This window comes from Buchananella sp. 14KM1171 (genome assembly GCF_041380365.1).
Lineage (GTDB): Bacteria > Actinomycetota > Actinomycetes > Actinomycetales > Actinomycetaceae > Buchananella > Buchananella felis.
Genome location: NZ_CP159981.1, coordinates 1844520 through 1902190, shown reverse-complemented (window position 1 = coordinate 1902190; position 57671 = coordinate 1844520). Strand labels below are relative to the sequence as shown.

The 57671-nt window shown below is 71.0% G+C and carries 42 protein-coding genes (1 of these 42 only partly in view); 21 read left to right on the top strand and 21 right to left on the bottom strand.

Going from position 1 to position 57671, the window contains the following annotated elements:
• The first annotated feature begins 29 nt into the window (after nt 1-29).
• Nucleotides 30-704, top strand: coding sequence for a PPA1309 family protein (locus ABYF38_RS07325; RefSeq protein ID WP_371151734.1), 675 nt, complete (start codon nt 30-32; stop codon nt 702-704).
• 82 nt (nt 705-786) lie between these two features.
• Here the strand turns inward: ABYF38_RS07325 and ABYF38_RS07320 are convergent, their stop codons facing one another.
• On the bottom strand, nt 787-2205 hold the full coding sequence (locus ABYF38_RS07320; protein WP_371151733.1) for a PDZ domain-containing protein: 1419 nt from the start codon (nt 2203-2205) through the stop codon (nt 787-789).
• A gap of 78 nt (nt 2206-2283) precedes the next feature.
• On the opposite strand from ABYF38_RS07320, the gene ABYF38_RS07315 reads away from it, so the two are divergent.
• Nucleotides 2284-3750, top strand: coding sequence for a zinc-dependent metalloprotease (locus tag ABYF38_RS07315; protein WP_371151732.1), 1467 nt, complete (start codon nt 2284-2286; stop codon nt 3748-3750).
• Between the two features lie 583 nt (nt 3751-4333).
• Complete coding sequence (locus ABYF38_RS07310) at nt 4334-5236, top strand: hypothetical protein (protein ID WP_371151731.1); 903 nt, start codon at nt 4334-4336, stop codon at nt 5234-5236.
• A 168-nt stretch (nt 5237-5404) separates the two neighbouring features.
• On the opposite strand, the gene ABYF38_RS07305 is transcribed toward ABYF38_RS07310, so the two are convergent.
• On the bottom strand, nt 5405-7420 hold the full coding sequence (locus tag ABYF38_RS07305; RefSeq protein WP_371151730.1) for an ATP-dependent helicase: 2016 nt from the start codon (nt 7418-7420) through the stop codon (nt 5405-5407).
• Between the two features lie 34 nt (nt 7421-7454).
• Complete coding sequence (gene nudC / locus ABYF38_RS07300; protein WP_371151729.1) at nt 7455-8420, bottom strand: NAD(+) diphosphatase; 966 nt, start codon at nt 8418-8420, stop codon at nt 7455-7457.
• A 143-nt stretch (nt 8421-8563) separates the two neighbouring features.
• Here nudC and ABYF38_RS07295 point away from each other — a divergent pair, with 143 nt between their 5' ends.
• From ABYF38_RS07295 to rdgB, 4 genes are all read left to right on the top strand, one after another.
• Nucleotides 8564-12370 carry a beta-N-acetylglucosaminidase domain-containing protein gene (locus ABYF38_RS07295; RefSeq protein WP_371151728.1) on the top strand — a complete coding sequence of 1269 codons (3807 nt, stop codon included), beginning with the start codon at nt 8564-8566 and terminating at the stop codon, nt 12368-12370.
• 101 nt (nt 12371-12471) lie between these two features.
• Nucleotides 12472-12951 carry a peroxiredoxin gene (locus tag ABYF38_RS07290; RefSeq protein ID WP_371151727.1) on the top strand — a complete coding sequence of 160 codons (480 nt, stop codon included), beginning with the start codon at nt 12472-12474 and terminating at the stop codon, nt 12949-12951.
• Nucleotides 12951-13835 (top strand): ribonuclease PH, encoded by an 885-nt coding sequence (gene rph, locus ABYF38_RS07285; protein WP_371151726.1) that lies wholly within the window; start codon nt 12951-12953, stop codon nt 13833-13835. The genes ABYF38_RS07290 and rph overlap by 1 nt, the downstream gene beginning before the upstream one ends.
• Nucleotides 13832-14437, top strand: coding sequence for an RdgB/HAM1 family non-canonical purine NTP pyrophosphatase (gene rdgB, locus ABYF38_RS07280; RefSeq protein WP_371151725.1), 606 nt, complete (start codon nt 13832-13834; stop codon nt 14435-14437). Before rph ends, rdgB begins: the two co-directional genes overlap by 4 nt.
• A gap of 181 nt (nt 14438-14618) precedes the next feature.
• Here rdgB and ABYF38_RS07275 read toward each other — a convergent pair whose 3' ends face one another.
• The 3 genes from ABYF38_RS07275 to murI all read right to left on the bottom strand — a co-directional run bounded on the left by ABYF38_RS07275 (nt 14619) and on the right by murI (nt 19074).
• Nucleotides 14619-17273, bottom strand: coding sequence for a phosphoenolpyruvate carboxylase (locus ABYF38_RS07275; RefSeq protein ID WP_371151724.1), 2655 nt, complete (start codon nt 17271-17273; stop codon nt 14619-14621).
• Nucleotides 17274-17494: 221 nt separating this feature from the next.
• Nucleotides 17495-18277: an MBL fold metallo-hydrolase gene (locus ABYF38_RS07270; RefSeq protein WP_371151723.1), complete on the bottom strand. Its 783-nt coding sequence runs from the start codon at nt 18275-18277 to the stop codon at nt 17495-17497.
• The gene (gene murI, locus ABYF38_RS07265) at nt 18274-19074 is read right to left on the bottom strand and encodes a glutamate racemase (protein WP_371151722.1); all 801 of its coding nucleotides are present in this window, start codon (nt 19072-19074) and stop codon (nt 18274-18276) included. Before murI ends, ABYF38_RS07270 begins: the two co-directional genes overlap by 4 nt.
• A 215-nt stretch (nt 19075-19289) precedes the next feature.
• On the opposite strand from murI, the gene ABYF38_RS07260 reads away from it, so the two are divergent.
• Nucleotides 19290-20651, top strand: a complete 1362-nt coding sequence (locus tag ABYF38_RS07260) for a nicotinate phosphoribosyltransferase (RefSeq protein WP_371151721.1) — start codon at nt 19290-19292, stop codon at nt 20649-20651.
• A gap of 505 nt (nt 20652-21156) precedes the next feature.
• Here the strand turns inward: ABYF38_RS07260 and ABYF38_RS07255 are convergent.
• Nucleotides 21157-21672, bottom strand: a complete 516-nt coding sequence (locus ABYF38_RS07255) for a hypothetical protein (RefSeq protein ID WP_371151720.1) — start codon at nt 21670-21672, stop codon at nt 21157-21159.
• A gap of 89 nt (nt 21673-21761) precedes the next feature.
• Here ABYF38_RS07255 and ABYF38_RS07250 point away from each other — a divergent pair, with 89 nt between their 5' ends.
• On the top strand, nt 21762-23195 hold the full coding sequence (locus ABYF38_RS07250) for a LysM peptidoglycan-binding domain-containing protein (protein ID WP_371151719.1): 1434 nt from the start codon (nt 21762-21764) through the stop codon (nt 23193-23195).
• Nucleotides 23192-23641, top strand: a complete 450-nt coding sequence (locus ABYF38_RS07245; protein ID WP_371151718.1) for an Rv3235 family protein — start codon at nt 23192-23194, stop codon at nt 23639-23641. Before ABYF38_RS07250 ends, ABYF38_RS07245 begins: the two co-directional genes overlap by 4 nt.
• A 132-nt stretch (nt 23642-23773) precedes the next feature.
• On the opposite strand, the gene secA is transcribed toward ABYF38_RS07245, so the two are convergent.
• From secA to mtrA, 6 genes are all read right to left on the bottom strand, one after another.
• Entirely contained in the window at nt 23774-26563 is a 2790-nt protein-coding gene (gene secA / locus ABYF38_RS07240; protein WP_371151717.1) for a preprotein translocase subunit SecA, read from the bottom strand.
• A 240-nt stretch (nt 26564-26803) separates the two neighbouring features.
• Nucleotides 26804-27457: a ribosome hibernation-promoting factor, HPF/YfiA family gene (hpf, locus tag ABYF38_RS07235; RefSeq protein ID WP_371151716.1), complete on the bottom strand. Its 654-nt coding sequence runs from the start codon at nt 27455-27457 to the stop codon at nt 26804-26806.
• Nucleotides 27458-27784: 327 nt separating this feature from the next.
• The gene (locus ABYF38_RS07230) at nt 27785-28507 is read right to left on the bottom strand and encodes a ComF family protein (RefSeq protein WP_371151715.1); all 723 of its coding nucleotides are present in this window, start codon (nt 28505-28507) and stop codon (nt 27785-27787) included.
• Nucleotides 28508-28647: 140 nt separating this feature from the next.
• Nucleotides 28648-30276 carry an LpqB family beta-propeller domain-containing protein gene (locus ABYF38_RS07225; protein WP_371151714.1) on the bottom strand — a complete coding sequence of 543 codons (1629 nt, stop codon included), beginning with the start codon at nt 30274-30276 and terminating at the stop codon, nt 28648-28650.
• A 113-nt stretch (nt 30277-30389) separates the two neighbouring features.
• Nucleotides 30390-32108 carry an MtrAB system histidine kinase MtrB gene (gene mtrB / locus ABYF38_RS07220; protein WP_371153013.1) on the bottom strand — a complete coding sequence of 573 codons (1719 nt, stop codon included), beginning with the start codon at nt 32106-32108 and terminating at the stop codon, nt 30390-30392.
• On the bottom strand, nt 32108-32806 hold the full coding sequence (gene mtrA, locus ABYF38_RS07215) for an MtrAB system response regulator MtrA (RefSeq protein ID WP_371151713.1): 699 nt from the start codon (nt 32804-32806) through the stop codon (nt 32108-32110). The genes mtrB and mtrA overlap by 1 nt, the downstream gene beginning before the upstream one ends.
• A gap of 94 nt (nt 32807-32900) precedes the next feature.
• Here mtrA and ABYF38_RS07210 point away from each other — a divergent pair, with 94 nt between their 5' ends.
• The 7 genes from ABYF38_RS07210 to ABYF38_RS07180 all read left to right on the top strand — a co-directional run bounded on the left by ABYF38_RS07210 (nt 32901) and on the right by ABYF38_RS07180 (nt 40541).
• A complete protein-coding gene (locus tag ABYF38_RS07210; RefSeq protein ID WP_371151712.1) occupies nt 32901-34304 on the top strand; it encodes a hypothetical protein in 1404 nt (467 codons plus the stop codon).
• A 4-nt stretch (nt 34305-34308) separates the two neighbouring features.
• Nucleotides 34309-34938, top strand: coding sequence for a DUF4129 domain-containing protein (locus tag ABYF38_RS07205; RefSeq protein WP_371151711.1), 630 nt, complete (start codon nt 34309-34311; stop codon nt 34936-34938).
• Nucleotides 34935-36143, top strand: coding sequence for a DUF4350 domain-containing protein (locus ABYF38_RS07200; protein ID WP_371151710.1), 1209 nt, complete (start codon nt 34935-34937; stop codon nt 36141-36143). Before ABYF38_RS07205 ends, ABYF38_RS07200 begins: the two co-directional genes overlap by 4 nt.
• Nucleotides 36136-37104 (top strand): AAA family ATPase, encoded by a 969-nt coding sequence (locus ABYF38_RS07195; RefSeq protein WP_371151709.1) that lies wholly within the window; start codon nt 36136-36138, stop codon nt 37102-37104. The genes ABYF38_RS07200 and ABYF38_RS07195 overlap by 8 nt, the downstream gene beginning before the upstream one ends.
• A complete protein-coding gene (locus ABYF38_RS07190; RefSeq protein ID WP_371151708.1) occupies nt 37104-38384 on the top strand; it encodes a DUF58 domain-containing protein in 1281 nt (426 codons plus the stop codon). Before ABYF38_RS07195 ends, ABYF38_RS07190 begins: the two co-directional genes overlap by 1 nt.
• 682 nt (nt 38385-39066) lie before the next feature.
• The gene (locus tag ABYF38_RS07185) at nt 39067-39768 is read left to right on the top strand and encodes a DUF6318 family protein (protein ID WP_371151707.1); all 702 of its coding nucleotides are present in this window, start codon (nt 39067-39069) and stop codon (nt 39766-39768) included.
• A 212-nt stretch (nt 39769-39980) separates the two neighbouring features.
• Entirely contained in the window at nt 39981-40541 is a 561-nt protein-coding gene (locus ABYF38_RS07180; RefSeq protein WP_371151706.1) for a hypothetical protein, read from the top strand.
• 310 nt (nt 40542-40851) lie between these two features.
• On the opposite strand, the gene ABYF38_RS07175 is transcribed toward ABYF38_RS07180, so the two are convergent.
• Nucleotides 40852-45189 carry a cell wall-binding repeat-containing protein gene (locus ABYF38_RS07175; protein WP_371151705.1) on the bottom strand — a complete coding sequence of 1446 codons (4338 nt, stop codon included), beginning with the start codon at nt 45187-45189 and terminating at the stop codon, nt 40852-40854.
• A gap of 169 nt (nt 45190-45358) precedes the next feature.
• Complete coding sequence (locus ABYF38_RS07170) at nt 45359-46354, bottom strand: stage II sporulation protein M (RefSeq protein WP_371151704.1); 996 nt, start codon at nt 46352-46354, stop codon at nt 45359-45361.
• A gap of 18 nt (nt 46355-46372) precedes the next feature.
• Here ABYF38_RS07170 and ABYF38_RS07165 point away from each other — a divergent pair, with 18 nt between their 5' ends.
• The gene (locus tag ABYF38_RS07165; RefSeq protein WP_371151703.1) at nt 46373-47215 is read left to right on the top strand and encodes an RDD family protein; all 843 of its coding nucleotides are present in this window, start codon (nt 46373-46375) and stop codon (nt 47213-47215) included.
• Between the two features lie 141 nt (nt 47216-47356).
• Here the strand turns inward: ABYF38_RS07165 and ABYF38_RS07160 are convergent, their stop codons facing one another.
• On the bottom strand, nt 47357-47755 hold the full coding sequence (locus ABYF38_RS07160) for a DUF3499 family protein (protein ID WP_371151702.1): 399 nt from the start codon (nt 47753-47755) through the stop codon (nt 47357-47359).
• A 71-nt stretch (nt 47756-47826) separates the two neighbouring features.
• On the opposite strand from ABYF38_RS07160, the gene ABYF38_RS07155 reads away from it, so the two are divergent.
• Nucleotides 47827-48285, top strand: coding sequence for a metallopeptidase family protein (locus ABYF38_RS07155; protein ID WP_371151701.1), 459 nt, complete (start codon nt 47827-47829; stop codon nt 48283-48285).
• A 13-nt stretch (nt 48286-48298) separates the two neighbouring features.
• Here the strand turns inward: ABYF38_RS07155 and ABYF38_RS07150 are convergent, their stop codons facing one another.
• Genes ABYF38_RS07150 through ABYF38_RS07140 form a run of 3 tightly spaced genes read right to left on the bottom strand, consistent with a single transcriptional unit; the run spans nt 48299 to nt 54179 of the window.
• Nucleotides 48299-50116 (bottom strand): DUF5719 family protein, encoded by a 1818-nt coding sequence (locus ABYF38_RS07150; protein WP_371151700.1) that lies wholly within the window; start codon nt 50114-50116, stop codon nt 48299-48301.
• Nucleotides 50113-53871: a glycosyltransferase gene (locus ABYF38_RS07145; RefSeq protein ID WP_371151699.1), complete on the bottom strand. Its 3759-nt coding sequence runs from the start codon at nt 53869-53871 to the stop codon at nt 50113-50115. The genes ABYF38_RS07150 and ABYF38_RS07145 overlap by 4 nt, the downstream gene beginning before the upstream one ends.
• Nucleotides 53872-53879: 8 nt before the next feature.
• The gene (locus ABYF38_RS07140; protein WP_371151698.1) at nt 53880-54179 is read right to left on the bottom strand and encodes a WhiB family transcriptional regulator; all 300 of its coding nucleotides are present in this window, start codon (nt 54177-54179) and stop codon (nt 53880-53882) included.
• A gap of 267 nt (nt 54180-54446) precedes the next feature.
• Here ABYF38_RS07140 and ABYF38_RS07135 point away from each other — a divergent pair, with 267 nt between their 5' ends.
• The gene (locus ABYF38_RS07135; protein ID WP_371151697.1) at nt 54447-55127 is read left to right on the top strand and encodes a TIGR03089 family protein; all 681 of its coding nucleotides are present in this window, start codon (nt 54447-54449) and stop codon (nt 55125-55127) included.
• A 103-nt stretch (nt 55128-55230) separates the two neighbouring features.
• A complete protein-coding gene (locus ABYF38_RS07130) occupies nt 55231-56124 on the top strand; it encodes a glycosyltransferase family 2 protein (RefSeq protein ID WP_371151696.1) in 894 nt (297 codons plus the stop codon).
• Between the two features lie 86 nt (nt 56125-56210).
• Here ABYF38_RS07130 and ABYF38_RS07125 read toward each other — a convergent pair whose 3' ends face one another.
• Complete coding sequence (locus ABYF38_RS07125; protein WP_371151695.1) at nt 56211-57149, bottom strand: glycosyltransferase family 2 protein; 939 nt, start codon at nt 57147-57149, stop codon at nt 56211-56213.
• A gap of 25 nt (nt 57150-57174) precedes the next feature.
• Nucleotides 57175-57671: the 3' portion of an ABC transporter ATP-binding protein gene (locus tag ABYF38_RS07120; protein ID WP_371151694.1), read on the bottom strand. 226 nt of this gene lie beyond the right edge of the window; the window shows 497 of its 723 coding nt (coding positions 227-723); the start codon falls outside the window, past its right edge; the stop codon is at nt 57175-57177.

Here is a 57671-nt window from a genome sequence, read left to right as displayed (position 1 = left end):
TGCCATGGATTTGCTGAGATGATTCCCCCATGGATTTGTCTGAGACTTCTCTGCCCACGCCGCCCGCCTCCCCCTCGGGGCGGGCCACCTGCGCCGCGCCGGGGTTGGGGGACGACGCTGCCCCGGCCACCGCCCCCTCTAGCGCCGCTTTCGCGCCCGCGCCGGAGCCCAGCGCCGCCCAGGTCTCCCTGGTGGGGGCGGTGCGAGAGATCGAGCAGCACGTGGCGGCTGCGGGCTGGGACCGGGGTATCACGGTGTTCGCGCTGGTGCCCACGGCGACGATCCTGGAGAACGAGCCGAACCTGGATGAGTCGCTGGCGGTGGAGATGCGCGCCTACGTGGCGGCCGACCCGGGGCACCTGACCTCGATCCCGCAGGACCTGTCCAGCTCCAGTCAGGACCTGTCGGTGCTGCTGGCGCAGCTGGTGTGGCCGCCGGCGGTGGTGGGAATGGCCCTGACTGCGGAGCGGATCGTGCTGCCGCAGGCGGCGGAGGACGAGGCGCCCGCGGACGCTGCGGCGCGCGACGAGTTCCTGCTGAACCACCCGGCCCGCCAGGACGTGCGCCTGGCCGTGGGCGTGCTGCGCACGGGCGAGTCGTGGTGCGCGGTGCGGATGCGCGCGCACGACTCGGACGACGCGGTGGCCGGCGGCATCGACCTGGCCCCAGACCTGGTGGCGGCGGCCCTGGCCACCTTCGAGTAGCCCGCTGGCGCGGGCAGAAGGCCTCGCAGACGACCGTGCCCCCGCGCCCAAGAAGTAGGGCGCGGGGGCAGCGTCGTCCACCCTACTGCTGGCTCTCCAGCCGGGCGGTGGCCTGTTCGCAGGTCTGCAACTGGCCGTTCTGGCCGGCGGCGATCTGCTCCAGGGCCTGGCGTGCCTCGGAAAGGGAGGCCACGGCCACCACCTGGATGCCCTCCGGGGAGCGGCCGGTCACGTCGGCGCAGTTGTCCACCGGGAGCAAGAAGTACTCGGCCCCATCCCGCTTGGCGCCGGCGATCTTCATGGGCGCGCCCCCAATCGGGCCGACGGTGGCGTCCATGCCCAGCGTGCCGGTGCCGGCCACGTTGGCACCGCCGGTCAGCTCGCCGGGGGTGAGCTTGTCGATCAAAGCCAGGGTGAACATGAGCCCGGCCGACGGGCCGGAGATGCCGTCCACGGAGATCGCCACGTCGAAGGGCAGGTCCATGTCCACGCTCAGGTAGATGCCCAGCCGGGAGCCCGAGGCCCCCAGCAACGGACCGCCGGTGTACCCGTTGACCGGGGCCCGGGTGACGATCTTTGCCTGACCGGGCTTGCCGTCGCGCAGGTACTCCAGGGTCACCTCGGTGCCCGGCTCGGTGTCGGACAAGAAGGAGTGGATCGAGTCGTAGAACTCCAGTGCCACGCGCTCGCGGCCGGGGGCGGAGATGAAGGTGAGCACGTCACCCTCCTCCAGCTTGCCCTCCGCGTCAGAGCCCTGCCCCACCCCCACGGTGGTCAGCTGGGCCGGCACCTGCTGGCCGATCTCGGTCAGGGCGCGCGCCATGGCGTTCTCCTGCGAGGTGACCATCTGGGCCGCGCCCTGCTGATCCACCTGCTGCTGCGTGGTGCCCGGCGGGTAGACCTCCTCTTCCCGCACCACGTCCCACTCCGGGTCCAGCCAGGCGCGCACCACTTCCCAGTAGGTGACGTGGTAGCCCGGCCCGCCTCGCACGGAGACGGTGGTCATGCGCAGCTCGCCGGACGTGTCGTAGGTGGGCAGCCCGTCGATGGCCAGCACCGGGCCACCGTTGGCCTCCCCCAGCACGTCCAGGGTGGGGCCGGGGCCCTCCAGCACGTAGGGGGCCCGCAGCGCCGAGACGCCCAGCGCCGCCGCCCCCAGCACCACCACCGTCACCAGGAACGCGGTGAGCTTGCCGGCCCTGCCGCGCTTGCGCTTGCCGCCCGGCACCTGGTGGGGCTGGCCGGGGGCGAAGGGGGCCTGCTGGTTGGGGCCGAAGGGGCCTGCCGGGGTCGCGGTGGCGGAACCGAAGGGGCCGGCCGGGGTCGCGGTGGCGGAACCGAAGGGGCCTGCCGGGGTCGCGGTGGCGGAACCGAAGGGGCCGGCCGGGGTCGCGGTGCCCGACTGGAAGCCGATGGCGACGGGGCGGTCCCCCCAGCGCGGCGGGGTCTGGTTTTCCTGGCCGCCCTGGGGGCCGGTTCCAGGCATAGACGGGTTATTCACGGGGGCATTCTTTCACCTCTTCCTGAAAGCTCTCAGGGATGCCCGCTACTGTGAGGCGCTAGAAGCAAAGGAGGCGTCATGGCTGAAGCCAACTGGGAAGACGTGCTGCGAAACCTGCTCGGGCAAGAGAACGCCGACCAGATGATGGCCGCTATGCGGCAGGCCGGCCTGGACCCGGCCCAGATGGGCGCCGCACTGGGCGGATTTAACGAGGTACAGCTGCGCGCCATGATGGAGCAGACCAAGCGGCTCTTGGCCCAGCCCGCCGGGATCAACTGGGATCTGGCGCGGGACACCGCCCGGCACGTCGCCCACCAGGGCGGCGACCCGGCGGTCATGGCTGCGCAGGACGCCCACTTCCGCCAGGCCATGCAGGTGGCGGACCTGTGGCTGGACGTAGTAACCGACCTGGCCCCGGCGGGAATGGAACGCAAGGTGTGGGCACGGGCCCAGTGGGTGGAGTCGACCATCGCCGTGTGGCGCGAGGTGATGGAGCCGGTGGCGTTGTCTGCTGTCGACGCGCTGGCCCAGGCCCTGGCGGAGCAGGCCAGTGCCCAGGGCGTGGACCTGAGCGGAGCGGATGCCGGCCTGGAGGGACTGGCGGGGTTCAACGGTTTCGACGGCCTGGATGCGCTGATGGCGCAGATGGACCCCACTGGCGCCGCCACCGGACCTACCTCCGGGCCGGGCCTTGGCACGATGCTGCACCGCATGGCCGGGCTGGTGTTCGCCACCCAGATGGGGCAGGCGGTGGGCCAGCTGGCCCAGGAGGTGCTGGGGGCGGGAGACTCCGGCCTGCCGCTGACCGTGGGCACGGCCGCCCTGGTGCCGACTAACGTGTCCGCCTTCATGGACTCCCTGGAGGTGCCGGCGGACGAGGTCCTGGCGTTCCTGGCCACCCGCGAGGCGGCCACCGCCCGCCTCTACGCTGGGGTGCCGTGGCTCAAGGGCCACGTGCTCAGCCTGCTGGGTCAGTACGCCCGCGAGATCCGCCTGGACACCGAGGCGATCGAGGAGGCGCTGCGCGGCGTGGACGTCTCAGACCAGGCCGCGCTGCAGCAGGCGCTGACCGGTGGCATGTTCTCGCCGCGCCAGTCCGCCGCGCAGGAGCGCGCCCTGGAGGAGCTGCAGACCTTGCTGGCCGTGATCGAGGGCTGGGTGGAGGAGGTCACCGCGAGCGCCGTGGCCCCGCACCTGCCGCACGCGGTGGCGCTGCGCGAGTCCATGCGCCGACGCCGCGCGGTGGGCGGTCCGGCCGAGCATCTGTTCGCCTCCCTGGTGGGGCTGCAGCTGCGCCCGCGCCGGGCCCGCGACGCCGCCGAGCTGTGGGCCAACGTTGCCCGCGAGCGGGGCGTGGCCGAGCGCGACGCCCTGTGGGGCCACCCTGACCTGATTCCCTCCGGCGCCGACCTGGATTCTCCCTCCACGTTCGTGCAGTTGCGGGAGATGGAGGCGCAAGAGAGCGCCGCCATGGACGACGAGCTGGCCCGCCTCCTGGATGGTTCCCTGCCGCAGGACGACGCTGCCCGCGACGCCGACGCCTAGGCGCGCCGCCCGGTTTTCCCACCTGGCGGCGGCCGGGCGCTCGCGCACCCAGGGCTCGCTGCTCGCGCTCCGCACCTGCGCCTGGTCACCGCACGTGCTCACCGCGCCAGCTGACCCCGGGCTCGCAAATGCTGCATCGGGGTACATGCGACCGACCGGTGCCACGCCCCCAAGCGGTCGCATGTACCCCGACCGCACGCTTGTACGCTCCGTGCCACCGGTCCAGCGCCCGCTCACCGCGCCAACTGACCCCAGGCTCGCTGCTCGCGCTCCGCCCCCGCGCCTGCTCTCGACGCCTGGTCACCGCGCCAGCTGACCCCGGGCTCGCTGCTCGCGCTCCGCCCCGGCGCCCGCTCACCGCACGTGCTCACCGCGCCAACTGACCCCAGGCTCGCTGCTCGCGCTCCGCCCCAAACGCTCCCACCGGGCCAGCGCCCCGCCCCGAGCGCTCCCACCGGGCAGAAGCCCACCGACACCCGACCGCCGTCCCGGGGCCGGCCGGGTTTTCCACACCCTCCCCCACCTCGCAGCACTCCGACTGGGCCTCTGCCTACCGTAGGTGGCACGAAAGGCGGGTGAACTGATGCAACTGGTGAGCGGTGTGGAGGTGCTGTGGCGCACCGGCGACGAGGTACAGGTGGGCTTTGGCCCCGCCCACGTCCGCCTGAGTGGCCTGGACGAGGCCCAGTTGGCCTGCCTGGAGCGCATGACCCGGGGCCGGGTGGAGTCCGGGCGAGCCGAGCAACGCCTGGGGCCGCAGGTCGTCTCTCAGCTGCGCCGGGCCGGGCTACTTGTCGAGGGGCGTTCCGGCCCCGCGCCCGCGCCACTGGTGGAGCTGGAAAACACGTTGCGGCGCGCCGGCATGGAGACGGGCCGGCTGCGCCAGCGCCCACGGGACGCGGTGAGCGTCTGGGGCCCGGCCTCCCTGGTCAATCCGCTGGTGGAGGCCCTCTCCGCCGCCGGGGTGGGCAGCATCGACACCCCGCAGGATCGCGAAGGAGGCGAGCTGACGGCCGGGGAGTTTTCTACCGTGAAGCCCGCCCAGCTCGCCGTGGTGATGGGCCTGGCTGCGGTGGACAGCTGGACGTGCGGCCAGCTGCTGGTCACCGACCAGGCCCACCTGCCCGTGGTGGTGGAGGAGGCCACCGTGCGGGTGGGGCCCGTCGTGGTTCCTGGCGTGACCCCGTGCGTGCGCTGCCAGGACCTGGCCATGACGGCCCAGGACCCGGCCTGGCCCGCGCTGATCTGCCAGGTGCGCAACCTGCGCAAGTCCCCGCCCCCGGCGCAGGTCTGCTCGATCGCCACCGCAGCGGCCCTGCAGGCCGCCCTCGCCTTCCTCACCTGGCCGGACCGGGCACCGGCGGGGGCACTGGGTACCGCACGGATGGTGTGGGAACTGGACCAGCCCTATCCGCGGGTCGAACCGGTGAGCGCCCACCCGGACTGCGGCTGCGGCGCGGCCCCGGAGTCCTGGGAGCTCGACTAACCCGGCACCCGCCAGGCCCCGAACGCCAGCGGCCCCGGCACGGGCCGGCGCGGCCACGCATCGCCACGCCCCCGGCGCTGCCACACTCCCGGCGCTGCCACACCCCGGCAGGCGCCTGCGGCCCGGAACGCCGCCGGCCCCGGCACAGGCCGGCCGCGCCTGCCGCGCCTAGACTCCCTTGGCGCAGATCGCCAGGAGCTGGGGGCCGTAGCGGTGCAGCTTGGTCTCCCCCACCCCGCGCACGCGCGCCAGCTGGTCCAGGTCCGTGGGCCGCTGCAGGGCCACGTCCTGCAGGGTGGCGTCGTGGAAGATCGTGTAGGCGGGCTTGCCCTGGGCCTTGGCCTCGGCGGCGCGCCACTCCACCAGCTCCTCGAACAGGACCAGGGTGGCGGCGTCGGCGTCCAGGCTGAAACGCTCGCGCCGCTCGCGCGCCGCAGCGCGCCCGGTGCGCTGCGGCGTGACGTCACTGGGCCAGATCCCGTTCAGGAAGCGACTGGGCTTGCGCGACCCCCGCCCGCCACTGTGGCGAGCGCGGGCGTACGACAGGCGCAGGTGCTCGCGGGCGCGCGTGATCCCCACGTAGAGCAGGCGGCGTTCCTCCTCGATGGACTCGGGCAGCTCGGCCAGCGAGATCGGCAACAGTCCGTCGCTGAGCCCGGCCAGGAACACCGCGTCCCACTCCAGGCCCTTGGCGGCGTGCAGGGAGGCCAGGGTGACGCCCTCCACGGTGGGGGCGTGCTGGGAGGCGGCCCGCTCCTCCAGTTCGGCCACGAAGGCGGGCAGGTCTAGGCCCCGCTCCTCGTGGAGGGTGGCGGCCAGCTCGTCCAGGGCGCGCAGGGACTCCCAGCGCTCGCGCACGGCCCCGCGCGCGGCCGGGGGCTGCTCGCTCCAGCCCAGGCTGGTCAGCACCTCCCGCACCGCGGTGGGCAGCGCCTCGGTGGCGGAGTTCGCGTTCGAGCGCAGCAGCAGCATGGCCTCGCGCACCTCCGGGCGGGCGAAGAACCGCACCCCGCCGTGCATGACGTAACCGATCCCGGCGGCGGAGAGCGCGTCCTCGAACGCCTGCGACTGCCCGTTGGTGCGGTACAGGATCGCGATCTCGGAAAGGGGCACGCCCTTGCTGGCCAGGTCCGCCACCTGCGCGGCGATCCCGCTGGCCTCTGCGGCGTCGTCCGAATAGACCTCGAACTCCACCGGCACGGAGGAGGGCCGCTGCGCCACCAGCTTCACCGCACCGGGCAGGCGCGCCCCGGCCCCGGCCTTTTCCAGCACGGTGTTGGCCAGGCTGACCACCTGCGGGGTGGAGCGGTAGTCGCGCACCAGCTGGATCGTGCGCGCCCCCGGGTAGCGGCGCGCGAAGCCGGTCAGGTAGCGCGGGGAGGCGCCGGTGAAGGAGTAGATGGTCTGGGCCACGTCCCCCACCACGCAGATGTCGCGCCGCTCCCCCAGCCAGGAGTCCAGCAGGGACTGCTGCAGCGGGGAGACGTCCTGGTACTCGTCCACCACGAACACGCTGTACTGGTTGCGCACCGCCCGCACGATGTCCTCGCGCTCCAACAGGATGCCCTTGAGCACCAGCAGCACGTCCTCGAAGTCCAGCACGTTGCGCTCGTGCTTAGCGATCTCGTAGAGCTCCAGCAGTTGGGCCACGCGCCCCGGCTCCAGCCCGGCCGGTGCCTCCCGCCCCGCCGTGCGCAGCGCGTCCGCGTAGTCCTGCGGCCCCACCAGGCTCACCTTGGCCCACTCGACCTCGCTGGCCAGGTCCCGCACCGTGGTCTTGTCCGTGGCCAGGCCCATGCGGGCGGCGGCCGCCGCTACCAGGGGCGCCTTGTGTTCCTGCAGCGGGGGCCGCTGCCCGCCCACTGCGCTGGACCAGAAGTGCGTCAGTTGGCGCAGGGCGGCGGAGTGGAAGGTGCGGGCCTGCACCTTGGACACGCCCAGCGTTCCCAGCCGCGAGCGCATCTCCCCGGCGGCGCGGGAGGTGAAGGACAACGCCAACACCGAGGCGGGCAGGTACTCCCCCGTGGCCACGCCGTAGGCGATGCGGTAGGTGATCGCCCGCGTCTTGCCGGTGCCCGCGCCGGCCAGCACGCACAGCGGCCCGCGCAGGTGGGTGGCCACCTCGCGTTGGTCCGGGTCCAGTGCCTCCAGCAGAGCCTGCGCATCCCCAGCTATTTGAGCCATTTTTCCTCCTGGCTTTCCATCATGCCAGGCCCCACTAACATTGCTCGGCCAGCCAGCTTTCGATCAACAGGCGGGCCACCGACGCCCCGCGCGGCAGCCGCAGCTGCCCGCTGGCGGTCAGGGCGCGCACCTGGGCGCGCGTGTAGAAGTCCGCCTGCGTCACCTCCACGCCGTCCACGGCCACCTGCCCGGTCACGCGCGCCGTGAAGGCCAGCATGAGCGAGCGCGGGAACGGCCACGGCTGGGAGGTGACGTAGCTGAGCGAGGTCACCTCCAGCCCCACCTCCTCGCGGGCCTCGCGCCGCACGGTGGACTCCAGCGACTCTCCCGGGTCCACGAAACCGGCGATCACGCTGCGCCACCCGGGCCGGTGACGCGGCCCGCTGGCCAGCAGCAGGCGGTCGTCCTGGTCCAGCAGCGCCACGATGATGGCGGGATCCACGCGCGGGAACACGGCCGCCCCGCAGCCCGTGCACCGCCGCGCCCACCCCTGCTCGCTCATCTGGCTGGGCCGCCCGCAGGAGGGGCAAAAACCGTGCGAGGTGTGGAACGCCGCCAGCGCGCAGCCCGCCACCGCCGCGGCACAGTCCACCGCCCCCAACTGCTGCGCCACGTCGGCCAGCCCCGCCCAGTCCGGGCCCTCCTGCGCCACCATCCGCACAAACAGCGGCCGATTCTCCAGGTTTTGGTGGCCGACGTTGCCGCCCGCCTGTCCCAGAGGCGGCCGCGCGGAGAGGCGGCCGGCGGCAGCGTCGTCCACCCCAAGGTCGAACGAATCGGCGCCGGCGGAGAGGGCGGCCAGGGAGCGGCCCAGGTAGATGTCTGACTCGGTGGGGCCGCTCAGCCAGCGCAGCCCGGTCCCGGCGGCGTCCAGGGGGACCTTGCCGGTGGGGGAAACGGGCAGGACTTGGGCGAGTGGGTCGGCCAGCGCCAGGCCCACGGCGGCGGGGTCCCGGTAGGGCTTGACGAAGCCGGAGCGCGACAGGATCGGAGCGAACACCTCTAAAGGGTGTCACATGCTCGCCACCGCCCTTCGCCACCTTGCCTGTTTCAAACAGGGGTATAGGGCGGGGCAAGAGGACTAGGGTGAGACGAGCAGCTCAACACTGCATCCCTTTTATCAATGACGCTGAAAGGTGAAAAGTGCCCATCCAACGCAAACCAGTAGCGCTGCTGGCCGCAATGGCCGCAGCCTTTAGCGCACTGGTCTCACCCGCCTTCCTGGCCACGCCGGCCCTGGCTGATGAGACCCTTCCCGAGGTATTCCCCGCCCCGATCTCGATGACCGCCAACACCACCTCGGTGGCGTTGAAGGGAGCGGTAACCATCGTTGCCCCCGCCGACGCGGACGCCCCCACGATCCGCGTCCTGCGGGAGATCGTGCAGGCAGCGGGCGGCACGGCCACCGTGGCCCAGGCCATGCCCACCAGCGGCACCGCGATCCTGCTCTCCCTGGACGGCACCGGCACCGACGTGACCGCCGCCCTGGCCGCCGCCAGCGTGGAGGGGCCCGCCTCCCTGAAGGCGGAGGGCTACGTCCTTGCCACCACCACCTACCAGAACGTCCCCACCGTGGTGCTGGCCGGTAAGGACGCCGACGGTGCGTTCTACGGCGCCCAGACGCTGCGCCAGCTGGTGGTGGACGGCAACGTGGCGGGCGCTGCGGTGCGCGACAACCCGCTGATGAGCATCCGCGGCACCATCGAGGGCTTCTACGGCATCCCGTGGTCCCACCAGGCCCGCCTGGACCTGATCGAGTTCTCCGGCAAGAACAAGATGAACACGTTCATCTACAGCCCGAAGGACGACCAGCTGGCCCGCCACCAGTGGAAGACGCTCTACCCGGCGGACGAGCTGAACCGGATGGGCGAGCTCATCGAGCGCGCCAACGCCAACCACGTGGACTTCACCTACGTGATCTCCCCCGGTAACACCATCTGCTACTCCCGCCAGGCGGACTACGACCAGGTGGTGGCCAAGTTCGAGCAGATCCGCTCCAAGGGCGGCCACTCCTTCTACGTGGCGTTGGACGACATCAACCCGAGGCTCAACTGCCAGGAGGACCGCGAGAAGTACGGCAACATCCCCAACTGGGGCTTCCTTGCCGTGGCGCAGGCGGAGTTCCTCAACAAGCTGCAGACCGAGTACATCGAGCCCAACAACCTGGACGACCTGCAGACCGTCCCGACCAACTACAACGGCTCTCGGGAGGATCCCTACAAGCGCCAGTTCGGCGAGAAGCTGAACGACAAGGTGCGGGTGCAGTGGACCGGTGAGGGCGTGTTCAGTGACACGATTACCGACGCCTCCGTGCAGGCCGCCGTGCGTTCCTACCGCACCAACCGCCTCTACATCTGGGACAACTTCCCGGTCAACGACGGCCAGCGCAACCGCCTGTTCCTCAACCCCCTGGACGGGCGCTCCCCCAACCTCTACAAGTACATCGAGGGCTTCACCGCCAACCCGATGATCCAGCCCTACGCCTCCCTGATCTCGCTGGCGGGCTACGCGGACTACACGTGGAACCCGCCCGCCTACAACCCGCAAAAGACCTACAAGCGGATCCTGGATGAGCTGGCCGGACCGGACCCGCAGGTGCGCAAGGCGCTGGAGGTATTCGCCGACGTCAACCAATCTTGGCGCCCCTACCGTCCCAACTCCCCGCTGGCTCCCCAGTTCACCGCCGACCTGCAGTCCTTCCGCGCGGGCAACAAGCAGCCGCTGCTGGACCGCCTCCAGGTGCTCTCCGAGCTGCCGGAGGTGCTGGCGCAGATGGACAACAAGGGCTTCGTGACCGACGCCCAGGGCTGGATCGAGTCCGCCGCCTGGTGGGCCGCCAGCCTGGGGAACCTGATCGCGGCCAACGACGCCGTCAAGGCCGGCACCGGCGAGGCGGTGGCGACCGGGGTAACGGCCGGGGTTGTCTACCACGACCTGACCCTCCAGCCGACCGTGGACGACATGCGCGAGGACTCCGTCTTGCAGAAGGCAGTCATCGTCCCCTCCGTGGGCGACACGCGCTTCGACGAGCTGAAGGCCGAGCTGTTCCCGCCGCTGGACGCCTGGCTGGGCGCCACCCCGATGCCGGGCGCTGCCGCCTACTCCGCTCAGCCCAGCACCAACATGGGCCAGTACAGCAACAACTCCCCGGCCAAGGCCGTGGACGGCAACCCGGACACCCTGTGGTGGTCCAACACCGCGGGTGACACCGGCCGCTACTTCCAGCTGGACCTGGGCTCGGTTAAGACCATCGGCTCCATCAAGCTGCAGCAGTCCGACAACGACACCGCCACCAGTGGAGACATGATCTACAGCGGCGTCATCGAGGTTTCCGCCACGGGCGACTCCTGGAAGCAGGTGGGCACCGTCTCCAACCAGCCGGTGGTTCACCTGCAGCTGGCCACCCCGGAGGAGGCCCGCTTCGTTCGCTTGCGCGCCACCAGCAACAACCCGGGTGGCAAGTGGGTGAAGATCCGCGAGTTCCAGGTGGCCGGCACGGTCACCTCGTTCTCCACCACCTTCGAGGCCGCCTCCGGCACGGTGCTGTCCGTCGCTGATGGCAAGCTGGAGACCGGCTTCATGGCCCCCGTGACCCAGGACAAGGGCACGATCACCCGCCAGATCCAGGCGGGCACGACCCCGAAGTTCGCCACGGTGGTTGGCATGGGTAAGGGCAAGATCGAGGCCCAGGTGGCCGGTGAGTGGGCACAGATCGGCACGATCGACTCCGACGAGTCCCTGCACGAGGCCGCCATCCCGGCCGGGGCCACGGCGGTTCGCCTGGACTTCACCGGGCCGGACCCGGTGATGGTGCAGGAGTTCGCTCTGCGCACCGGCCCGGCGCTGGACGGCACCACGCCGCCGACCCCGGAGCCCACGCAGAGCGCGACCCCGGAACCGACCCAGAGCGCGACCCCGGAGCCCACGCAGAGCGCCACCCCGGAGCCGACCCAGAGCGCGACCCCGGAACCGACCCAGAGCGCGACCCCGGAGCCCACGCAGAGCGCGACCCCGGAGCCGACCCAGTCCGCCACCCCGGAGCCCACGCAGTCCGCCACCCCGGCCCCGCAGCCGCCGATGAAGCGCTTCGAGGGCACGGACCGGATCGACACGGCCCTGAAGATCGCTGGCGACAAGGCCACCACGGTGGTCCTGGCGAACGCGTGGGCGCCCGCTGACGGCCTGGTGGCGACCCCGCTGGCCGACGCGCTCGACGCCCCGCTGCTGCTGACCGGCCGCGAGCTGGACCCCCGCGTGGAGCGATGGCTCGCTGACGCGAAGGTGGAGCGCGTGGTGGTCATGGGCCAGACCGGCTCCATCTCCGCCGCGGCGGAGAACAAGCTGGTCGGCATGGGCATCGTCGTGGACCGCGTGGGTGGCCCCACCCGGTACGCCACCTCGGTGCTCGCAGCTGCGGAGATGGAGCGCGCCACCGGCGAGGTGGCGATGCGGGCGTTCGTGGTCAACGGCGAGTCCATGGCCGACGCCTTGGCCGCCGGCCCCGTCGCCGCCAAGGAGGACCTGCCGATCCTGCTGGTCGCCAACAGCGCCCACTCGCAGGCGAGCGTGAACTACCTGCGCCAGAACGGCATCGCCGCCCTGGCCGTGGGTGGCGGCGCCGCCCGCGACCTGCAGGCGGTGGGGGTGCGCCCGGCGGTGGTCGTGGCGGGCACCGACCGTTACGACACGGCCGCTTCGCTGGCCACGCGCTTCATGCCCTCGGCGCAGCTGGTGGGTATCGCCAACGGCTCGTCCCTGGTGGACGCCCTGGCGGGCGGCGTGGACGTGGCCAAGGACCAGGGTGTGCTGCTGTTCACCCGCTCCAACACGGTCCCGGGCACCACGGCGGACTTCGTCAAGGCCAGCGGCGCTAAGGCCATCCGCCTCTACGGCGGCACTACGTCGCTGGACACCAACGTGCAGCAGGAGCTGGAGCGGCTCGTGAAGTAGCCGCGTGCTCCCAAAGCGCGCCCGGTGGGGCGGTCGGCGTGAGGCCGGCCGCCCCACCGGCGTCTTTCCGTGCCACACTTTCCCTGGCGAAAGGAGAAGAAATGAGCGACGTCGTACTGGAGGAGGGCCAGCTGGCCCCCGACTTCACGCTCCCGGTGGCCGGCGGTGGCACCGTCACGCTGAGCGAGGAGCTGACCAAGCACGCCCGAGGGGTGGTGGTCTACTTCTACCCCAAGGCCTCCACGCCGGGCTGCACCAAGCAGGCCTGCGACTTCACCGACTCCTTTGCCGGCTTCAAGGCCGCCGGTTACGGCGTCATCGGCATCTCCCCCGATTCCGTGGCCGCCCAGGACCGCTTCGCCGAGAAGTACTCCGTGCCCTTCGCGCTGGCCTGCGACGAGGACAAGGCGGTCTCGGCCGCCTGGGGCACGTGGGGTGAGAAGAAGAACTACGGGCGCATCTTCCTGGGCATCCGCCGCTCCACCTTCGTGGTGGCACCGGACGGGACCCTGACGAAGGTGGCCTACAACGTCAAGGCCACCGGCCACGTGGCCCGACTGCGCAAGGAGCTGGGGATCTGATGGGCGAGCAGGCAAGTAACCAGGCGGCCGTGGGCGCGGGGCGGGCGGAGGCAACGTCGTCCACCGCATCCTTCCGGCGCGCGGACGGGCGGCGCACAAACAAGCTGCGCCCGGTGCGCATCACCCGCAACTGGCTGGACAACGCCGAGGGCAGCGTTTTGATCGAGTTCGGTGGCACGCGCGTGCTGTGCGTGGCCTCGTTCACCGCCGGGGTGCCCAGGTGGAAGAAGGACTCGGGCGAGGGCTGGGTGACGGCCGAGTACGCGATGCTGCCGCGCGCCACCTCCACCCGCTCGCAGCGCGAGAGCGTCAAGGGCAAGATCGGCGGGCGCACCCACGAGATCTCGCGGCTGATCGGTCGTTCCCTGCGCGCCATCATCGACCTGCAGGCGCTGGGCGAGAACACGATCGTGGTGGACTGCGACGTGTTGCAGGCCGACGGCGGCACCCGCACCGCCTCCATCACCGGCGCCTACGTGGCGCTGGCTGACGCGGTGGCCTGGGGTGTCGCGGCCGGGCACATCAACCCGGTGGCCGGCCGGCCCGTGCTGAAGGACTCGGTGGCGGCGATCTCCGTGGGCGTGGTGGACGGGCGGGCCTGCCTGGACCTGCCGTACGTGGAGGACGTCGCGGCGGACACGGACATGAACGTGGTGGTCACGGGCAGCGGCGACTTCGTGGAGGTGCAGGGCACCGCTGAGGGCGTGCCGTTCAAGCGCGCCGAGCTGGATGAGCTGCTAGACCTGGCCCTGGCCGGCACCAGCGAGCTGGCGCGCCTGCAAAGGGCCGCGCTGGAGGGCAACTGGGACGTCACCGAGGGCGGCGCCAGCCCCGATGGCGAGGAGTGGGGCGTCGACGCGCAGGACGGGGAGGACACCGAGTGAAGCGCGTAGTCCTGGCCACCTTCAACGAGCACAAGGCCAGCGAGGTCCAGGCGATCTTCACCGACCTGGGGGTGGAGGTGGAGGTGGTTTCCGCCGCCTCCCTGGGCCTGTCCTCCCCCGTGGAGGACGGCGTGACCTTCGAGGCCAACGCGCTGCTCAAGGCCCGCGCCGCCTTCGCGGAGTGCGGCCTGCCGGTGCTGGCCGACGATTCCGGCATCTGCGTGGACGTACTGGGCGGCGCGCCGGGCGTGTTTTCTGCCCGCTGGTCCGGTGGCGCAGGCGTGGTGGAGAACACCGACCTGCTTTTGCGCCAGTTGGCCGACGTCCCACCGGCCCACCGTGGGGCGCAGTTTGTGGCCGTGGTGGCCCTGGTGGCGCCCGGCGCTGACGGCCGGCCGGTGGAGCAGGTGGTGCGCGGCGAGATCGCGGGCAACCTGACCTACGAGCGCCGGGGCGAGGGCGGCTTTGGCTACGACCCGATCTTCGTTCCGATCGGCTACGAGGTCACCACTGCGGAGCTGAGCGCGCAGGAGAAGAACCGTATCTCCCACCGCCGCCGGGCGCTGGAGGCGATCGCTCCCTACGTGAGGGCGCTGCCCTAGCGGGCCGCCCGCCCGGCCAGGGCAGTGGCCGGGCGAGAACGCGCGGGCCGGGCGCCTCGAAGGAGCCCTGCCAGGCGGTTTGGCGGGGCGGGGCGGCAGCGTCGTCCCCCACTCCTCTCCCAAAGCGGTCAGGGGCGGGGCACCACCGGTGCCCCGCCCCTGACCGCGCCCGCGCCGCCTATCAGCCGGTGTTTTGCAGGCCGGCGGCCACGCCCTTGAGCGTCAGGCTCATCAGGCGCGCGGCGGCCTGGGTGTCCGCGCCGCCGCGCAACTGGGTCAGGGCGCGCAGCTGCAGGATGGACAGGGCGCTGATGTAGGGGTGGCGCATCTCGATGGCGCGGCGCAGGATCGCCGAGCGGCCCAGCAGGCAGTCCTCTTCCTTGATGGCCATGACGCCGCGCACGGTGCGCTCGTACTCGGCCATGATCCGCTCGGTCAGCTCGGGGCGCTCCCCCAGGGCCAGGTAGCGGCGGGCCAGTTCGGCATCGGCCTTGGCCAGGCTCATCTCGATGTTGTCGATGAGGGCGCGCAGCAGGGGCCAGGAGCGGTAGGCCTCGCGCAGCTCGTCCATGTCCCCCACGGCCTCGATGGCGGCGCCCAGCCCATACCAGGCGGTCAGGTTCAGGCGGGCCTGGCTCCAGGCGAAGTTCCAGGGGATGGCGCGCAGGTCCTCCAGGGACTCGACGTGCAGGCCGCGCCGGGCGGGGCGGGAGCCCAGCTCCAGGTGGCCCACCTCCTCCTGCGGGGTGACCTTGGCGAACCACTGGGCAAAGCCCTCGGCGTGCACCAGGCCCAGGAACTCGGCGCGGGAGGCCTCGTCGAGCACGCTGGCCACGGGGGCGAAGCGCTCGGCGGCGTCGGCCACCTGCTGCTGCAGGGAGGGGATCTGGGCGCGCAGGATGGCGGAGGTAACGTGCTCCAGGTGACGCACGGCGATCTCCGGGTCCCCGTAGCGGGCGTTGATGACCTCGCCCTGTTCGGTGAGCTTGAAGCGCCCGTCCACGGAGTGGGGCGGCTGGGCCAGGATGGCGCGCTCCGCGGGGCCGCCGCCGCGCCCCAGGGCACCTCCCCGGCCGTGGAACAGGGTGAGCACGATGTCGTTGTCCCGCGCCCACTGGGTGATGGCGGCCTGGGCCTGGTAGAGCGCCAGGGTGGCGGCCACGGGACCCACGTCCTTGGCGGAGTCGGAGTAGCCCAGCATGACCTCCAGGCGCCGCCCGTTGGCCTCCAGGCGCTTGCGCACCGGCACCAGCTGGATCATCTGCTCCAGGGTCTGGGTGGCGCCCAGCAGGTCCTCGTGGGTCTCGAACAGCGGGATCACGTCCAGCACCGGCAGGGCCTCGGGGTCGCCCACGGCCCACAGGGCCAGCTCGTGCACCGCCGCGATGTCCGCAGCGGACTTCGTGAAGGAAACGATGTAGCGGCGGCAGGCGTCCACGCCGTAGCGGGCCTGCACCATCGCCATGGTGCGAAACACCTCCAGCACCTCCTCGGCCGCCACGGGTGGGACCGGGTGGTGGCGCGGGTCTGCCAGGTGCAACAGCGCCTTGGCGTGCACGGAGGAGTGCTGCCTGATCTCCATCTCCGCCAGGTGGAAGCCGAATGACTGCACCAGCCAGATGAAGTCCTGCAGCTCCCCGTAGGCGGCGCGCGGGTCCCCGCCGGCCACCAGCGATTCCTGCACGGTGAGCAGGTCCTCCAGCAGTTCCTCCGGGGTGCGGTAGGCCAGGTGGGCGTCGGCCTGGCTGGTGGCCGCCACGCGGCGGGCCACCATGCCCAGCACGCGCCGGTGCGTCTGCCCGGCGCGCGTGGCCGCCACCCCCTCGGCGACCTCGGGGGCCAGGGTGCGTTGGCGGGCCCACAGGGCGCGCAGCGGCCCGGAGGGCGGGGTGAAGGAGTCGTCCACTGTGAGGGTGCGCGCCAGGTGGCGGGCCTTGTCCTCCAGCACGGAGAGGATGGACTGGTGGGCGCGCTGCGCGGCGTCGCGGGTGACGCGCGCGGTGACGTAGGGGTTGCCGTCGCGGTCACCGCCGATCCAGGTGCCCAGGCGCACGAACCCGTGCTTGAGGGTGGCCTCGGTGCCGGCGTTGGCACCGGAGAGGTCGTCGTCAAAGCGCCGGTAGACCTCCGGCAGGGCGGAGACGAAGGTCTGCTCCACCACGGTCAGGGCGCTGCGCACCTCGTCCAGCGGGCTGGGGGCGGCGTCGCGCAGCGGGGCGGTGCGCCACAGCCGGTCCAGGGCCGCCAGCATCGCGGTGCGGTTGCGTTCCAGCGAGCGCGGGCCCAGGCGGGCATCGTCACGAGCGTCCAAGAGCTCGGAGATGGCGCGCACGGCCTCGAAGACGGAGCGGCGGCGCGCCTCGGTGGGGTGGGCGGTGAAGACGGGCCGGAACTCGATGCCGGCCAGCTCGGCGCGGGCCCGCTCGCTGCCCACCTCGGCCTCCAGGTCCAGGTAGGCCTTTGCCATGGTGCCCACGTGCCCGGCCTGCTCGGCGTTGCGGCGGATCAGGCGGACGCGTTCGCGTTCCTCGCACAGGTTGGCGATGTGGAAGTAGCAGGTAAAGGCGTGGGCCACGTGCTCGGCGCGCTCCTGCTCCAGGCCGGCCACGTAGGCCACCGCCTCGTCAGTCCATTTGGTGGCGGCGTCGCCGGCACCGTTGACGGTGGAGGCGGTGGCGCGCTGCGCTAGTGCCAGCAGGTGGTCGACGTCGGACAACAGGCCCGTTCCCCCGTACTCGACCACGATCTGGTCAAGCAGGGAGTTGAGGAGGGCAAGGTCGGAGAGCACCTTGCTTTCGATCTGCTCTGCTTGTGGGGACGCAGCTTGTTCAACCATGCTTTCAGGTTAGCGCGCGCCACCAACATTCATGCGGCCTATCTCAACGCAGCCCGTTTCGCTGGCCGACGTTCCACCCGCCGCAGCGAGAAAGCCGCGCCCCGACGGGAGGGAAATGGCCGACGTCCCACCCGCCGCAGCGAGAAAGCCGCGCCCCGGCGGAGGGGGCAGGCCGCGCCTCCACAGGCCGCGACAAGGAGAGGGCCGGCGGCAACGTCGGACTAGAACTCGAAGGTATCCCCGGGCAGCGCGACGCTAATCGGGCCGGCGTAGGTGGCGCGGGCCTCCCCGGCGGTCTCCTGCTTGTCGGTCCACGGCTGAATGTGGGTCAAAACCAGGTGCTTGGCGGCTGCGTCCGTGGCCAGCTCGCCGGCGCGCTTGCCGGTCAGGTGCACGCCCGGCCCGATGCCGTGGCGCTCCAAGAAGGCGGCCTCGGAGAGCAACAGGTCGGCACCGGCGGCGGCAGCCAGCACGCCCTCACAGCGGTCGGTGTCCCCCGTGTAGGTGAACACGGCGCTGGCGCGGGCGGGGTCAACCGAGGGCCCCTCCACGCGCAGCGAGTAGGCCTCCACCGGGTGCTCGGCCCGGAACGCGGTGATCCGGAACGGCCCGGCCTCGATGGTCTGACCCACCTGCCACTGGCCCAGCTCGAACTCGGCGCTGTAGTCGCTCACGTCGGTGTCCCCACTCACGCCCAGCATCCGCTGGGTGAGGTTAGAGGGCCCCCACAGCCGGGTGCGCGGCAGGTGCCCCTCCGGGTGCCACTTGCGGTAGACCTGGTGCCCAATCAGGTCCACCATGTGGTCGGCGTGGCAGTGCGAGATACCAATGAAGTCCAAGTCGACGGGGTCAAGGTAACGCAGCAGGGCGCCGTTGCCGCCCGGCCCCATGTCGAAGACCGCAGAGTAGGTGCGCCCGGCGTGCGGCGCCTGCAACAGGTAGCAGGAAGCCGGACTGTCCGGCCCGCACATGGAACCGGAGGAGCCGATGATCGTGAGCTTCATTCCTGCATCCCTCCGACGTTGGGGCCTAGAAAGCGCCCAGCTAGGCGCAAGAATGGCTCGCGCTGCCCGGTCGATGCCCACGTGTGGGTGGGCGCACCGGCTTCCGGCGAGCGCAGCAGGTCGTGGTTGACCAGTTCGCGGTAGACGTCCTTGGCGGTCTCCTCAGAGCTGGAGACCAGGGAGACGCCGTCGCCCATGACGTAAGAGATCACTCCCGTGAGCAGCGGGTAGTGCGTGCAGCCCAGCACCAGGGTGTCCACGTCCGCCTCCTGGATGGGGGCCAGGTACTCGCGGGCCACCTCCAGCAGCTCCGGCCCGGCGGTGGTGCCGTTCTCCACGAACTCCACAAAGCGCGGGCAGGCCGCCTGGGTGATCTGCAGCGAGGGGGCGGCCGCGAACGCGTCCGGGTACGCCCGGGAGGAAACGGTGGCCTGGGTGCCGATCACGCCGATGCGCCCGGTGGAGGTGGTGGCCACGGCGCGGCGAACGGCCGGGCGGATCACCTCCAGCACGGGGATGCCGGCGTCGATGGCGTAGCGCTCGCGCGCGTCGTGCAGCACGGCGGCGGAGGCGGAGTTGCAGGCGATCACCAGCAACTTGACGCCCTCGCTGACCAGGCGGTCCATCACCTCCAGGGCGAGTTCGCGCACGTGGGCGATCGGCTTAGGACCGTAGGGGCTGTTGGCGGTGTCCCCGATGTAGTAGATCGATTCCCCCGGCAACTGATCCAGCACGGCCCGGGCCACCGTTAGCCCGCCCACGCCGGAGTCAAAAATACCGATAGGAGCATCATTCATGACATTTGACGGTAACGGGCGGGAGCGGTTGTGCCCACGTTTGTGCCTAGTGAGACGGCCCACGCGCGCCGCGTTGTGACGCCATTGACGTAACGGATCGTTGGAATCTCGCGGTTGCCCCCACCTGCTGGTGGCAGATTTCATTCAGAGCCAATCCGTGACCTACGACCCAGGTTTGGCTTGTTCTAACCGCTATGTGCGATAGCCTCGAGGCTATGGCGCTTCCTGAGTCAACCGCGTTTCTGACCGACATGTACGAGCTGACGATGCTGAAGAGCTCGTTGGCTAATGGCACGGCCCACCGCCGCAGCGTCTTTGAGATGTTCGGCAGGCGACTGCCGGCGACGCGCCGCTACGGCGTGGTGGCCGGCACCGGCCGCGTGCTGGACGCGATAGAGAACTTCACTTTCTCCGGCAAGCAGATCGACTGGCTCGCCGGGCGCGGCTTCCTGGACGACGCCACCCTGGACTACCTGCGCGAGTTCCGCTTCTCCGGCAACATTCGCGGCTACGCCGAGGGCGAGTGCTACTTCCCCGGCTCCCCGCTGATGGTGGTTGAGGGCACCTTTGCCGAGGCGGTGCTGCTGGAGACCGTGCTGCTGTCCATCTACAACTACGACTGCGCGGTGGCCAGCGCCGCCTCCCGCATGACCACCGCCGCCCACGGGCGCCCCTGCCTGGACATGGGCGCGCGCCGCACCCACGAGCACTCCGCCGTGGCCGCCGCCCGCGCCGCCGTGGTGGGTGGTTTTGTGGGCACCTCCCTGCTGGAGGCCGGGCAGCAGTACGAGATTCCCACCATCGGAACCTCCGCGCACTCCTTCACTCTGCTGCACGATTCCGAGCAGGACGCCTTTGCCGCGCAGGTGGCCGCCCTGGGACCGGGCACCACCCTGCTGGTTGACACGTACGACGTTGAGCGCGGCGTGGAAAGAGCAGTCGCCGCAGCGCGCGCCGCCGGTGGGGAGCTTGGCGCCGTCCGCCTGGACTCCGGTGACCTGGTTGCCCAGGCCATCAAGGTGCGCCAGCAGCTGGACGCGCTGGGGGCCACCTCCACCAAGATCACCGTCACCTCCGACCTGGACGAGTACGCCATCGCCGCCCTCGGCGCCGCCCCCGTGGACTCCTACGGCGTGGGCACGCGCCTCGTGACCGGCTCCGGCGTGCCCACCGCCGCCCTGGTCTACAAGCTGGTGGCCCGCGAGGACGACGAGGGCGTGATGCACGACGTCGCCAAGTTCTCCGGCCAGAAGAAGACGGTGGGCGGCCAGAAGCTGGCCGGCCGCATCAGCGTGGACGGCCGCGCCACCGAGGAACTGGTGGTCTCCTTCGACGAGCCCGGCCAGGCCCAGCGCGCCCTCACCGAGGCCGGGGCGCGCCCCCTGCACGTGGACCTGGTGGTGGGCGGCAACGTGGTGGAGGAGCACCGCGGGCCCGGCGCCCTGCGCGTGGCCGCCCAGCGGCACAAGGCCTCCCGCGCCGAGCTTCCCTACGACGGCTGGCGCCTCTCCCAGGGCGAGCCGGCCATCCCCACCCGCCACCTGGACCTGTCCAGCTCCACCGCCACCCAGCGCTGAGCCTGGCCTGGGTCTGGTCTGGGTCCAGGGCCATGGCCGGGGCCAGGCTCGGCTGGGGCTGGGCCGGTGTGCGGGGCCAGGATCCGGGGCCAGAACCAGGCTCGGCTGGGGCTGGGCCGGCGTGCGGGCCGGGTCAGGCTAGATCAGAGCCAGGCCGGCGTGCGCAACCGATTGCGCCTTTGTTGCTCCCGTTGAGCCCTTGTTGTACCGGTCGTGGCTTTGTTGTAGCTCTTGTGGCGCTACGACAACGATTAACGCCTCAATAGGTCACCCAAAGGCGCAAGAGCTGCAACAAAGGCTCAAACACTGCAACAAAGGCTCAACTGGTTGCGCAAGGTCCCCGGCTCGGCGGCCAGCCGCTGCCCATCGACGGGTCTACCTCCACTTGCCCAGGTACCCCCGGGCCCCTCGCCGTTGGCTGCGACGCCCACTCCTGCCCGCTCGGCACCACCTTGCGGGCCCGACGCACGCACCTGCCCGTGCCGTCCTCGCGCTCAGCCGCCGCCTACCCGATCGAGACCCAGCTGACCTGGGGCAGGTGGATCGTCAGCGGCGGCATGCCGCTGCCCGGCGCGGGGGCAAGGTCAAGGAAGTCCTTGCCCGCGAAAGCCACCTGCCCGGTGCGCACTCCTTGGCAACCCACCACCACGCGGGCGTTGACGCGCGCGGCCTGCCGCAACACCGAGCCCAGGCTCTGGTTTGCGCGCGAACCGGCCGGCACCTGACCCGCCGGGGGCAGTCCTTGCACCGTGCACAGCGCGGCCAGGCTGACGAAGACCTGCTGCATGCCGCAGTTGAGGTGCACGTAGTGGCGGGTGACCGCGCTGACCGTGCCACGAAAGCTGCCCTCGTCTCGAGAAGTGAGCGCCACTTCCTGTCCCACTGCGGCTGCGAGCCTGCCGGCCAGGGCCAACTCGGCGCGCTCCGCCTCCAGGATTTCCGCCAGTTCCTGCGCCAGTTCCAGTCTCGCCTGGGCGTCGAGGCGGCTGGAGAGGTCCTGAAGTAGGTGCTCGATTTCCATAAAGCAAAGCCTACTCCTTGACACCGTCCGGAATGTACTCCACTCTAAATGTACGAACTGACACGAACTGACACGTACTTGGAGTTCAAATGCGTAGAGGGACGAATCCGCTGCTAGGAGGGCTCGCCGCAGGCGTGGGCCTGGCGGTCGCCACTGCCCTCTGCGTCGCCGGCCTGAAGGACGGCCTGGCCCAGATGGGCACCAACAACCCATCCGCGGCGTTCGAGGGCGCCGTCGTCACCGCCCTCTGCTCCGCCGGCCTGGCCGTGTCGGCCTGGGCGGCGCTGACCCTCCTGCTCTCGCTGGGAACTTGGCTGTTCCCGCAGGCGGTAGGGCTGGCGCGCCTGCTGGAGGACGTCGGCTTCCCCTGGCTCAAGCGTCTGGGCCGCCAGGCCAGCCTCTCTGCGGCGGCCGGCGGGCTCGGCTTCGCCCTGGCGGTGTCGCCCAGCCTGGCCACCGCCACCGACTCCTCCCCCGCCACTGAGGCTGCAGCGACGGTCGAAGCACCCCAGTTGGTGCCCGCACTCGGCTCGCAGCAGTGGCGCCAGGCAGCCCTGCCCAGCCTGACCCAGCCCCCGCAGGACCTCACCACCGCCCCGCAGGTCCTCACCGCCGCCCCGCAGGACCTCACCGCCACCCCACAGGACTTCACCGCCGCCCCGGCCGGGCTCGATTGGCCTGCCGCAGCGTTCGACCAGGCCGCACAGGCGCCTAAGCCGTCGACGGAGCCGACGTCGCTGCCGAGCCAGACCCCCGCCGCCCTGCCCGCTCCCCACGCCTCCGCCACCATGCCGACGTGGTTGGAGTCCGACGTTGCCGTGACACCGCCCGCCACCACCTGGCCGGCACCTGTCCCGCCCTCGGACGCCTCCGAGCGCACCGAGCTGCCCACCTGGCTGGCCCAGGATGCGCACGACGCTGCCGCCCGCCCGTTTGCCGACACGCCGGGGGCCCTGCCCACCGCCAAGGCGCAGGACGCGCCCTCCGCCGGAGACGAGGAGCTGCCCTCCCTGAACTGGCCCGCCCCGCAGGGGCCTGCCGCGCCCGTGGCGAGCAGCCCGCAGACCGCCCCGGCCACCCCGGCCGCCGATCCGGCGAACGCCATCCAGGGCCAGGCGCCGTCCCTGCCCGCGCAGGCGCCCGGTGCCCACCCGAACCTCCAGCCTGCCCCCTCCACCCCGCTCGTCCCGATCGGTTTTCCCGGTCGCAGCGTGGTGGCCGGCAGCCCTGTCGCTTCCCTCTCCCCTGTGTCCGCCGTCGCCACGTCCCCCGCTTCTGCGCCAAGCGCGACGGCAGCGCCGGGCCTCGTCACCCCACTCGAGTCGGCCGCCCGGGTACACCTGGTCGCCCCCGGCGAGAGCCTGTGGAGCATCAGCGCCGAGCTGCTACCCGGCGCAAGCGACGCCCAGATCGACGAGGCCTGGCGCGCGATCTACGCCTTCAACCGAGCCCAGATCGGCTCTGACCCCAACCTGATCCTGCCCGGCCAGCACTTGGTCATTCCGGACGGAGTTTTGTCATGATCAACCTCGCTGTTAAGCAACGCCACACCCCCGCCCCGACTCCGGCGCACTACCCGCGTCCCGCCCAGGCCCCGGCCCGCCCGGCCAGCGCCGGCATGACGTCAGCCGGCGGCTCGCGCCAGCTTCCCGACGCCGGCCTGTGGGGAGCCAACCTGGCCCGCGCGTGCATCGAGGCGATCCTGTGCAAGCGGGACGCCGGACAGCTGGCCCGCTGGCTCACCCCGGAACTGCACGCCGTCATCGTGCGCCGCGCCGGGCTCCACCACCGGCTCAAGGGCGTCAGCGCCGCCCCCGTCAACGTGGTGGGCTACCACAGCTTCCAGCTGCCCACCGGCGAATACGAGCTGAGCGTGACCGTCTACGACGGCCACCGCGCCCGCGCGGTCGCCCTGCGCCTGGAGGCCTACCGCTCGCGCTGGCTGGTCACCGCCCTAGAGATCGGCTAACACCCAACAAGCAGAAAGGGGCGGCGGGAGCGATCGATGATCGCTCCCGCCGCCCCCATTCTCGACGCTTGCGCAAGCCCCTATCTCAGCGCTCGCACAGCCTCCTTCTCAGCGCTTTCGCAGTTCGGTTTTTCAGCGCTTTCGCTTGGCCGCGCGGGCCTGGCGACGCTTCTGCTCGCGGTTGAGCGGCTGGGTGCCGGTGGCGTCCAGCGGCTCGGCGTCTGCCTCGGTAACCGCAGTGGAGTCGTCGTCCGGGTCCGGGCCGGAGAGAGTCACGTTGGTCTCCACCGCCTTCTTGCCGGTCTCGCCCATCACGGACTCGGCCTGCGCCGCAGCCGCAGCCTGGGCCTCCTGCGCGGCGGCCTGCTCCTTGAACTGCTCGAGCGCGGACTCGAAGCGCTTGGCGTAGGCGAACACGCCCTGGATCGTCTCCTCCCGGATGGCGTCCATCATGGCCTTGAACATCTGGGAGCCCTCGTTGGCGTACTCCACCAGGGGGTCACGCTGGGCCATGGCGCGCAGGCCGATGCCCTCCTTGAGGTAGTCCATCTCGTAGAGGTGGGAGCGCCAACGCTCGTCCACCACGCTGAGCAGCACCCGACGCTCCAGCTCGCGCATGGGATCCTCGCCCAGCTGGGCCTTGGCGATCGGGTTGGCCTCGATGCCCTCCTCGACCTGCTGGTAGGCAAACCGGATGTCCTCCAGCAGCTCCTCGGTGATCGCCTCGCGGGTCACGCCCTGGCGGCCGCCGGCCTCCTCGATGAACTCGTCCAGGCCCACCTGGACGGGGTAGACGGAGCGCAGCGAGGACCACAGCGACTCCAGGTCCCATTCCTTCGGGTCCGGGTCCGCGGTGGTGATGGCCACGGCGGCGGGGATCACCAGGTCGATGAAGCTGAGGACCTGGTTTTCCATGTCCTCGCCGTTGAGCACCTGGCGGCGCTGCTCGTAGACCTTCTCACGCTGCTCGGTCATCACGTCGTCGTACTTCAACACGTTCTTGCGGATGTCGAAGTTGCGGGCCTCCACCTGGTTCTGCGCGGAGGCGATGCCCTTGGTGACGGCGCTGAACTCCAGCGGCACGTCCTCGGGGAAGTTGGAGGCCTCCATGATGCGCTTGGCCAACCCGCTGTTGAACAGGCGCATCAGGTCGTCCTCCATGGACAGGTAGAAGCGGGACTCGCCCGGGTCGCCCTGACGGCCGGCGCGGCCGCGCAGCTGGTTGTCGATTCGGCGCGACTCGTGGCGCTCGGTGCCCAGCACGTAGAGGCCACCCAGCTCGGCCACCTCGTCGTGCTCAGCGGCCACCGCCTCGCGGGCCTCGGCCAGCGCAGTCGGCCAGGCCTTGTCGAACTCGTCGGAGTCGTCGTGGGCGTTGATGCCCCGGCTCTCCAGGTTGGCGCGCGCGATGTGCTCGGCGTTTCCACCCAGCATGATGTCGGTTCCACGGCCGGCCATGTTGGTGGCCACCGTGACGGCGCCCTTCCTGCCTGCCATGGCCACCACAGCGGCTTCGCGCTCGTGATGCTTGGCGTTGAGCACTTCGTGGGGCACACCTGCCTTCTTCAGCAGCGCAGAGAGCTCCTCAGACTTCTCCACCGATGTGGTACCGACCAACACCGGCTGGCCCACCTTGTGGCGCTCCACGATGTCCTCCACCACTGCTTTTAGCTTGCCCGCCACCGACCGGTAGACCAGGTCCTGCTGGTCCTTGCGGATCATGGGCTTGTTCGTGGGGATCGGCACCACGCCGATCTTGTAGGTGCCCACGAACTCGGCCGCCTCAGTCTCAGCGGTACCGGTCATTCCGGAGCGGGAGCCCTCCGGGTAGAGGCGGAAGTAGTTCTGCAACGTGATCGTGGCGAAGGTCTGGTTCTCCGCCTTGATCTCCACGCCTTCCTTGGCCTCGATGGCCTGGTGCATTCCTTCGTTGTAGCGGCGCCCAGGCAGCACGCGCCCGGTGTGCTCGTCCACGATCATGACTTCACCGTTGTGGACGATGTAGTCGCGGTCGCGCTTGAACAGCTCCTTGGCTTTGACTGCGTTGTTGAGGAAGCCGATCAGCGGCGTGTGTGCGGCCTCGTAGAGGTTCTCCACCCCAAGTAGGTCCTCCACCTTCTCGATGCCTGCCTCCAGCACGCCTACCGTGCGCTTCTTCTCGTCCACCTCGTAGTCGACTTCGCGCTCCAGCAGCTGTACCAGCTTGGCGAACTCGGCGTACCACTCGTTCACGCCGCCGGTGGCGGGGCCGGAGATGATCAGCGGGGTGCGGGCCTCGTCGATGAGGATGGAGTCCACCTCGTCCACGATCACGAAGTTGTGGCCGCGCTGCACCAGGTCCTCGGTGCGCTGGGCCATGTTGTCGCGCAGGTAGTCGAAACCGAACTCGTTGTTGGTGCCGTAGGTGATGTCGCAGGCGTACTGCTCGCGACGCTCGGCCGGGGTCTGGCCGGCCAAGATGCAGCCAGTGCTCAGGCCGAGGAATCGGTAGACGCGGCCCATGAGGTCGCTCTGGTAGGAGGCCAGGTAGTCGTTGACCGTGACCACGTGGACGCCCTTGCCGTCCAGCGCCCGCAGGTAGGAGGGCAGCGTGGCAACCAGGGTCTTGCCCTCACCGGTCTTCATCTCCGCGATGTTGCCCAGGTGGAGGGCGGCGCCTCCCATGATCTGCACGCGGAAGTGGCGCATGCCCAGGGTGCGGTCGGCGGCCTCGCGCACGGCGGCGAAGGCCTCCGGGAGGATGTCGTCGTAGCTGGCGCCGTCGGCCAGGCGCTGGCGGAACTCCTCGGTCAGTCCGCGCAGCTCCTCGTCGGTGAGCTCCCTATAGGCGTCGGCCAGCGCCTCCACGTCGTCGGCGATGCGCTCCAACCGCTTGAGGGTGCGCCCCTCGCCGATCCTCAGAATCCTCTCGAAAAGACCCACGGACTCTAACCCCTTGTTTGCGGCGCGGGCCCTCCCCGCGCTTCTATTTCCGCCATACAGGCTTTGCCAGTCTAACGGCCCGCTCCCGCCACTTGGCCCCTCCATTCGCGCCGGGCGTAGGCGGGCCCGCGCCCGCCACACCGGCGCCTGGCGCGGCTCACCCACACCTGGCCTGCCGGAACACGGCGCTGGGGCCGCAGGTTGCCCCTGCGGCCCCAGCACCTAGCGTCCCGCGAACCCTCAGCAGACCTTCGCGTCCAGCCTGATGACGCCGTAGGTCCAGCCGTGGCGGTGGTACACCGCGCAGGGCTGGTCCGTCTCAGCGTCGATGAAGATGTAGAACGGGTGACCCACCAGCTCCATCTGGTACAGGGCCTCGTCCACGGTCAGGCGGGTGGCCTCGTGGAGCTTCTGGCGAACGATCACCGGGGAGTCGCCCAGCTGAGTCTCAACGGTCTCGCCCAGTGCCGGCAGCTTGGAGGCCGGTGCCTCTTCCTCCGCCACGGGAGCCGGCGCGGGCTCCTCCGGCAGCGGGGTGCCTAGCTTCAGCTCCTCGGCGGTGGGGGCGAGGGAGGGAGGTGCCAGACGGTGGTGGTCCTTGGAGCGGTCGTGCGCCCTGCGTAGGCGCTCGGCCAGCTTCCCAGCTGCGATGTCTAGGGCCGCGTAGCGGTCGGAGGAGCTTGCTTCTGCCCTGATGATCGGGCCCTTGGAGATGACGGTGATCTCCACTCGCTCCGCCGTGTCCGCCTGGCGCGGGTTGCGTTCGTGGGTCAGTTCCACTTCTACCCGCTGCACGCGCGGGTCAAACAGCTGTACCTTTTGGACCTTCTCCTCAACGTAGGCACGGAAATCGGGGTGGATCTCGGCGTTACGGGCATTGATGGTGATGTCCATGGTGTCCTCCTTGACGGTTGAGGCTTTCGCCCCGGGGATAAACACCCACCACGGCGGTGGGCGCATGCTTTTGGTTCCCACCTCCTCTCCCCGCATCCTCGCGGGTGACTGTGCTCACAAATACTACCATCGCGGCGTGAGGCGGCGCACACTTCGCCCCTGTCGCGCGTTTCTCTGGGGGCGAGCACGGCCGGCCCGCGCCCACGCCTCCCGGGAGGAGGTAAGCGCGCGATTACGCCGCTCACGCAGCGCCGCCGCCCCACCGCCCACCCGCGTGCGGGCACGGCCGCCGATACGACTGCGGCCACCCCGAGCGCCCCACCGCCCTCACCCGCGTGCGGGCACGGCAGCCAGTACGACTGCGGCCAGCACGAGCGCGCCGGCGGCCTCCAGCACCCGGCGCGCCTCTTGCAGGGTGGCGCCGCTGGTGACGACGTCGTCCACCAGCACCACCGCCCGCCCGGCCAGGCACCCGCCCGGCCCCAGCGCCGCGCGCACCACCCTGCCGCTTAGCCGCATGCGGGAGCGGCGGGCCCGCGAGCGCGCGCCTCTGCCTGCCTGGCTGCCGCCGCCGGCGCGCCTGAGCGCGTCGATGGCCCGGGCCTGTCTCCCGTTTGACGCGATCCCCTCTGCCACCGCTTGGGCCAGGCGGGCGGCCACCAGCGCCCCGCGCCAGCGGCGCCGCCACCCGGAGGGTGCGGGCACCACCAACACCCGCCGCAACTGGCCCAGCTGCCCGCTCAGCCACCACCCGGCGGCCCGGGCGCGGCCCTCTAAGAACTCGTCCACGTCGGTGCGGTGCCGGTCCTTGTAGGCCAGGATCATGGCGCGGGCGGCGCCGTCGTAGCGGTCCAGGGCCAGGACGGGCAGGGGCGCGGCGTTGTCCACCAGCGTCAGGGCCGCGAAGGAGCGCTGGCAGGCGGGGCACAGCCGCTGGGACTGCCGCCCGCAACCGGCGCACTCCACGGGGACCAGCAGGTCCAGCAGGGCCGCCCCGGCCGCGCGCCACCCGGCCCCGCCTTCCTGATGGGCTTGGTTCGTTTTCTCCACGCCTCCGTTCTAGGCGCCGGGTGGCCGACGTCCCACCGGCATCCCCCACTGTGCGCCCGCCCGGTTATCCACCGCCTGGGGCGCCGTCGCCCCGTCCACAGGGCGGGCATGCCCGCCCCAGCGCGCGGCGGCGAGCCCGGCTAGTTGCCGAAGCTGGGGTCCATCACCCCGGTGGTGGAAAGGCGCCACACACCGCCCTGGTACTGCAACAGCTCCCCGTTCTTGGTCACCACCACGATCGCGCGGTCGCTCGGGTTGACGGCGAGCTGCACGGCCCCGTCCTGGACGCGTTGGCTGCTGCGCAGCCCGCCCAGCTGGATGCGGTCCAGCACCGACACGCCCTCGCGGCCGTGCAGGGCCAGCAGCTGGACGTCGTTCTCCCAGGCGAGCTGGAAGAATTCGCCGTCCACCTCCGCCACGAACGCCGGCTCCCCGAGCGCGGTGGGGGCGCCCTCGGCGTCGCGAGCCACGCCCATCGCCTCCACGCGCACCGCGCTGCCCTGCTTGCGCACGGTTACCAGGCGCGCCCCGTCCCGACTGATGAGGACCTGCAGCACCTGTGCCCCGGCGAGCCAGGGCGCGATCACGGTCCTGGTTTTCCCGGCGGCGTTGATGACGCTCAGCCCCTCGCCGCGCCGCTCGCCCCAGATCCAGCCCAGCCGGTCCACGCTCGGGGCGGCCCTGAAGTCCTCGGCCAGCACGCGCGCCTCTCGCTCCTCCAGGATGCGCAGCTGGCCGCCGTCCGTGTACACGATGCTGGCGCCCAGGTAGGTGGGGTGGCGCGGCGCGCTCACCGCCCCCTCCGGTGCCGGGACCTGTTCCCACTCCTCCCCGATCCGGTGGCGCAGCGAGTTCTCGGAGCTCACCAGGAGCGGGTTAGTGGTGGTGCGGGTCTCCAGCGCGGCGGCGGCGTTGTCCACCTCCTCGCCGTTGAGGATGATCTGCACGGTCTGCACCTGCGGGATGCCCGCCAGGGAGGCCTCCACCTGCGCGCGCAGCTGGGAGCGTTCCTGCGGGGTCAGCAGGGTCTCGGTGGCCAGGTCCACCTCTGCCACGCCGTTCTTCAGCTCCACGCCGCCGCCGGTGAGCTGCGCACCGGCCGGGATGGCGCTGGCCACCGCTCCCTCCAGCCACGGCGCCGGCCCCACCACCAGCGCGTTCATCACGTGGGTGGGCAGGCGCCGCAGCGGCAGGTAGCGCAGGTCAGCCACGGCCGCGCGCCGGTCCGGGGTGAGGAAGGCCAGGGTGCGGGCCGTGTAGGCCAGCGAGAACGACGCCGAGCTGAGCAGCACCCCGTCCTCGAGGTGGCTGATGCGCCACTGCCCGGCGGCGTCCTTGCTCATCTCGAAGCTGAGGGAGGTGCGCGCGTCCGGGTCGGTGGCGTTGAACTGGCCGTGCCGGGAGAGCGTGCCGGTCACTGCGGTTGCCAGCTTCACCACCTGCCCACCGGCCTCGGTCTGAGAGCTCTCGATGGACAGTCCCGCGTCCGACGGGTAGATCAACACCCCCGCGCCCGGGTCCCACGAGCCGGCCACCTCCGGGGTGAGGAATCGCCGCGCGGTGCCGAAGTCGTCGTCCAGGCCCGCCGCCGAGGCCCGCAGGAAACCGGAGAGGATCTCCGTCGGCGAGGCGTCCTTGATCGGGCCGGAGGCGGTCTGCGCCACCTGCGCCAAGTCCGGCAGGTCCGGGTTGGCGGCCTGCACCGGGCCGGACTGCGGGTAGGCCGTGCAGGCCGACAGGCTCAGCGCTGCGGCCACCACCACAGCCACGACTCCCGCGCGGCCGCCCCCACGCCTAACTAGCGCCGGGGGCACGTGAGCGCGCACGCCCCTTTTGACCGACGACGCCCCACCGGCCGCCCCCACGAACTCGCCGCCCCGCCTCATACCTGCTCCTCGTCCTGGCCGCTGCGGCCGCGTCGTCCATCCTCGCCCCGCCACAACGCACTCAGGCGGCGCCAGAGGGAGGGGCGGGCGGGCACGTCGTCCACCTGCTCGGTCAGCTCGGTGGGGTCAAGCTCCGCCAGGATCGGCAGGCCGACCGCCGGGGTGTAGGCCACCCGGTCCTCCGGCTCCAAAGCGATCGGGCTGGGGCCAAGCGGTTGGCCCGCCTCCGTCGGCAGGGCCAGCAGGAAGGAGGCGCCCTCCCCCTCGCGGCCCCACGCCTCCAGGGAACCGCCGTGCAGGTGGGCGTCCTCCAGGGAGATCGCCAAGCCCAGGCCGGTGCCGCCCAGCGTGCGGGCCCGGGAGGGGTCGGCGCGGTAGAAGCGGTCGAAGACGTGCTCGGCCACCTCCTGCGTCATGCCGGCGCCGTAGTCGCGCACCCGCACCGCCGCCGTGCCGTCCGCAGCGGCCACCTTCACCTGGATGGGGCGACCGTCCCCGTGCTCGATGGCGTTGACCAGCAGGTTGCGCAGCACCCGCTCGATGCGGCGCGGATCGATCTGCACGCCGCAGCGCTCGGCCGGCTCATCCAGGATCAACTCGCAGCCGCGATCGGAGGCGATGGGGGCAACCAGGTCCACCGTGCGGCGCACCACCTCGCGCAGGTCGCGGTCCTCCAGGGACAGCACGGCCGCACCGGCATCGAAGCGGGAGACCTCCAACAGGTCAGAGAGCATCTCGGCAAAGCGCGTGGTCTGCTCCGCCAGCAACTCGATGGGACGGCGGTGAATCGGGTCGATCTCGTCGCGCGCGTCGTGCAGCATCTGCGCCGCCGCCGTGATCGTGGTCAGCGGGGTGCGCAGCTCGTGGGACACGTCGCTCACGAATCGCTGCTGCAGGCGGGAGAGCTCACCCAGGCGGTCGATCTGCTCCTGCAGCGAGGCCGCCATCTCGTTGAAGGAACGGCCCAGCACGGCAACCTCGTCCTCGCCGCTCACCTCCACCCGCTCAGTGAGGTGGCCTGCGGCCAGGCGCGCGGCCGCCGCAGAGGTCTCCCGGACCGGGCGCAGCTGACGCGAAACGATCAGGTAGGTCAGTAGCCCCAGCACGAACACCAACGCCACCGAGGCGATCATCATCACCACCACGATCTGGGAGATGACGCGCTGTTCCGGCTCCACCGTGTAGAAGATGTAGAGCTCCATGACACCCACCAGCGGCAGGGTCAGCGAGGAGGCCACCACCACGCCGGGCTCCGTGCCCTCCTCCCCCGGCAGGGCCACCGGCTGCCAGAACTGGGAGGAGGCTCCCTCCCCCAGGGACTCTCGCAGCTGCGGGGAGATCAACTCGCTGAGCGAGGCCGAGGTCTGCAGGTCGTTGATCCGCACCGGGGCGGTCTCCCGGGCGGCGCGCTGCAAGACCACGCCCACGGCGCCGGCCCCCTGGGCCGACTCGTAGAGGGAGGCCACCAGCTCGCTGACGGAGTTTTGCACCTGGTCCACCGTGGTGAAACCGGCCGCGTCCAACCTCACCTGCGCCGCCGCGGTCCTCACCGCGGCGTCGCTGAGCAGGTTCTCCACCCGCGCCTCGTAGGTGTTGGTCCGCACCGCGTTGGCGAGCAGCAGGAAGATAACCATGGCCAGGGCCGTGCCGGCCCCGGTCAGGATCCACGCGATCCGCTCACCCAGGTGCGTGCGCCACCTGCGGCCCATCCGCATCACGCCCGTGGGTTGCCAGAGCGGTAACCCACGCCCCTGACCGTCACCACTACCTGCGGGTGCTCCGGGTCGATCTCCACCTTGGCGCGCAGGCGCTGCACGTGCACGTTCACCAGGCGCGTGTCAGCGGCGTGGCGGTAGCCCCACACCTGCTCCAGCAGCTCCTCGCGGGTGAAGACCTTCCACGGGGAGCGCGCCAGGGCCGCGATCAGGTCGAACTCCAGCGGGGTCAGGGCGATCACCTTGTCCCCGCGCCGCACCTCGTGACCTGAGACGTCGATCTCCAGGTCCCCGATCATCAGCCGTTCCTCCTGCTGCGGGGCGGGGGCCTCCTCCGGGGAGCGGCGCAGGCGCGCCCGCACGCGCGCGATCAGCTCGGCGGGCTTGAAGGGCTTGGGGATGTAGTCGTCCGCGCCTGCCTCCAGGCCGCGCACCACGTCCTCCGTGTCCGAGCGGGCGGTGAGCATGATGATCGGCACGCCGGAGGTCTCCCGCACCCGGCGGCAGATCTCGATGCCGTCCATGCCCGGCAGCATCACGTCCAGCAGGATCAGGTCCGGGTTGTACTCCGCGATCACGCCCAGGGCTTTGGCACCGTCGGTGCAGTAGTGGGCGGTCAGGGCCTCCCTCTCGAGGACGATTCCAATCATCTCCGCAAGGGCGGTATCGTCATCAACAACGAGAATTCGCGCAGTCATGGCGGCATTGTCTCGCATTCGCGCTACCCCGGCGCGATTGCAAGGCGCGCGCCGCCCCAATTGCCCCCTCGCTTGGGCAGTAAGGACCTGAAAAATGAGCCAAACCGGCAACGGCTGGTCGATGGGCAGCTCCCCCGCTGCCCCCAACGCTCACACCCCGGCCCAGGCTCCCGACGGGCAGGGCGCAGGCCCGCAGGGCGGCGCGGCCCCCCAACTCTCCGGTCCTCAGCAAGCCACCGCCCAGCAGGCGGCGCCCCAATCGGCGGCGCCCCAGCAACCGCAGTACGGGCAGTACGCCCCCGGCTCCACCGGCGCGCCGGGCGCACCCCAATACGGGCAGTACGGGCAGTACGGGGTCGGGGCTCAGCAGCCCTCCGCCCAGCAGGCGGCGCCCCAATCGGCGGCGCCCCACTCTGCGGCGCCCCAGCAACCGCAGTACGGGCAGTACGCCCCCGGCTCCACCGGCGCGCCGGGCGCACCCCAGTACGGCCAGTACGGGACCGCGCAGCCGGGGCCACTGCACCCCGGCCAGCCCGGCGGCTACGGCTTCGCCCCCAAGCCCGGCATCATCCCGCTGCGCCCACTGACGCTCTCAGACATTCTGGACGGCGCGTTTGCCGCCATGCGCTCCAACCCCGGCGTCATGTTCGGCTTCTCGTTCCTGTTCACGCTGGTGATCTCGGCCCTGTCCGCCGTCTCGTTCATCCCGTTTGAGAACATGCTCGACTCGATGTTGGCGTCCCCGGACGGTGACGACCTCTTTGCTCTCACCAACTACGAGGTCATCACCGCGATCAGTGCGTTCCTGGCCTACTCCATCGCCACGACGATGCTGATGGGCCTGCTGGTTCTGCCGGTGGGGCGCGCCGCCCTGGGCCGCGTGATCAGCTTCTCCCAGCTGTGGCAGGAGGCCAAGGGCCGCCTGCTTCGCCTCCTCGCCCTGAGCGCCATCATCACCCTGCTTACCCTCATCGCCTCGCTCGTGGTCATGTCCCCCGCGCTCGTGCTGATTTTCCTCCTGGCCGGCAGCATCTCCAACGGCGGCCTGCTGCTGGTGCTGAGCTTCCTCCTGTCGATTGGCGGCATCGTGCTGAGCATGGTCCTCTACATCCGCCTCAGCGCCGCCCCGGCCGTCCTGGTGCTGGAAAAGGCCACGATCCTTCAGTCCTTCAAGCGCTCGTGGAGCCTGACCGCAGGCAACTTCTGGCGCGTCTTCGGCATCCTGGCAGTCTCCTCCCTCATCACCATCGCCATCGGCGCTGCCCTGGAGATGGCCCTCGCCCTGCCCATCCTGGCCGCCTTCTCCCTCACCCTCGAGGGGGGCGGCGCGGGCGCCTACTGGCCGCTGCTGATCGTCACCGTCGTCAAGCAGGCCTTCTCCTTGGCTATCGTCCTGCCCTTCACCGCCGCCGTCATGTCCCTGGTCTACATCGACCTGCGCATCCGCAAGGAGGGCCTGGACGTCGACCTGGCGCAGGCCGCCGCCATGGAAGCCTGACCTCATGTTGCTTGCCCCGCCGCTCATCCCCGACCCCGAATCCGCCCGACGCCAGGCGGAGGAGGAGCTCTCGCGCGGGATCTACCACCAGGGCACCAGCCTGTGGGACGCCCTGATCGAGTGGCTGAAGGACCTCCTGGAGCGATTGGAGATGGGAGGCAAGTACTTCGGTATCCCGGCGCCGGTGGTTTGGGCGCTGCTAATTGCGGTAGCCGTGGGAATCGGCCTGGCCGTGTGGAAGTCGCGCAGTTTCACCCACCGCGCTAACGCCCAACGCGCCAGCGCCACCCTGTTCGAAAACGACCTGCCCGCCGAGCGCCTGCGCTCCCTGGCAAACGACGCCGCAGCTAGAGGCGACTGGAAGACCGCCGTGATGGAGCGCTTCCGCTCCATCATCCGGGAACTGGACGAGCGTCTCATCATCGAGGAATACCCAGGCCTGACCGCCCACGCCGCCGCCCACCTGGCCGGCACCGGCGTGCCCGCGCTCGGCCCCCAATTCGCTACGGCCAGCAAGCTCTTCGACGACGTCGCCTACGGCTATCTGGTCGCGCTCCCGGAGCACGACGCCCAGCTGCGCCTCCTCGAGCAGGCCGTCCTGTCCCTGCCCGCGACCTTCGGGGAGAGCAAATGAGCGCCCACTCCCCCGCCGGCTTCGACGCGCCCGCACCGGCCCGCCCGGCCGGGATCGACACCCTCTTCGGCACGACTCCGGGCGGCCAGGAGAATCGTCGGCGGGTGAGACGTCGTGCAATCTGGCTGACCGCGCTAGTGGCGCTCGCCATCCTCGTCATAGCCGCAACGCGGACGGTGACCAGCAAGGAGCCTCTCAATCCGCTCAATCCGCACCCCAACGGCGCCATGGCGATCGCGGAGGTCCTGCGACAAAACGGCGTGGAGGTCAGCGTCGCCCACTCCCAGTTCGCCGTCCGTCAGCAAACGCTCGACAACTCGGTGGTGGTCGTGGCGGACACCGGGCAACTCACCTACGACAAGTGGCGCGAACTGCTGGACCTGCACCGCAACCTAGTGCTACTGGTCGGGCCGGCCACTGACCCGCGCATCCTCGAAACCGAACTGGTCCCGGCAGAGGGCGACGCCCAAAACGAGGCCACCGCCACGATACTGCGGGCCCAGTGCACCGAGCAGCACGCGCAGGGCGCCGAAACGCTCACCGGCATCGGCTACGTCTTCAAGGGCACGGGCTGCTTCCCCACAGATAACGGCGTGGCCTACCAGGTCAGGCGCGACGTGGTACCCGGCACCGACGTCCACCAGGTCTCGGACGGCTACTTCCTCTCCAACCAACACCTCGCCAAGGAAGGCAACGCCGCCCTCGCCATGCGGCTGCTCGGAACGAGTGGGCACGTGGTGTGGTACGTGCCCTCGGCATCGGACCTGTCCACCTTTGACAAGCCCAGCAGTTCCTCCGGCATGACCCCCCCGTGGCTGCCCTGGCTCTACGTCTACGCGGTGGTCATCGTCGCCGCCCTGGCCGCCTGGCGCGGGCGCAGGCTCGGGCCGGTCGTGGTGGAGCGCATGCCCGTCGTGGTGCCGGCCACCGAGACGGTGCGCGGGCGCGGCATCCTCTACCTGAAATCCAAGGACCACGCCCACGCGGCCGCCAAGCTGAGGGCCGGGGCCGCGCGCCGCTACCGCAAGGCGCTCGGGCTGAGCCGCTCCGCCTCCGCCGCCGCCTTCCTCAACGCCCTCCAGGCCGAATCCGGCCTGGACCGCAACTATCTCTCCCACCTGTTCTACGGCCCGGCCCCCACAACCGACGCAGAACTCGTCCAGCTAGCTCAGGCCCTTCGTCAAGTAAGGAAGCACTATGACTGACAACGGCAACCCCGAGGCCGCACTGCGGGCCCGCATCGGCCAGATCCGCACCGAAGTCGGCAAGGCGGTGATCGGTCAGGACGCCGCAGTGACGGGGCTAGTGATCGGACTGCTGGCCGGCGGCCACGTGCTCCTGGAGGGCGTGCCAGGCGTGGCCAAGACCCTGCTGGTGCGTGCGCTGTCTGCCTCCCTGCACCTGGAAACCAAGCGCGTGCAGTTCACCCCGGACCTCATGCCGGCGGACCTGACCGGCTCCCTGGTCTACGACTCCGGCAAGTTCGAGTTCCGCCCCGGCCCGGTCTTCACCAACCTCCTGCTGGCCGACGAGATCAACCGCACGCCCCCCAAGACCCAATCCGCCCTCCTGGAGGCAATGGAGGAACGGCAGGTCACGGTGGACGGCAACACCCGCCAGTTGCCGGACCCCTTCATGGTGATCGCCACCCAGAACCCGGTGGAGTACGAGGGCACCTACCCCCTGCCCGAGGCGCAGCTGGACCGCTTCCTGCTCAAGATCGTGCTGCCCCTGCCCGAGCGCGCCGCCGAGGTGGAGATCCTGCACCGCCACGCCTCCGGCTTCAACCCGCGCGAACTGCAGGGCAGCGCCGGCATCCACCCCGTCATCGAGCCCGGCGACCTCGCTGCTGCCCGCGCCGCCATCGGTCACGTGCAGGTGGCCCCCGAGGTGCTCGGCTACGTGGTGGACATCGTGCGCGCCACCCGCTCCCAGCCCTCCGTGCGCCTGGGCGTGTCCCCCCGTGGCGCCACCGCCCTGCTGCACGCCGCGCGCGCCTGGGCGTGGCTGATCGGCCGCTCCTACGTCACCCCCGACGACGTGCAGGCACTGGTCCAGCCCACGCTGCGCCACCGCATCTCGCTGCACTCCGAGGCCGAGCTGGAAGGCGTGACCGCCGAGCGCGTGCTCGACTCCGTTCTCGCGATGGTCCCGGTGCCGCGCTGATGGCGATCACCGGCCGCGCTGTTGCGCTAGTGGCGCTGGGCCTGGTGCCAGTGCTGCTGTTTCCGTCCTGGGCCATCCTGCTGTGGTGGCAGGCCGGGGTGGCGGCGCTCGGGGTGGTGGACTTCGCCCTGGGCCGCCACGAGCAGCTGCAGGCGCGCCGCCACGTGAGCGTGGCCGTGCGCCTGGGGCAGGAGGCCCAGTGCAAGCTGGAGCTGTTCAACCCCGGCAAGCGCCCGCTACGCGCCCTGGTGCGCGACGCCTGGGGCCCCTCCGTCGGGGGCGGGTCGCGCGCCACGGTCACCGTCGGGGCCGGGCGCGGCACCAGGATCCGCACCCGCCTGGAGCCGCAGCGGCGCGGGGTGTTCAAGGCCGCCGAGGTCACGGTGCGCGTGCCCGGACCGCTAGGGCTGGTATGCCACCAGTACTCCCTCGCCGCGCCGGCCGCCCTGCGCGTTCTCCCCGCCTTCACCTCGCGGCGCCACCTGCCCTCCAGGCTGGCCCGCCTTCGCGAGCTGGACGGCCGCACCCTGACCATGCGCGGCGGCCAGGGCACCGAGTTCGATTCTCTACGCGAGTACGTGCCGGGGGACGACGTTCGCACCATCGACTGGCGGGCCACGGCCAGATCCCGCAACGCCATGGTGCGCACCTTCCGCCCCGAGCGAAACCGCCAGGTGCTGATCGTGCTGGACTCCTCCCGCTACTCCGGCACCCGCCTGGGCAACATCACTCGCCTGGACGCCTCCATGGAAGCCGCCCTGCTACTGACCGCCCTGGCCTCCCACGCCAGCGACGACGTGCGCCTGCTCGTGGTGGACTCCAAGGTGCGCGCCCGCGTGCACGGCGGAGGCAACACCCGTCTCCACGCCGTCGCCACCGCCCTGGCGGACGTCCAGCCCGAACTGATGGAGGGCAACTACGGCGAGGTGCTGCGGGAGGTCACCCGGACACTGCCGCACCGCTCCCTCGTGGTGGTGCTCTCCGCCATCGAGCCCTCCCTCTCCGCTGGGATGCTGGACATGGTCAGTGCCCTCACCGCCAAGCACGTGGTGGTCGTGGCCGGCGCCACCGCCAGCGAGGAAGCCCAGCTGCGCGACGACCGCTCCTCCCTACTGTCCACCTACGTTGCCGCCGCCGCAGAATCCGCCGAGCTGGAGCGCGAGGCTTCCCGCTACCAGCTCTCCAAGCGGGGCGCCCATCTGGTGGAGGACACCGCCGAACGGCTCGCCCCGGCGCTGGCGGACAAGTACCTGGCCCTCAAGGCGGCCGGGCAGCTCTAAGGGCCGGGCCCGGTGGGGTGAGTGGGCCGGCTCGTCGGGCGGGCTGACGCACGCTGCGGTGGGCCGAGGCTCGCTCAAACTTGTCAAACCGCGTCGAGACTTGTCCTTAGCGGCCCCGCCATTGACAAGTTATGGCGCGCTTGGACAAGTTTCGGCGGGCTTGGACAAGTTCACCGGGCGCTTCCGCGTGGCCGGGGCGCGCGGAGCTGCTGGGCCGGCTTCCAACTAGACGTTTGATGCTTCGACTAGACGTTTGACGCTTCGACTCGACGTTTGACGCTTCGACTAGACGTTAACCAGGGCCGGAACGTCTAGTTGAGTGCCCCAACGTCGAGTTGAAGATCGAAACGTCTAGTTCAGACAACGCGAGCGCCAGTCCACGGGCACCTTTAGAGCGCAACCCCGTCCCAGTGCCGGCCCCTCCCCGTGTAAGCCCGGAGCATGGACGACGTTCCACCCGCCCCGTCGCTGGGGATAGTCCCTCCGCGTGGAGGCCCAGAGCATGGACGACGTTCCGCCCGCACCTTCTCTAAACCGGCCCTCGGCGTGTTGGCCTGGGTGGGGCGCTCGTCCCTTGCTCTCTACAGGGTCTTTCTGCTGGCCGGCCGGGGAGATCGCGAGGGCGGCGGGTGTTTTCCACAAGTGGTAGATACCGCAGGAGACCCTGGTCTAGGTTCGATTCATGGAGATCAACCCGACCCAGCAACCGGCAGTGGCCGCCACGCGCCCGGCCCGGCGGGCGGCACCACGGCTTCTCCTTGCCACCCTGGTGGCCCTTCCCCTGCCCCTGGCCGCGTGCTCGACCCAAACCGAGGCGCCCCCAGCCCCGCTGCCCATGCCCAGCGTGAACACCACGGCGCCGGCGAGCAGCCAGCCCTCCGACCAATCCACCCAGGCAACACCGGTCCCCAGTGGCCCTAGCCAGACACCGCTCTTGCCGGAGCAGATACAGGCGCCCGTCCCCTCGGACGTTGCCTTTGAGAACAGCGCCGATGGTGCCGAGGCCTACGCCTACTTCCTCTTCCAAGCCTGGTGGTACCTCATCAACACCCACGACATCGAATGGTGGGACACCAACATCCCCGACTGCGAGTGGAAAACGACTATGAAGGAGATTGCCCAGGCTGCGATCTCGGAAGGAAGCGTAGACAACGTCTCAGTCTTCTATCCGACCACTCACGAGCGGGTCAGGAATCGAGATGACCACAACGAGCACCGAATCACGCTTCGCGCCGAAGTAGGTCCGATTGAACGCGTGACTCACAACGGCAGTTCTACAGTTGTTGATCAGCCAGCAAAACGAGAGCTCGTGTTTCGCGGCGTCCATACCGGAGACGGCTGGCAGATTTTAGGCGTGGTCGTTAGAACGGTCTCAGAACCATGAAGTTATCAGTCATCGGTATGACCGCACTCACCATCACCCTAACTCCGCTTACCTGGGGAGACGTTGTAGACGGGGCAGGAAACCCCGATGGCGTGAGAGTAACCTGGGAACAGAGCGAGAGTAGCTCCGAGTCGACCTACAACATTTCGGCACCTGTGCTACCTGCACCTGTCCTGCCCGTGCCGTCTGTGGTTCCTACTAGGCCGCATTACTTGTGTGAGTTTGAGGACCCGACCGAGTGCATGTGGGACTACGGGGAAAAACGCCGCCTGCCCCGCCCGTCCCCCAGCCAGGCACCCGAGGTGGACTGGGCCCGGGTAGTAACTATCCGGGAGGTCGAGTCCATCAACTTCGCCCCACCCGCAGTCATCATGTGGCCCAACACCGGCGACGTACTCATCAACCTACCCACCCCGGTAATGACCGACGCGGGTGAGCGGATCTACACCCTGCAGTTCACCACCGCCGACATCCAAGTACGCGCCACCCCGTTCGAATACACCTGGGACTTTGGCGACGGCACGATCGAGACCGTGGACCACCCAGGCCTGCCCGACCCCCAGGCCACCTACAAACACCAATACCTCACCCGCGCAGCCAAGAACCGCATCACCCTGACCACCACCTGGAGTGCTGAGTTCCTCCACCCCCGCACCGGGGCCTGGATCCCCATCGAAGGCAGCGTGCAAACCCTCAGCTACTCGCGCTGGTTCACCCAGAAAATGGCCGTGCCCTTCCTGACCGACGAAGCCGAAAAACTAGACGGCCACTAACCCACCCCGGAGTGGCGGGTCGGCAGGCGGCCTCGACGCGGGCCGGGCCATCCCACGACCCCCACCCCGCACATCGGTCCGCCACCTCCGGCCCGATGCACGCCGAGACTTTTCAAAACCCGCCGAGACTTGTCCTTAGCGCACCCGCTAATGACAAGTCTCGGCGCGCTTGGACAAGGCCACCGAACAAGACCGCGAACCCCCGGCGGCGTGCCAACCCCAGCAACAGTGCCGGGGCGGGCGAGGGACAGGCGAGGGGCGGGCGAACCGGCTGGTTCGCCCGCCCCCTGCTATCTGCAAGCGCTGCCCGCTAGAGGATCCTAGCCACGGCCTCGCTCACGGTTCCGGTCCCTCCTAGCACGTGGATGGAGGAAACCGGCAGCTTCACCAGCGCCCGGCGAGTGGACTCGGGCAGCACGCTCTGCTGGGTCAGCAGCACCACGCCGCCCTTGTTGGCGGCCAGGGCGTTACCGGGGAGCGCGTCGGCGAAGGTGGCGCCACTGACCACGACCGCAGAGGTCGCGTCGGCCATGTAGAGCTCCGCCAGTCGCGCGGCGGTGTCGAAGCGGGTCACACCGGCCACGTCGACCATCGTGGTGCCGGGCACGTAGCCGGCGTTGAGCAGGGAACGCACCGCGTCGCCACCCACGCCGACCGGCTTGACGCCGGCGCGGCCCTTCAGCAGCTGGGCAGCTGCGGCGGGCAGCGCGTTGGTGCCGGTCAGCAGCACCACGGCGTCGTGCTTGGAGGCCACGGCGGATGCCGCCAGCGTGTCGGCGAAGTTCATGCCGGAGGTGACGAACACCCCGCCCTTGCCGACGTTCTTCTCATCCAGGTAGTTGATGACCTGCATGTTCGTGTCGAAGCGGTCCTTGCCCTCGATGCGCTGGACGGTCAGGTCCAGGCCGCGCAGCTCGCGCTCGACGGCCGCAGAGACGGAGCGGTGACCACCGACGATCACGATATCGCGAATGTCCAGCTCGTCCAGGGCGGCACGCACCTCGGGCTCCAGCTTGCTGCCCATGGTGAGCAAGATGGGCGCCTTGTGGTGCGCGGCCAGCGGGGCGGCGGCCGCGCCGTCCGGGTAAGACTTGCCGGTCACCAGGACTGCGGTGTGGCCGAAGTCGCCGGCGCGGGCGGCCTCGAGGGCGGTCTTGACGCGGTTCGTGCCGGCCAGTCGGGTCACCTCGGGGGCCAGGGGCGCCCCAGGAACAGTCGCAGTTGCAGACGGAGCCGGCGTGGCAGACCCACCCGGAGCCGGCGTGGCAGACCCACCCGGAGCCGGCGTGGCAGACCCACCCGGAGCCGGCGTGGCAGACCCACCCGGAGCCGGCGTGGCAGACCCACCCGGAGCCGGCGTGGCAGACCCACCCGGAGCCGGCGTGGCAGACCCACCCGGAGCCGGCGTGGCAGACCCACCCGGAGCCGGCGTGGCAGACCCACCCGGAGCCGGCGTGGAGCCGGGCAGCACGCCCTCGATGCGGATCTCCGCAGCGGAGGAGAACGAACCGTTGCGGGTGGACTGCGAGGTCTTGGCAACCAGGGTCACGTAACGGCCAAGAACCGGCGGGAAGGTGACGCGCTGCTCTTCAGAGCCCACCGCGAACACGCCGGAGGCGACCAGCGTGCCGCGCTCGCCCTGGACGTCGGAGACGTAGACCTCGTAGTCCTTGATCTGCGAGTTCTCGGTGCCGCCCTGGGCGCGACCGGTGTAGCGCAGGGCGTCCACGTTGTAGTTCTTGCCCAGGTCGAAGGTCAGCGTGTTCGGCGGAACACCGATGGGCGCGGAGGACCACTTGGAGTGCCAGTGCGTGTCCGGGTCGCCGTCCAGGACCTTGGTGGCCTGGCCCTGCTCGCGCGTGGTCTCCTCGCTGGAGGCCGTCACGGTGATGTCTCGCGGGTTGATCGTGTTGGCGTACACGGCCGGGGTGGGCTCCACCAGGGCCGGGTCGTCACCGTCGGTGACGCTCGGGGCCTGGCCCGCCAGCACGAAGCCACGGTGGCTGTTCTCCGCGACGATCTGGGTGAAGGTCTTGCCGCCGGCGGTGGGCTCGGGGCCGGAGCCGTAGAACTTGATGGTGACCGGCTTGGTGGCCGTGCCGTAGCCCCACAGGGTGGCGGCCTCGGGCAGTACGGTCCCGCGCTTGATGTGCAGGGTGGTGCCCGGCTGCAGGGTGAGCGGCTTGAGCTGCTCACCGGACTTCAGCGGGCTCTGCTTGCTCAGACCGGTGCCGGCAACGGCGGCGTTGGAGTCCAGGTAGATGTCGGTCGGGATCTCGAACTGCTCGTCGGCGTTGTAGGCCTCGATGGCGGAGATGCCGACCGGGCCGCGCGCGGCGCTGACGGTCAGGCGCAGCTTGGTGGCGGTGACAGGGGTGGCCAGGGTGTCCAGGCGGCGCGCACCGATGGTCGGGCCAACCGCCACCTGGGTCCAGGTTCCCTCAACCAGGGCCTCGACCTTGTAGTTCTCCACCTGCTGGCCGTAGTTCTTGATGTCCTCGGAGTAACCCAGCTGGGTGATCTGCTGCGCCTTGCCCAGGTCGACCTCGTAGACCAGCGGGGCCTGCGCGGTGGGCTTGGGGGCGGTCGGGGCGCTGTAGCGGTCACCGTCGGTGAGCACCGCAGTGGCGGTGCCGTTGAACGTGCCGGGCTTGCCGATGGCCAGGTCGAACGGCATCGACTGCCGGATGGCGCGGCGCCACTCCATTAGGCGCTTGACGTCCTTGTCGTCGATCAGGCCGGTGGTGTTCGGCGGCATGTTGAGCAGCAGGATGGCGTTGCGGCCAACGGAGCGGCGGTAGATGTTCATCAGCTGACCGACGCTCTTCGGGCTCTGGGTGGGGTGCCAGAACCAGCCGTTGCGGATGGAGACGTCCGCCTCAGCGGGCCACCAGTGCATGCGGTTGGCGTTACCGGCCTTGACCTCGCTGACCAGGAGGTCTGCGGCGCCGAGGTTGCGGGTGGTCGCGTCCGGCTTGACGCGGATGCGACCGATCGAGTTGGCCTCGTAGACCGCCTGCACGTTCCACTCGGCCTCGCGGGCCAGGCCGCCCTCGTTACCGACCCAGCGCACGTCGCGGCCGGCCACGGCGATGGCTGCGCCGGGCTGGAGCTTGTTGATAAGGTCGTAGAAGGCGTCGTAGTCGAACGTCTCGGTGGAGGTGGTGTTACCGCCCGCGCCGTCGAACCAGAACTCGTCGATCTCGCCGTATTCGGTGGACAGCTCGTAGAGGGTGTTGAGGAAGTGGGCGCCGTAGTCGGTGGCGTCGTACTTGAACTGGGGCACCGGCCTGCCGTCGTCGAAGGTGCCGTCGGCGCGGTCATCCCCGGTCACCATCGTCGGGATGGTGCGGGAGGAGCGGGCAGAGCCGTTGCCGTAGATCTGGTCGATCTCGGCGCGGGAGTCCGCCGGGGAGAGGTAGATGCCCACCTTGAGGCCGTAGCGGCGGGCGGAGTCGAAGAACTCTCGCACCACGTCGCCCTTGCCGCCCTTCCACGGCGAGGAGCCCACGTCGTAGGTGGTGTAGCGGGAGTCGTAGAGCATGAAGCCGTCGTGGTGCTTCACGGTCAGGATCGCGTAGCGGAAGCCGGAGGCTGCCAGGGTACGCACCCACTGGTCGGTGTCCAGGTTGCTCGGGTTGAACCGGGCCGGGTCCTCAGTGCCGTGGCCCCACTCCTGGTTGTAGTAGGTGTTGATGCCGTAGTGGAGGAAGGCGGTCATGCCGGCCTCGTGGAAGCGGACCTGCTTCTCGTTGGGGCGGGTGGCCGACGCTGCCGCCAGGATCTGGTCGCGGCAGAAGGTCGATTCGACTGGGACGTAGTTACCCACCTCGGGGGGCGTGAACTCGCAAGAGTCGTTGTCGCCGCCACCGCCGCCCGGGTCGGAGGGCATGGTCAGTACGTACGGGGTGCCGGGGCTGGCCAGGCGCAGGCGGGAGAACGTGCCGGTGACGCCGCGCCCGGTGGCACCGCTGTTGACCTCACCACCGTAGGCGAACACGCCGCCCATGTTGCCGGCGTTGGTGGCGGGGGTGGTGGCGGTGATGGTCTCCTGCTCCACCCCGTCGAGGCTGAGCTTCATGGTGGCCTGGGTGCCGTTCCAGGTGTAGGCCACCTGGATCAGGTGCAGCTTGTTGACCGCGGGCACGTCGATCTGCTTGACGTGGTCGGTCCAGCTGCCGCTGGCGTTGGAGGAGAAGCCGTAGCGCAGCTTGCTGTTCTGGTAGCGGACGAACAGGTTGCCGCCGGCGGAGAACACGGTGGCCAGGTTGCCCTGGTTACCGGTGGGGGTGAAGAACATTTCGGCGACGAAGCCGTGGGAGGAGGCGTCGTTCAGGTTGAGCGCGGTGGGGCGGAATTCCATCCTGCCGTTGTTGCCGCGCACGCGCAGGAACTTGTTGAAGCCCTCTCCCTCCACTGCGGCCGTGTCTACGACGGACAGACCACCGCGCATTACCTCACTGCCCTGAGTGGTGTACTGCGTGTTGGAGGCCATCGAGCCGCCGAACGCCACGTCCAGGACTGTGCCTGGAGCGTCGGTCGGGGTGGTCGAGGTGGGCTCAACTAGCGAGGTGGCTACCTCTTCCTGAGAGCCCTCAGGGGCCTGGGCTCCGCCGTCTAGCGTCGCGTAGGCAGTTGTTGAAGCCATTGCCACCGCTAAGAGGGAGGCTGCAAGCATTCGGGGAAGTCGAGACATTAGGTTCTCCTTGGAGCAGCGTTGATCCATCGGCAACACCCTAAACCCCTGGAGCGAGATTCCCTATAGGAATTCAAAAATCGGGCACAGTCTGTGGGTAGTTACGCGCTCGACTAGCTCACTAACCGGCTTCAGCGAAGCCGTACCCGGCCCGCGCCTCCTCTAGGTCCGCGCTCATGCCGGCCCGGTGCGCCCGTCCGCCCACCACGTATGCGTAGAGCCAAAACGCCGCCAATGCCAGCGCGCCCAACGCGATCTTCACGGCCGAGGGCAGCGCGGAGGGGGTGACGAAGGCCTCCAGCACGCCGGATACGGCCAGTGCGATCACTAGCCCGCCGGCCACGGTCACGAATGAGCGGCCGGCACTGCCGAGTGCGGTGATGCGCCGCTTCGGGCCGGGCACCAGCACGCTCCAGGCGAGTTTGGTGCCTGCGGCACACGCGACGAATACGCTGGTTAGCTCCAGCAGCCCGTGCGGGGCAATTAGGGAAAGGAACTTTCCCAAATACCCGAATTCGGCCATGATCGCCCCGGATTGGCCCACTGCGCTGGCGTTGGTAACCAGGATCCAGGCGGGGCCAACGCCGGTGACGGCCAGGCCGATGGTGAGCAGCGCGATGCGGGCGTTGTTGGTCCACACCATCGCCCCGAAGTCGAGCGCGGGATTGGCGGAGTAGTAGCCCTCGAAGGCTTGCTCTGCGTAGTACTTCCGGCTGGATTCGGAGCCGAGCATGTCCATGGCGTCGGGGTTGGTGGCCAGCCACCAGCCCTGCACCAGGGCGATGATTACGAACACCGCCGCCATGCCGTGCACCCACCAGCGCAGGCGGTAGAGGGCCAGCGGCAGCGAGACGGTGAAGTAGCGCACGAGGTCCGTTAGGCGCAGGGTGCGCGCGGAGGTGAGGCGGGCGCGCCCGCCGGCCACGCGCTTGGAGAGGGAGGCGATCATGTCCGGGTCGGGGGCCTGGGTGCGCACCGAGGACAGGTCGGCGTTGGTCTCCTGGTAGAGGTGGACTAGGCGGTCCACGCTCGGCCCGTCCAGCCTGCGCCGGCGGGCGAGCTGTTCGAGTTGTTCCCAGTCCTGGCGACGTGCCTCGCGCAGTGCATCTACATCCACCCCTGTAATGTGCCACATATGGACTTCACTTCGCCCGCAGCAGGCCGAATCATGGAGCGCGACGTCCTTGTCACTGGCGAGGCCGTCGAGCTGGAGGTGCAGGCCTCCTCGCCTTTCATGCGCGCCCTGGCGGGCATCATCGACGCGGGCGTTGTCCTCAGCTTCCTGGCGCTGCTCCTCTACGTGTCGGCCAAGGTGGTGGATCTGGACAACATGGCCCGTTCGCTGGCGTTCTTCACGGTGCTGTTCCTGCTGGCGTTCTTGGTGTTTCCCGCCACGATCGAGTGGGCCACGAAGGGCCGCTCGGTGGGCAAGGCCGCCCTGGGGATGCAGGTGGTGCGCGACGATGGCGGCCCGATCTCGCTGCGTCACACGATGATCCGCGCGCTGACCAGTTTCATCGAGGGCTGGCTCACCCTGGGCGGGGTGGCCTTCTTGTTCATGCTTGCCAACGGGCGTTCCAAGCGCGGCGGCGACCTGCTGGCCGGTACTCACGTGATAACTGGCGGGGTGCGTGCCAGCGATCCGCTGCCTTTCTTGGCGCCCCCCGAGCTGGCCGGTTGGATGGAGGTGGCCGACGTTCGGCGCCTACCGCCCCATCTCGCTACCGCGGTGAGGCGGTTTCTGCTGAGCACCTCCACCCTGGCCCCCGCCCACCGGCAGGAGCTGGGCATGCGGCTGGCCAGCCAGTGCGAGCCGCTGGTTTCTCCCCCGCCGCCGTGGGGGACGCACCCGGAGCGTTTCTTGGTGGCGTTGTCTTGCGTGCGCCGCGACAGGGAGTACGCGCAGCGGTTGCGCAGCCAGGAGAAGAACCGCGCCGAGGTGGAGGCGGCCCTGGCCGACGTCGGCGGGGCCCGCTAGCACTTCAACCCGACGCTCATCCCCGGCCCCGACGTGTGCGGCGAAGGCGATGCGCGCCGGCGAGACCGCCCGGCCGCCTGGGGAGGGCCAGAAAGCCTCGCGGGGAGGGTTGGAAGCCCGCGCGGTGGGCGCGGGGTGCCGCTACTGCTCGGGCAGGGGCGGTAGTACCCGGAGGTGGGGCCGGGCGGGAACGTCGTCCACCGGGGCGGCTTGGCGAATTGCGGCCGCGTCGACCTCCCGCTGGCGTTCGTCGCGGCGGGCACGGCGCTCGCGGATGCTGTGCTGCAGGGAGCGGGACAGTCCCTCGCGGTCCTCGTAGTCGATGATCTCGCGCGGGGTCTCGGTGAAGAGGCGAACCACCTGCCAGCCGCGCGGCACGGTCAGGCTCTCGGTGTGTTCGGCGCACAGGTCGTAGCTGTGGGGGTCGGCCTCCGCCACTAGCGGCCCCAGCACGGCCGTGGAGTCTGCCTGAACGTAGGTGAGGGTGGCTACCGCAGAGCGCTGGCAGGCGGGGCGCGAACATGCTCGGGTTCTTCTCACGGGGCACCAATCTACCCCGCGCTGCGGGGTGGGGCGGACACCCGGCCTAGGCGCGGCGATAGTGTGTCCGGGTGACCTCTGCGAACATCAGCTTCTCCCTGGACCCCGACCGAGCCTCCCGGCCGCTGGCGCGCCGACGCCGCCGGGATAGGCGCGGGCACGGCCTGCGCGGGGCGCTGCTGGACTGGCGCCTGCCGGGTGCCGCCACACGGCGGGAAAAGTTCGACTCGCTGGTGGTGGAGGCCGCGCGGGAGATCGCGCGGCGCTGGCCGCAGGTGGACGGCATCGAGTTCGCCGTGGAGGATGTCCCGCCGTCCAACCCGGCGCCGTGGGAGCGCGGGGTGCCGCTGGGCCGGTTCTTCGCCGCAGACAGGTCCCAGGGCCTGACCGACCGCATCGTCATCTACCGCCGCCCGTGCGAGACGCGCGCCCGCAGCGAGGCCGAGCGCGCCGACATCGTCTACGCCGTGGTGGTGGAGCAGGTGGCCTCGGCGCTGGGCCGCTCCCCCGAGGAGATCGGCGGCTTCTAGCCCCTGGTGTCCCCTAGCGGGTCACGAGCAGCTGCAGCTCGGTCACTCCCTGCGCGGAGGGGGCCACCGGGATCAGCTCCACCCCGCCGCGCTGGCCGGACAGGGAGAGCACCACCGCAGCGTGCACCGGTCCGGTGGCATCCAGGCTCGCCGCGCCGTCTACCTCTAGGGCGGCGATGGCGCCTGCGGCCACCTCCACCTGCCTGGATTGACCGCCGGCGGTCAACCGCACCGTGACGGAGGCCTGCCCGGGGTTTGCCAGCAGCAGCACGCCGGCGCTGGGGGCCATGAGGGCGGCGGATTCCACTGCGGGCAGCGGCGCGGACCAGGCGTGGTCGCGGGCCTGCCCGGCCTCGGCAGGCCGCGACAGCCGCGCGGCCGCTCCCGGCAGCTCGGGCGCGGCCTGCCTGCTGGGCGCCTGGTGGAAGGGGACGGTGGCGGCGTCGCTCGGGACGGCGGCGCGGTGGGCGCCGCTCCCGCCCGCCGGCAGTGAGGCGGTGGGCGTGGGGGCGCTCGGGGCGGCGCTCGCCCGGTTGCTCGGGGCGGGCAAGGCCGGGGCGCCGGTGGGGGCCTGCGCGGCCGGAGAGCCGGCAGTGCTCGCGGTCGCAGCACCAGCGGCACCGACGCTCGAGGCGGGCGCGGGCCGCCCCAAGGCGGATCCGGCCGGCGACGCGGACCCGGCCGGCGAGGCGGCGGGGCCGGCCGACGCCGCAGAGGGCCCGGCCGCCAACTCCAGGGGGGCGTAGGAGCGCGCGGCGGCCAGCACGGCGACGTCGGACCTGACCACCAGCGCGGTGGCTTCCAGCAATCCCAGCGGCAGCTCGGTGGCCGCGCCGGCCCACACCTCCACCTGCTGCAGGCCGGGCAGGGGGCGGCGCCCCTGCACCGTGAGGGCCTCGACGCTCACGGTCGCGGGCGAGCCGTTGGGGTTGACCAGGCGCAGGCTCTCCGCCCCCGGCGGCAGCAGCAGCACCTGTTCGGTGCTGGGTGCGGCGGCGCTGACCACGCCGATGCCACCCGGGGTGAGGCCCTGCGTCTCGTAGGTGAGTAGGACGGCGCTGATGGCGGCGTTGGAGCGCAGGTGCAGGGCGGGGCGCGCCTCTCCTGCGGCCAGCACCTCCAGGGGGATATCGCTGCCCTGCAGCGGGTTCAGCCGCACGGTGCGGGAGGCGCCGGCCAGTGCGCCGGTCGTGCCGTATCCCTCGATCTCGACTGTGCCGACGCGGCTGGATTGATTGATGAGGCGAACGATCGCGCCGGCGCTGGGGGACGACGCTCCGCCCACCAGCCACTGATCGGTGGCCCCGCCCACGCACGGCGCGGCCGCCATGCCGGCGTATGCCCCCTGCGTGCTGGCCAGCTCCACGGCGGCGACCGCGGTAAGCCCCGGGACGCGCACGCCCGCAGAGGTCACCTCCCCACCCAGCGCGGTGGGCACCAGGAGGTCCTGCCCGGCCTCTGCCGCGACCGGGATCGGTGCCTCGCCGCCGGCCAGGGACTGCGCCCGGCCCGGCTCTTGGGCGCCGCCCTCGGGGCCGGCCCAGTCCAGCGGCGCGTACGCGAGCGCCCCCTTGGCGGGCGGGAGGGCCGCCGCGCGCAGCAGTGGCTCCCAGGCGTCCACGGCGCTGCTGCCGTCGGCACGCAGCTCACCCGCGCTAGACGGGGGCGCGAGCACCGGGCACAGGAGTTGCACGGGGGCGGGCGGTAGCGCCACGGCCTGCGGCTGCGTGGGCGTCGGCGTGGGGGCGCGCCCCACCTGCGTCAGCGCCACGGCCGCCCCCACCCCCAGGGCACCCAGGAGCGCGGCTGCGCGCACGGCGTAGGTCCTCATTCGTCCTCCCCAATCAGGCGGGGGCGGCGCAGCGGCAGCACCAGCAGTGCCGAGAGCGCGAGCACGCCCACCCTGAGCCACCACCAGGGCTCCGCCCCGGCCGCCGCGTAGTCCACGTGCACGGTGTGGACGCCGGCGGGCACGTCGGCCAGCAGCAGGCCGCCCTCCGCGCGGGTGGGCAGCGCCTCGCCGTCGGCGTGGATGCGCCAGCCCGGGGCGGTCTCAGCCAGCGCGATCGTCCCGGCCTCGCCCACCACGGCGGTGGCGGCGGTGCGCCCCATGGGCAGGCGCTGGTAGGCCAGGCCCGCCCCGGAGTCCGGCAGGAAGCGCAGGCGGGACACCTGCCCCACCGGTGCTCCCTGTTCTGCGGTGGCCTCGCCCACCCGCCAGAAGATCGCGCCGGCGGAGCGGGCGGCGTGCCGCAGCCCGGGGGCCACGTCCAGGGCGGCGGTGAGCTTGGCGCTGGTGTCCCACGGGGAGGGCGGGCCCGCCTCGCCGGGCGCGGCGCTCGCCTGCGGCGCGGCGGCGGTCGGCGCGGCGGCGATGGGGGCCACCACGCCGTCCACGCCGTGGTCTGAGAACGCCTGGGAAAGCGAGTCGCGGCCGTAGAGCGCGCCGGCGAAGGCCGCCACCACCTCATCCCGGCCCGCCTCCGCGGGCGCGCCGGCGGGGTGCAGGTGGGGCTGGGCGTCGGTCAGCAGGGTGCCGGCCGCCTCCCGCAACGCCACCTGCGGGTAGCGGCCCGGGGAAACGAACAGGAGGCGGGCTCGGTGCGGGGCGCCCTGGGCGGAGGCCACCGCCACTGGCAGCTCGGGGCTGGGGTGCAGACAGGAATCGGCCGTCACCGCCTGCTCCTGGGGCGAGCCGTATACCGCCCTGCTCACGGCGGCGGCCCAACCGGGCTGCTGGGGCCAGCCGTGGGGGGCATAGCAGCCGCCGCTGGCGGCGGCCGCGCGGGCACCGTGGGTCCACATCGCCAGGGACGCGGCGCAGGCCAGGGTCAGGGCGACGCTGGCCGCGCTCTGCCACCTGGAGGCCGACGGGCGCATGCCGTGGCTAAAGCGCGAGCGCTGCTGGGCCGCAAGCAGCCTGGCCCGAGCGGCGGCGGCCCCGGTGGTGGGTGCGGGCTCGGTGGCACCGGACTCGGTGGTGAGAGCGGGCTCGGCTGCGGCGGGCAGGCGGGGCGAGCGTGCAGCCCTGGGAGCGCCGGGCCTGCCGGCCGCGACGATGACCAGCGCACCGGCCAGGAGCAGGCTCGCCCCGGCGTGCGAGGTGGCGTAGACCCCCACCGAGCCGCCGGGGGCGGCCGCCTGCCCGATCAGGACGTGGGGCGCCGCCCAGGCCAGCAGCAGCCCGGCGGCGGCACCGGCCGCGCCCCAGCGCACCGCCGGCCGGGCCACCGGCGAGACCATGAAGGTCCAGGCCGCGAGCGCACACACGACCAGGGTGGGCAGGGCCGCCAGGGGGTGGGCAGAGACCGAGGGCAGCAGGGCAGAGAGCCAGGTGGACGGGGATTGCAGCGCCACCAGCGGGCCGGCGGGCCACAGGAGGGCGGGCAGGGCCTGCCAGCCGCGCCCGGCCAGGGCGACCAGCCACGGCCCCAGCAGCACCGCCCCCGGGGCCACCACTAGCGGGATGAAGCCGGGGCGGCGGCGCAGCCACCACAGCAGGGCGGGGGCGAGCAGGAGGTAGGCGGGCGCGGCCGCCCAGAGCACCGCCAGGCTCAGCCCGGCGCCGGCTGCGGCGGTCAGTCCCACCACGCGCGGGTGGAGGTTGGTGTAGTGGAGCGCGGACTGGCGGGCCTGGCCGCTGCGCCACCTCGCCACCCGGTCTAGCCGGTTGACGCCGATGGCGCGGGCAAGGAAGAAGATCGCGGCGGGCAGGGCCGCGTGGGCAAGCGCGGCGGCGGTGCGCCCCTGTGCCACGGCCCCGAGCAGGACCGGACTGGTGGCCCACACCAGCGCCAGGGCCAGGCGCACCCGCACACGGCGCACGCCGATGCCCGCCGCCGCCCAGGCGGTGAGTGCGCTGGCCACCGGCAGGCCCAGGTGGAGCGCGCCCACGGCTTGCTCCAGCGGCAGGAACGGGGTGAGGGGGGCGGCCAGCAGGGCCACCACCAGCGCCAACGGGGGCAGGCCCGCCTGCATGGCGGTCCCGCCGGTGGCGAGGTCCGCCCGGGCCAGGGCCAACTGGTCGGCCAGCGTGCCGGTCAGGGAGGCGTAGGCGCCGCCCGCCGGGTTCAGGCCCACCCGTTGGGCCAGCCAGGCGCTGGCGGCGCCGGCGGCGGCCAACGCGAAGCCCAGCGCCAGGCGCCGACGCACGGTCAGGCTGCGCTGCTGGGCTATCTCCAGCTCGCTTGGGGCCACCCGGCGTTCCTTGAGCAGACGCTGGTGGCGCCAGCGGCTGACGTGGCTGGCGGCCCACTGCGGGGTGGAGGAGTGCAGGGGGCGCAGCACGGCGGCGCCGGCGCTTGCCACCCTGCTGGTGCGCAGCCGGGTGGCGACGATCCAGGGGGCGCGCCACAGGGTCAGCAGGCCCGCCCACAGCTCGCCTGCGGCGGCCCGGGGCTGCTTTGCCACCAGGCGCCAGCACGCCCGCGCCACCGCGGCGGGAAGCAGGAGCAATAGGCTGGGCAGCAGCCACAGGAGCGAGCGTCCGGAGAGGGAGTAGTGCAGCTGGGCCGCCCGGCGCCCGGAGTGGGAGCCCTGGGGCAGCGGCCGGTCGTAGGGGGCCTCCACACAGCGCAGGGACTGGCGGGCGTGGTGCACCACGGCCTCCGGGGCCACGATGACGCGCCAGCGGGCCCGCCACAGCCGGCGCCCGTACTCCAGCCCCTCCCCGAACTTGCCGATGCGGCGGTCCAGGCCGTGCACTGCGCGCCAGGCCTCCACTCGCAGCAGCGCGCCTGCGGTGCCCACCGCCAGCACGTCGGTGCGGCCGTCTAGCTGGCCCTGGTCGATGTCTCCGGGTTCGACGTCCAGCCGACGCCGCCCGGAGGAGGTTGCCTGCACGCCCACCGAGAGCAGGAACTGCGGCTGGGTCCAGCCGATTTGCTTGGGGCCGACCATCCCGACGGTGGTCGCGGCCAGCGCGCTGCGCAGCAGCTCTGCCAGGCAGGTGGGGGCCGGGGCGCTGTCGGCGTGCAGCACCCACAGCCACTCGCCCAGCTCCTCGCCCTCCAGGGACTCCAGCGCCTGGGCCAGGTTGGCGGCCGTCACCGCGCGCAGCTCCCAGCGCTCCAGCGGCAGCTCGTGGGACTCCCTCGCCGGGGCTCCGGCCTCGCGTGCTTCGCCGGCCACGCCGACCTCTTCGCCGGCCGCGCCGGCCTCCCCACCGGCGGCCCCGACCTCGCCTACGCCACCGCCTCCACCGGCCCCGCCATCGGCATCGGCATCGGCATCGGCATCATCGGCGGCGAGGACGGCCGGCGCTGCCAGGGCGGCGCGCGATCCGGCGGCGGGGGCCAGCGGGGAGCGCAGCGCGCCGGCGTAGGCGGTGCCGGCGGCGGCGTCGTCCTCGTCCCAGGTGGGGCGGCTGAGCGGCTTGGGGCGGGCGGGCAGTGGGCCGGTGAAGGTGGGCGCGATCCCCAGGTCATCCCAGGTGGCGGCGTGCCCGGAGGCGTCCAGCACGATCACGCGGTCGGCGGGGCGCGCCTGCCTGGCCAGGGCCGCCAGCGTGAAGGGCAAGAAGGCGTTGGCGCCGTTCGTCACCACCACTGCGGTGACGAACGAGCTGGCCGGGGCTAGCGCAGCCACGAGGCCGGTTACCGCCTGCGGCTCTGCTTGTAGCGGCGCCGCTCGCGGTCGCTCATGCCACCCCAGATGCCGAAGCGCTCATCGTTCTCGAGCGCGAATTCCAGGCACTGCTGACGCACCTCGCAGTTGGCGCACACGGCCTTGGCGGGCAGGGTGGAGCCGCCCTTTTCCGGGTAGAAGGCGTCCGGGTCGGTCTGGGCGCACAGGGCCAGGTCGCGCCAGGCGTGCTTGGACTCATCCCGGCCAAGCAGTTCGGCGAGCAGGTTGGCAGAGGGCTCGATGGGGCCATCGCCGAAAATGTTCCACATGGTGCCCTCCAAGTGCTTAGCCAACTCACTGCAGCTAATTACACCGGTGCAATTTGGGTGCCGTCAAGGCGAATTCGGGCCCACCGGGCGCGCCAAGCGGGCGTTTTTCGTTGCAATTGCAACCGACACGCCGCTGCGATACAACAATTGATTCTTGCGGTATTGTGCGCCGCTTTGCCGGACCGCGCCGTCAGCTCGGCTCTCCCCCGCCGCGACCGCGCGCAATCGCCGCGCCGAGCGGTGCGCCCGCTGGCCTACCCTGGGGGCGTGGAAAGCAGTCTGCGGGCACTTGCCCGCTCCCAAGGCCCGGTCCTGACGGACTACACGCGCGGTGAGCGCGTGGAACTCAACGCGCCCGTGGTCGCCCGCTGGGTGGCCAAGGTGGCCGACCTGGTGCTGGAGGAGACCGGCGGGGATCACGCCACGGTGGCGCTCTGCCTGCCGCCCTCCTGGCGGACGGTCGTGTGGGCGCTGGGGGCCGTGGCCGCCGGGGCGCAGGTGCGCTGCCCCTCCGCCGCCTCCCCCTCCGGCCTGGCCGACGCCGTCGCAGCCCTGCCGCAGGAGCCTGCCGTGCTGGTCAGCGACGCCGCACTGGCCGCCCCGCTCGCCGACCTGTGCCTAGTCCAGCCGATGCCCGCGCTGGCGCTCTACGCGCACGACGTTCCGCCCGGTTGGATCGATGCCGGCGCCGACCTGATGGGCAGGCCGGACTCCCTGCCCCCGCTCGGCCCGCCCGGCACGCTGGAAGGCGCGCCCCTAGCGGAGGGCGGCGGGGTGGCCGCAGGCGGGCGTTTCCTGCTGCCCACCGAGGGCGGCTGGCTGAGGCGCGCCTGCGAAATCGTCCTGGCGGGCGGCAGCGTCGTACTGGTGGAGGCCGGGCTGCCGCAGGCCGAGGTGGCGCGCCTGTGCCAGGCCGAACGCGCCCAACTCGCGGCGGCGCCGCGCTGAACGGGCCGGCGGGCGCGGGCCGCTCGGTGGAGGATAACCGGCGCGCCCCGGACCCGCAGCGGCTAGTATCGAAAGAAAACTCTCCCCTAGTACAGGAGCTCGCATGGCTTCCACGCCTCTTGTCACGATCGTTATGCGCACCAAGGACCGCGTCATTCTCCTGGACCGGGCGGTGCGGGACTGCGCGGCGCAGACCTGGAAGAACTTCGAGCTGGTGATCGTCAACGACGGCGGCGACCCCGCCGAGGTTGACGCCCTGCTGGCGCGCCACGAGGAGAAGCTGGCCGGGCGGGCGCGTGTCATCCACAACGAGACCTCCCAGGGCATGGAGCACGCCTCCAACCAGGCGATCGAGTCCTCCACCGGCAAGTACATCTGCATCCACGACGACGACGACACCTGGGCCCCCACCTTCCTGGAGACCTGCGTCAACCGTCTGGAGGAGAAGCCTCACCTGGGCGGCGTGGCCGTGCGTACAGAGGTGGTGCTGGAGCGGATCCACGACAACACCGTCACCGAGCTGGGCCGCCTGAAGGCGTGGCCGGAGGTCAAGCAGTTCTCCCTCTCCCTGCTGATGAAGGAGAACATCGCGGTCCCGATCTCCTGCATGTACCCGCGCGCCGTGGTGGAGAAGCTGGGCGGCTTCCGCGACGACCTGCCGGTGGTGGGCGACTGGGAGTTCCACCTGCGCCTGGCGGTGGGCTACGAGGTGGACTTCATCGACGGCAAGCCGCTGGCGTTCTGGCACCAGCGCCGCAGCCAGAAGGGCGTGCTCGGCAACTCCGTGTTCGCGGGCAAGGAGGAGCACAAGTACTTCGACCTGAAGGTGCGCGACGAGTACCTGCGCGAGTACGCCGCCCGCAACGGCGTGGGTGCCCTGCTGTGGCAGGCCGCCGTGTTCGCGGACATGCGTCACTCCTCCCAGACCCTGTTCTCGTGGGCGAACTGGAAGGTGCGCCGCGTGCTGGCCGCCATCTTCAAGCGCGGCAACGCCTGACCCGGGCACAGCGCGAGGGGGAGCAACCGAATCCAGGTTGCTCCCCCTCGCGCTTTGTCTCGCGCGCTTTGCCTACCCCGGGGCGGCTACTCCCCCAGGCGGCGCAGGTTGCCGCGATCGTAGACCTTGTGGCCGATCGAGCGCGGGTAGCGCACCTTGGGGCGGAACCACAGGCCGCTGAGCATGGCCCAGATCAGGCGCAGGCGCAGCTTGATGGGGGCCTTGGAGGTGGCCATCTGGCTGATCATGCTCTGGAAGATGTTGGCCAGGATGTCGCCCCGGCGCAGGGAGATGCCGGCGGAGACCTGGTTGCGCGCGCCCTTGGAGAACTTCCAGAAGTTGGACTCGGTGACCATGCCCCAGAACACGGGGTCGTTGGAGGGCATGAGGTGGTCCACCACGGAGTCGGGCACAAAGATGCCGCTGCTCCACTTGGACAGGCGGTAGGTGTACTCGGCGTCGTCGAACCAGATGAAGTACTCGGGGTAGGGCAGGCCGCACACCTCCACGGCCTCGCGGGTGACCAGGCAGGACACGAAGGAGGTGCAGTCCAGGTTCATCCACTTCTTGCCGTGCGCCAGCGGGGCCATCCACCCCCACTTGGCGGTGGGGTAGTTCATGCGGCAGGCCTCGCCGTCGGTCCACAGCACCATGGAGGCGGCGAACGTGGGGGCCGGGTGCTGGTGGGCGGCGGCGTCCTGCCAGCTCTCCACCAGCTTCTCCAGGGCGGGCGGGCGCGGCACGGTGTCGTCGTCCATGATCCAAAAGCCCTCGAAGCCCTGCTCGTAGGCGATCTCCATGCCTGCGTAGAAGCCGCCGGCGCCACCGGTGTTCTTGGCCAGGCGGAAGGCCTCCAGCGGGGTCTTGCTCTCCCAGCCCTGCAGGGTCTGCCAGGTGTCGTCGGTCGACGCGTTGTCGATCACGATGATCTTCTCTGGGGGCGTGGTCTGGGCGTCCAGCGCGCGCAGGGTCTTCTGCAGCAGCTCGCGCCGGTTGTAGGTCACCACCACGGCAGCAACTCGCACTTGCGTCCTCCTCTTTCTGGCTGGGTCAGGCCCGCAGGGCGTCTACGGCCTCGGCGGACGTTCCGTCCACCTTAACCTTTCCCTGCTCTAGCAGGATGCCCCTATTGCACAGGGACTTGATCAGGTCCAGGTCGTGGCTGACGATCACCAGGGACTTGTTTTGGTCCTGCAGTTCGTGGATGCGGTCCAGGCACTTGCGCTGGAAGGGCTCGTCACCCACCGCCAGGATCTCGTCTACCAGGAAGATGTCCGGGTCGGTGTGGACCGCCACGGCGAAGGCCAGGCGCAGGAACATGCCGGAGGAGTAGAAGCGCACCTCGGTGTCGATGAACTTCTCGATCTCTGAGAAGGCCACGATGTCGTCGAAGGCGGCCTCGATCTGCGCCTTGGTCATGCCCAGGATGGCGCCGTTGAGGAACACGTTCTCCCGGCCGGTCAGGTCCGGGTGGAAGCCCGCCCCCACCTCGATCAGGCCGGCCATGCGGCCCTTGTAGCGCACCTTGCCCTGGTCGGGGCGCATGA

Excerpts from the sequence above, each read along its gene's own strand:
- ABYF38_RS07325 (WP_371151734.1), top strand. The coding sequence starts at position 30 with ATGGATTTGTCTGAGACTTCTCTGCCCACGCCGCCCGCCTCCCCCTCG.
- ABYF38_RS07315 (WP_371151732.1), top strand. The coding sequence starts at position 2,284 with ATGGCTGAAGCCAACTGGGAAGACGTGCTGCGAAACCTGCTCGGGCAA.
- ABYF38_RS07310 (WP_371151731.1), top strand. The coding sequence starts at position 4,334 with ATGCAACTGGTGAGCGGTGTGGAGGTGCTGTGGCGCACCGGCGACGAG.
- ABYF38_RS07305 (WP_371151730.1), bottom strand. The coding sequence starts at position 7,420 with ATGGCTCAAATAGCTGGGGATGCGCAGGCTCTGCTGGAGGCACTGGAC.
- ABYF38_RS07290 (WP_371151727.1), top strand. The coding sequence starts at position 12,472 with ATGAGCGACGTCGTACTGGAGGAGGGCCAGCTGGCCCCCGACTTCACG.
- rph (WP_371151726.1), top strand. The coding sequence starts at position 12,951 with ATGGGCGAGCAGGCAAGTAACCAGGCGGCCGTGGGCGCGGGGCGGGCG.
- ABYF38_RS07275 (WP_371151724.1), bottom strand. The coding sequence starts at position 17,273 with ATGGTTGAACAAGCTGCGTCCCCACAAGCAGAGCAGATCGAAAGCAAG.
- ABYF38_RS07270 (WP_371151723.1), bottom strand. The coding sequence starts at position 18,277 with ATGAAGCTCACGATCATCGGCTCCTCCGGTTCCATGTGCGGGCCGGAC.
- murI (WP_371151722.1), bottom strand. The coding sequence starts at position 19,074 with ATGAATGATGCTCCTATCGGTATTTTTGACTCCGGCGTGGGCGGGCTA.
- ABYF38_RS07260 (WP_371151721.1), top strand. The coding sequence starts at position 19,290 with ATGGCGCTTCCTGAGTCAACCGCGTTTCTGACCGACATGTACGAGCTG.
- ABYF38_RS07255 (WP_371151720.1), bottom strand. The coding sequence starts at position 21,672 with ATGGAAATCGAGCACCTACTTCAGGACCTCTCCAGCCGCCTCGACGCC.
- ABYF38_RS07250 (WP_371151719.1), top strand. The coding sequence starts at position 21,762 with ATGCGTAGAGGGACGAATCCGCTGCTAGGAGGGCTCGCCGCAGGCGTG.
- ABYF38_RS07245 (WP_371151718.1), top strand. The coding sequence starts at position 23,192 with ATGATCAACCTCGCTGTTAAGCAACGCCACACCCCCGCCCCGACTCCG.
- hpf (WP_371151716.1), bottom strand. The coding sequence starts at position 27,457 with ATGGACATCACCATCAATGCCCGTAACGCCGAGATCCACCCCGATTTC.
- mtrB (WP_371153013.1), bottom strand. The coding sequence starts at position 32,108 with ATGCGGATGGGCCGCAGGTGGCGCACGCACCTGGGTGAGCGGATCGCG.
- mtrA (WP_371151713.1), bottom strand. The coding sequence starts at position 32,806 with ATGACTGCGCGAATTCTCGTTGTTGATGACGATACCGCCCTTGCGGAG.
- ABYF38_RS07210 (WP_371151712.1), top strand. The coding sequence starts at position 32,901 with ATGAGCCAAACCGGCAACGGCTGGTCGATGGGCAGCTCCCCCGCTGCC.
- ABYF38_RS07205 (WP_371151711.1), top strand. The coding sequence starts at position 34,309 with ATGTTGCTTGCCCCGCCGCTCATCCCCGACCCCGAATCCGCCCGACGC.
- ABYF38_RS07200 (WP_371151710.1), top strand. The coding sequence starts at position 34,935 with ATGAGCGCCCACTCCCCCGCCGGCTTCGACGCGCCCGCACCGGCCCGC.
- ABYF38_RS07195 (WP_371151709.1), top strand. The coding sequence starts at position 36,136 with ATGACTGACAACGGCAACCCCGAGGCCGCACTGCGGGCCCGCATCGGC.
- ABYF38_RS07190 (WP_371151708.1), top strand. The coding sequence starts at position 37,104 with ATGGCGATCACCGGCCGCGCTGTTGCGCTAGTGGCGCTGGGCCTGGTG.
- ABYF38_RS07185 (WP_371151707.1), top strand. The coding sequence starts at position 39,067 with ATGGAGATCAACCCGACCCAGCAACCGGCAGTGGCCGCCACGCGCCCG.
- ABYF38_RS07175 (WP_371151705.1), bottom strand. The coding sequence starts at position 45,189 with ATGGCTTCAACAACTGCCTACGCGACGCTAGACGGCGGAGCCCAGGCC.
- ABYF38_RS07165 (WP_371151703.1), top strand. The coding sequence starts at position 46,373 with ATGGACTTCACTTCGCCCGCAGCAGGCCGAATCATGGAGCGCGACGTC.
- ABYF38_RS07150 (WP_371151700.1), bottom strand. The coding sequence starts at position 50,116 with ATGAGGACCTACGCCGTGCGCGCAGCCGCGCTCCTGGGTGCCCTGGGG.
- ABYF38_RS07140 (WP_371151698.1), bottom strand. The coding sequence starts at position 54,179 with ATGTGGAACATTTTCGGCGATGGCCCCATCGAGCCCTCTGCCAACCTG.
- ABYF38_RS07130 (WP_371151696.1), top strand. The coding sequence starts at position 55,231 with ATGGCTTCCACGCCTCTTGTCACGATCGTTATGCGCACCAAGGACCGC.